The 57,671-nt window shown below is 45.5% G+C and carries 51 protein-coding genes and 1 tRNA gene (2 of these 52 only partly in view); 24 read left to right on the forward strand and 28 right to left on the reverse strand.

Annotated elements, in window-relative coordinates:
• Positions 1 to 926: the beginning of an ABC-F family ATP-binding cassette domain-containing protein gene (locus VC82_RS04695; RefSeq protein ID WP_045801338.1), read on the reverse strand. Its footprint begins 982 nt before the window's first position; 926 of the gene's 1,908 nt are visible here — the first part of the coding sequence; the start codon lies at positions 924 to 926; its stop codon lies beyond the left edge, outside the window.
• Positions 927 to 991: 65 nt separating this feature from the next.
• On the opposite strand from VC82_RS04695, the gene VC82_RS04700 reads away from it, so the two are divergent.
• Complete coding sequence (locus VC82_RS04700) at positions 992 to 1,384, forward strand: DUF983 domain-containing protein (protein ID WP_045801339.1); 393 nt, start codon at positions 992 to 994, stop codon at positions 1,382 to 1,384.
• On the opposite strand, the gene VC82_RS04705 is transcribed toward VC82_RS04700, so the two are convergent.
• From VC82_RS04705 to VC82_RS04740, 8 genes are all read right to left on the reverse strand, one after another.
• The gene (locus VC82_RS04705; RefSeq protein ID WP_045801340.1) at positions 1,372 to 2,427 is read right to left on the reverse strand and encodes an NAD(P)/FAD-dependent oxidoreductase; all 1,056 of its coding nucleotides are present in this window, start codon (positions 2,425 to 2,427) and stop codon (positions 1,372 to 1,374) included. The two genes, VC82_RS04700 and VC82_RS04705, sit on opposite strands and share 13 nt — an antisense overlap.
• A gap of 192 nt (positions 2,428 to 2,619) precedes the next feature.
• Positions 2,620 to 3,522, reverse strand: coding sequence for a type IX secretion system ring subunit PorN/GldN (gene porN, locus VC82_RS04710; protein WP_045803255.1), 903 nt, complete (start codon positions 3,520 to 3,522; stop codon positions 2,620 to 2,622).
• A gap of 20 nt (positions 3,523 to 3,542) precedes the next feature.
• The gene (gene porM, locus VC82_RS04715) at positions 3,543 to 5,114 is read right to left on the reverse strand and encodes a type IX secretion system motor protein PorM/GldM (protein WP_045801341.1); all 1,572 of its coding nucleotides are present in this window, start codon (positions 5,112 to 5,114) and stop codon (positions 3,543 to 3,545) included.
• Between the two features lie 61 nt (positions 5,115 to 5,175).
• Positions 5,176 to 5,826: a type IX secretion system motor protein PorL/GldL gene (gene porL / locus VC82_RS04720; RefSeq protein ID WP_045801342.1), complete on the reverse strand. Its 651-nt coding sequence runs from the start codon at positions 5,824 to 5,826 to the stop codon at positions 5,176 to 5,178.
• A gap of 73 nt (positions 5,827 to 5,899) precedes the next feature.
• Positions 5,900 to 7,273, reverse strand: coding sequence for a T9SS ring complex lipoprotein PorK/GldK (porK, locus tag VC82_RS04725; protein WP_045801343.1), 1,374 nt, complete (start codon positions 7,271 to 7,273; stop codon positions 5,900 to 5,902).
• Between the two features lie 121 nt (positions 7,274 to 7,394).
• Positions 7,395 to 8,552, reverse strand: a complete 1,158-nt coding sequence (locus VC82_RS04730; protein WP_045801344.1) for a formimidoylglutamase — start codon at positions 8,550 to 8,552, stop codon at positions 7,395 to 7,397.
• A 1-nt stretch (position 8,553) separates the two neighbouring features.
• Positions 8,554 to 11,040, reverse strand: coding sequence for a type I DNA topoisomerase (topA, locus tag VC82_RS04735; RefSeq protein ID WP_045801345.1), 2,487 nt, complete (start codon positions 11,038 to 11,040; stop codon positions 8,554 to 8,556).
• Between the two features lie 120 nt (positions 11,041 to 11,160).
• Positions 11,161 to 12,432 carry an LVIVD repeat-containing protein gene (locus VC82_RS04740; protein ID WP_045801346.1) on the reverse strand — a complete coding sequence of 424 codons (1,272 nt, stop codon included), beginning with the start codon at positions 12,430 to 12,432 and terminating at the stop codon, positions 11,161 to 11,163.
• Positions 12,433 to 12,658: 226 nt separating this feature from the next.
• On the opposite strand from VC82_RS04740, the gene miaB reads away from it, so the two are divergent.
• The 7 genes from miaB (at position 12,659) to groL (ending at position 19,513) form a co-directional block, all read left to right on the forward strand.
• The gene (gene miaB, locus VC82_RS04745) at positions 12,659 to 14,119 is read left to right on the forward strand and encodes a tRNA (N6-isopentenyl adenosine(37)-C2)-methylthiotransferase MiaB (protein ID WP_045801347.1); all 1,461 of its coding nucleotides are present in this window, start codon (positions 12,659 to 12,661) and stop codon (positions 14,117 to 14,119) included.
• Positions 14,120 to 14,251: 132 nt separating this feature from the next.
• Positions 14,252 to 15,535 (forward strand): sigma-54 interaction domain-containing protein, encoded by a 1,284-nt coding sequence (locus VC82_RS04750; protein ID WP_045801348.1) that lies wholly within the window; start codon positions 14,252 to 14,254, stop codon positions 15,533 to 15,535.
• Between the two features lie 45 nt (positions 15,536 to 15,580).
• Positions 15,581 to 16,096 (forward strand): LptE family protein, encoded by a 516-nt coding sequence (locus tag VC82_RS04755; protein ID WP_045803256.1) that lies wholly within the window; start codon positions 15,581 to 15,583, stop codon positions 16,094 to 16,096.
• Between the two features lie 4 nt (positions 16,097 to 16,100).
• Positions 16,101 to 16,979, forward strand: coding sequence for a hypothetical protein (locus VC82_RS04760; RefSeq protein ID WP_045801349.1), 879 nt, complete (start codon positions 16,101 to 16,103; stop codon positions 16,977 to 16,979).
• A gap of 4 nt (positions 16,980 to 16,983) precedes the next feature.
• The gene (secG, locus tag VC82_RS04765) at positions 16,984 to 17,355 is read left to right on the forward strand and encodes a preprotein translocase subunit SecG (RefSeq protein ID WP_045801350.1); all 372 of its coding nucleotides are present in this window, start codon (positions 16,984 to 16,986) and stop codon (positions 17,353 to 17,355) included.
• A 147-nt stretch (positions 17,356 to 17,502) separates the two neighbouring features.
• The gene (locus VC82_RS04770) at positions 17,503 to 17,781 is read left to right on the forward strand and encodes a co-chaperone GroES (RefSeq protein WP_045801351.1); all 279 of its coding nucleotides are present in this window, start codon (positions 17,503 to 17,505) and stop codon (positions 17,779 to 17,781) included.
• A 100-nt stretch (positions 17,782 to 17,881) separates the two neighbouring features.
• Positions 17,882 to 19,513 carry a chaperonin GroEL gene (groL, locus tag VC82_RS04775; protein ID WP_045801352.1) on the forward strand — a complete coding sequence of 544 codons (1,632 nt, stop codon included), beginning with the start codon at positions 17,882 to 17,884 and terminating at the stop codon, positions 19,511 to 19,513.
• A gap of 119 nt (positions 19,514 to 19,632) precedes the next feature.
• Here the strand turns inward: groL and VC82_RS04780 are convergent, their stop codons facing one another.
• From VC82_RS04780 to VC82_RS04795, 4 genes are all read right to left on the reverse strand, one after another.
• On the reverse strand, positions 19,633 to 20,349 hold the full coding sequence (locus tag VC82_RS04780) for a heavy-metal-associated domain-containing protein (RefSeq protein ID WP_045801353.1): 717 nt from the start codon (positions 20,347 to 20,349) through the stop codon (positions 19,633 to 19,635).
• On the reverse strand, positions 20,346 to 20,708 hold the full coding sequence (locus tag VC82_RS04785; protein WP_045803257.1) for a heavy-metal-associated domain-containing protein: 363 nt from the start codon (positions 20,706 to 20,708) through the stop codon (positions 20,346 to 20,348). Before VC82_RS04785 ends, VC82_RS04780 begins: the two co-directional genes overlap by 4 nt.
• 16 nt (positions 20,709 to 20,724) lie before the next feature.
• Entirely contained in the window at positions 20,725 to 22,968 is a 2,244-nt protein-coding gene (locus VC82_RS04790) for a TonB-dependent receptor (protein WP_045803258.1), read from the reverse strand.
• 112 nt (positions 22,969 to 23,080) lie between these two features.
• A complete protein-coding gene (locus VC82_RS04795; protein ID WP_417935063.1) occupies positions 23,081 to 23,485 on the reverse strand; it encodes an HYC_CC_PP family protein in 405 nt (134 codons plus the stop codon).
• 136 nt (positions 23,486 to 23,621) lie between these two features.
• Here VC82_RS04795 and VC82_RS04800 point away from each other — a divergent pair, with 136 nt between their 5' ends.
• The 7 genes from VC82_RS04800 (at position 23,622) to rodA (ending at position 31,345) form a co-directional block, all read left to right on the forward strand.
• A complete protein-coding gene (locus tag VC82_RS04800; RefSeq protein ID WP_045803259.1) occupies positions 23,622 to 24,074 on the forward strand; it encodes a GAF domain-containing protein in 453 nt (150 codons plus the stop codon).
• An 89-nt stretch (positions 24,075 to 24,163) separates the two neighbouring features.
• A complete protein-coding gene (gene purH / locus VC82_RS04805; RefSeq protein WP_045801355.1) occupies positions 24,164 to 25,696 on the forward strand; it encodes a bifunctional phosphoribosylaminoimidazolecarboxamide formyltransferase/IMP cyclohydrolase in 1,533 nt (510 codons plus the stop codon).
• 36 nt (positions 25,697 to 25,732) lie between these two features.
• Positions 25,733 to 26,761 (forward strand): rod shape-determining protein, encoded by a 1,029-nt coding sequence (locus tag VC82_RS04810; protein ID WP_045801356.1) that lies wholly within the window; start codon positions 25,733 to 25,735, stop codon positions 26,759 to 26,761.
• Positions 26,762 to 26,819: 58 nt separating this feature from the next.
• The gene (gene mreC, locus VC82_RS04815; RefSeq protein WP_045801357.1) at positions 26,820 to 27,638 is read left to right on the forward strand and encodes a rod shape-determining protein MreC; all 819 of its coding nucleotides are present in this window, start codon (positions 26,820 to 26,822) and stop codon (positions 27,636 to 27,638) included.
• Entirely contained in the window at positions 27,628 to 28,137 is a 510-nt protein-coding gene (locus VC82_RS04820; protein WP_045801358.1) for a hypothetical protein, read from the forward strand. The genes mreC and VC82_RS04820 overlap by 11 nt, the downstream gene beginning before the upstream one ends.
• 66 nt (positions 28,138 to 28,203) lie before the next feature.
• Entirely contained in the window at positions 28,204 to 30,072 is a 1,869-nt protein-coding gene (mrdA, locus tag VC82_RS04825; RefSeq protein WP_045801359.1) for a penicillin-binding protein 2, read from the forward strand.
• Entirely contained in the window at positions 30,062 to 31,345 is a 1,284-nt protein-coding gene (gene rodA / locus VC82_RS04830; protein ID WP_045801360.1) for a rod shape-determining protein RodA, read from the forward strand. Before mrdA ends, rodA begins: the two co-directional genes overlap by 11 nt.
• Here rodA and VC82_RS04835 read toward each other — a convergent pair.
• Together VC82_RS04835 and VC82_RS04840 are read right to left on the reverse strand one after the other, a co-directional pair.
• Positions 31,342 to 32,142, reverse strand: a complete 801-nt coding sequence (locus tag VC82_RS04835) for a DNA/RNA non-specific endonuclease (protein WP_045801361.1) — start codon at positions 32,140 to 32,142, stop codon at positions 31,342 to 31,344. The two genes, rodA and VC82_RS04835, sit on opposite strands and share 4 nt — an antisense overlap.
• Positions 32,143 to 32,262: 120 nt before the next feature.
• On the reverse strand, positions 32,263 to 34,464 hold the full coding sequence (locus VC82_RS04840; protein ID WP_045803260.1) for a carboxy terminal-processing peptidase: 2,202 nt from the start codon (positions 34,462 to 34,464) through the stop codon (positions 32,263 to 32,265).
• A gap of 188 nt (positions 34,465 to 34,652) precedes the next feature.
• On the opposite strand from VC82_RS04840, the gene surE reads away from it, so the two are divergent.
• The 5 genes from surE to VC82_RS04865 are packed head-to-tail and all read left to right on the forward strand — an operon-like array spanning position 34,653 to position 39,430.
• Positions 34,653 to 35,438 carry a 5'/3'-nucleotidase SurE gene (gene surE / locus VC82_RS04845; protein WP_045801362.1) on the forward strand — a complete coding sequence of 262 codons (786 nt, stop codon included), beginning with the start codon at positions 34,653 to 34,655 and terminating at the stop codon, positions 35,436 to 35,438.
• Complete coding sequence (locus tag VC82_RS04850; protein ID WP_045801363.1) at positions 35,425 to 35,709, forward strand: hypothetical protein; 285 nt, start codon at positions 35,425 to 35,427, stop codon at positions 35,707 to 35,709. Before surE ends, VC82_RS04850 begins: the two co-directional genes overlap by 14 nt.
• Positions 35,710 to 35,712: 3 nt before the next feature.
• A complete protein-coding gene (gene lpxB / locus VC82_RS04855) occupies positions 35,713 to 36,822 on the forward strand; it encodes a lipid-A-disaccharide synthase (protein ID WP_045801364.1) in 1,110 nt (369 codons plus the stop codon).
• 32 nt (positions 36,823 to 36,854) lie between these two features.
• Positions 36,855 to 37,406, forward strand: a complete 552-nt coding sequence (locus VC82_RS04860) for a C40 family peptidase (protein WP_045801365.1) — start codon at positions 36,855 to 36,857, stop codon at positions 37,404 to 37,406.
• Positions 37,406 to 39,430: a ComEC/Rec2 family competence protein gene (locus VC82_RS04865; RefSeq protein ID WP_045801366.1), complete on the forward strand. Its 2,025-nt coding sequence runs from the start codon at positions 37,406 to 37,408 to the stop codon at positions 39,428 to 39,430. Before VC82_RS04860 ends, VC82_RS04865 begins: the two co-directional genes overlap by 1 nt.
• Here VC82_RS04865 and VC82_RS04870 read toward each other — a convergent pair.
• Positions 39,427 to 40,965 (reverse strand): peptide MFS transporter, encoded by a 1,539-nt coding sequence (locus VC82_RS04870; RefSeq protein ID WP_045801367.1) that lies wholly within the window; start codon positions 40,963 to 40,965, stop codon positions 39,427 to 39,429. The two genes, VC82_RS04865 and VC82_RS04870, sit on opposite strands and share 4 nt — an antisense overlap.
• Positions 40,966 to 40,981: 16 nt before the next feature.
• On the reverse strand, positions 40,982 to 43,141 hold the full coding sequence (locus tag VC82_RS04875; RefSeq protein WP_045803261.1) for a S9 family peptidase: 2,160 nt from the start codon (positions 43,139 to 43,141) through the stop codon (positions 40,982 to 40,984).
• 163 nt (positions 43,142 to 43,304) lie between these two features.
• Here VC82_RS04875 and VC82_RS04880 point away from each other — a divergent pair, with 163 nt between their 5' ends.
• Complete coding sequence (locus VC82_RS04880; protein WP_045801368.1) at positions 43,305 to 44,630, forward strand: hydroxymethylglutaryl-CoA reductase, degradative; 1,326 nt, start codon at positions 43,305 to 43,307, stop codon at positions 44,628 to 44,630.
• Positions 44,599 to 45,525 (forward strand): GYDIA family GHMP kinase, encoded by a 927-nt coding sequence (locus tag VC82_RS04885; RefSeq protein ID WP_313777713.1) that lies wholly within the window; start codon positions 44,599 to 44,601, stop codon positions 45,523 to 45,525. The genes VC82_RS04880 and VC82_RS04885 overlap by 32 nt, the downstream gene beginning before the upstream one ends.
• Positions 45,526 to 45,528: 3 nt before the next feature.
• Here VC82_RS04885 and VC82_RS04890 read toward each other — a convergent pair whose 3' ends face one another.
• From VC82_RS04890 to VC82_RS04925, 8 genes are all read right to left on the reverse strand, one after another.
• Positions 45,529 to 47,649, reverse strand: coding sequence for a peptidylprolyl isomerase (locus tag VC82_RS04890; protein ID WP_045801370.1), 2,121 nt, complete (start codon positions 47,647 to 47,649; stop codon positions 45,529 to 45,531).
• Positions 47,650 to 47,733: 84 nt separating this feature from the next.
• A complete protein-coding gene (locus tag VC82_RS04895; protein ID WP_045801371.1) occupies positions 47,734 to 49,023 on the reverse strand; it encodes a hemolysin family protein in 1,290 nt (429 codons plus the stop codon).
• A 2-nt stretch (positions 49,024 to 49,025) separates the two neighbouring features.
• Entirely contained in the window at positions 49,026 to 49,229 is a 204-nt protein-coding gene (locus tag VC82_RS04900; protein ID WP_045801372.1) for a hypothetical protein, read from the reverse strand.
• A gap of 1 nt (position 49,230) precedes the next feature.
• The gene (lptC, locus tag VC82_RS04905; protein ID WP_045801373.1) at positions 49,231 to 49,830 is read right to left on the reverse strand and encodes an LPS export ABC transporter periplasmic protein LptC; all 600 of its coding nucleotides are present in this window, start codon (positions 49,828 to 49,830) and stop codon (positions 49,231 to 49,233) included.
• Between the two features lie 2 nt (positions 49,831 to 49,832).
• On the reverse strand, positions 49,833 to 51,203 hold the full coding sequence (locus VC82_RS04910; protein ID WP_045801374.1) for a tetratricopeptide repeat protein: 1,371 nt from the start codon (positions 51,201 to 51,203) through the stop codon (positions 49,833 to 49,835).
• A 39-nt stretch (positions 51,204 to 51,242) separates the two neighbouring features.
• Positions 51,243 to 52,520: a BamG family beta-barrel-assembly machinery protein gene (locus tag VC82_RS04915; protein WP_045801375.1), complete on the reverse strand. Its 1,278-nt coding sequence runs from the start codon at positions 52,518 to 52,520 to the stop codon at positions 51,243 to 51,245.
• Positions 52,521 to 53,249 carry a type III pantothenate kinase gene (locus VC82_RS04920; protein WP_045803262.1) on the reverse strand — a complete coding sequence of 243 codons (729 nt, stop codon included), beginning with the start codon at positions 53,247 to 53,249 and terminating at the stop codon, positions 52,521 to 52,523.
• 51 nt (positions 53,250 to 53,300) lie between these two features.
• A tRNA-Phe gene (locus tag VC82_RS04925) sits at positions 53,301 to 53,373 on the reverse strand.
• Positions 53,374 to 53,882: 509 nt separating this feature from the next.
• Between VC82_RS04925 and VC82_RS04930 the strand changes: the two genes are divergently transcribed.
• Entirely contained in the window at positions 53,883 to 54,110 is a 228-nt protein-coding gene (locus VC82_RS04930) for a hypothetical protein (RefSeq protein ID WP_045801376.1), read from the forward strand.
• On the opposite strand, the gene VC82_RS04935 is transcribed toward VC82_RS04930, so the two are convergent.
• Positions 54,103 to 55,677, reverse strand: a complete 1,575-nt coding sequence (locus VC82_RS04935; protein ID WP_045803263.1) for a glycoside hydrolase family 32 protein — start codon at positions 55,675 to 55,677, stop codon at positions 54,103 to 54,105. The genes VC82_RS04930 and VC82_RS04935 overlap by 8 nt on opposite strands.
• Positions 55,678 to 55,785: 108 nt before the next feature.
• Here VC82_RS04935 and VC82_RS04940 point away from each other — a divergent pair, with 108 nt between their 5' ends.
• A complete protein-coding gene (locus VC82_RS04940) occupies positions 55,786 to 56,244 on the forward strand; it encodes a rhodanese-like domain-containing protein (protein WP_245615981.1) in 459 nt (152 codons plus the stop codon).
• A 6-nt stretch (positions 56,245 to 56,250) separates the two neighbouring features.
• Here VC82_RS04940 and VC82_RS04945 read toward each other — a convergent pair whose 3' ends face one another.
• Complete coding sequence (locus VC82_RS04945; protein WP_045801378.1) at positions 56,251 to 57,216, reverse strand: ThuA domain-containing protein; 966 nt, start codon at positions 57,214 to 57,216, stop codon at positions 56,251 to 56,253.
• A gap of 2 nt (positions 57,217 to 57,218) precedes the next feature.
• Positions 57,219 to 57,671, reverse strand: partial view of a PVC-type heme-binding CxxCH protein gene (locus VC82_RS04950; protein WP_245615983.1) — the end only. 2,766 nt of this gene lie beyond the right edge of the window; 453 of the gene's 3,219 nt are visible here — the last part of the coding sequence; its start codon lies off the right edge, out of view; it ends in the stop codon at positions 57,219 to 57,221.

Here is a 57,671-nt window from a genome sequence, read left to right on the forward strand (position 1 = left end):
TCATCGGCATCGACTTCTATCCGCTCCATCTTATCAAGTTTTTTGATAAGCGACTGTGCCATTGAGGCCTTGGTCGATTTGGCTCTAAAACGTTCGATCAAACGCTCGGCCTGTTGGATCTCGCGTTCTTGGTTCTTTTGGGCATTCAATTGTTGCGCTATCATTTCGGCCCTAAGCTGAAGATACTTTGAATAGGGCTTGTTGTAGTCATAGATTTTGCCCAACGATATTTCGATGGTGCGATTGGTCACATTGTCAAGAAACATCTTATCGTGCGAAACAATGACAACTGCCCCCTGGTAGTTCTTCAAAAACTGCTCTAACCAAATGATCGATTCTATATCTAGGTGGTTGGTAGGTTCGTCCAACAGCAACACCTCGTTGTCTTGAAGCAGCAGTTTTGCAAGTTCAATGCGCATTCGCCAACCACCCGAAAAGGTAGTGGTCTGCCTTTCAAAATCTTCTTGTCGAAACCCAAGGCCCAACAGAATCTTCTCTGTCTGACCCTGGTAATTGTAACCGCCCAATATTTCGTACCGATGGGTCAATTCGTTCAAATCGACCATAAGCTGGTGGTAGGCCTCACTCTCGTAATCGGTTCTCTCCGCCAACTTTTGGTTGACCGCTTCCAATTGGGCCTCAAGGGCCTTGATTTCATGAAAAGCCTGGTATGCCTCCTCCATAACGGTACGCCCGTGCTCAAAGTCGATGTCCTGCCTCAGAAACCCAACTTTTACCTCTTTGTTGGCGGCAATGCCGCCCTCATCTGGTTCCATCTGACCCGCCAAAAGCTTCAAAAGTGTCGACTTGCCCGCACCATTCTTTCCGATCAACCCCACGGCATCACCAGGGTTTAGGCGAAAGCTGATTTCCTTAAAAAGATATTCGCCGCCAAAAGAGATGGAGAGATTGTGTACGTTCAACATTTCGGTAATCTTTGTTACAGATTGGGTGTGACCAAATTTGTAATTTTGCCCACAAAGCGCTGCAAATGTTAAAAAAAGGAAGCAAACTGTACAGTATTTTAACAGGAAGTTGCCCTCGCTGCCATCAAGAGAGCATGTACGTCAACCACAATCCATACAAGATTTCATCGCTATTTGAAATGCATGAAAAATGTGCGAATTGCGGACTCAAATATAAGATGGAACCCTCTTTTTTTTACGGGGCCATGTATGTAAGCTATGCCGTTGGGGTCGCTTTTGCCGTGGCCGTTTTTGTTATTTCTTTTTTGTTCATTGGCACCTCGCTCAAAAACACTTTTTTTGCCATTATTGGCACATTGGTGGTTTTCATGCCGGTAATTATCAGGTTGTCCAGAAATATTTGGATCAACTTTTTCGTCAAGTTCGACGCTACCAAGATCAGTAATCAATCTGCATAGTATTTTTGACCAAACCGAAGGATGTCCATTTCTGTATCGAGCGGTCTTTTGTGCTCGATGAAGTTGAACAACTGTTGGGAAGCATACGGGCCTATCAATACCCCCCGTGACCCAAACCCGTTAAGCACATACAGGTTTTTAAACTTTGGATGTTGACCGACCAAAGGCCGTCTATCTGCAACAGTGGGGCGAATGCCCGCCACATGGCCGGTTACCTCAAACTCAGCTTTCAAAAAGGTCTTCAGTTTTTGCTGCAGCTCTTTCTTGGCAGCCTCAGTTGGTGTATTGGTCCTGTCTTTCCATTTGTAGGTAGCACCTACACGATATTGGTCGTTGCCCAGGGGTATGATAAAGACCGAAGACTTTATCACATTTTTTTCTGCCAATTCAGGGCAATGTATGGTCAGCAACTCGCCTTTGGTACCGTTCAACGGCAAATAGTTGAAATAGGGATTATGCTTTAAACCAAAACCGGTTGCAAACACCACCTGTTTTGCCCTCAAGCCGCGATAGTCCACAAAATCTTCGGATATCCCAAGCTTTGAAAAATCAAAGCGCTCTTGGGTCAGAATCGCTTTGGAAGACAAATACCGAGCATGGGCGCTTATCAATTTTTCGGTATCTAACCGACCGGTTGCCAACACCTGTCCGTACCCAAAGGGGGCGTCGATGTGTGGGTTATTGTTTTCAAGGATTTTGGGAGAAAGAAATTGTCCAAGTCCGGGTTTGTCAATGGCCTCAAACCATAGGTTCTGCTCTTCAATTGAGGCAAACCGCCTTAAGACCGGAAGCTTGGTGTCCAATTCAACATTTAACTTTCGCTCCATTCGTTGGTAGAACGGAATGGAATTCTTCATCTGCTCTGCAGCCTTCCAGGCCATCGTGAACCGTTTTAATATGACGGGGTTGTACAACCCGCCCGCCACCGCAGAGGCCTTTTGCGAGTCATCGGTAAAAACATGAAAAGACTTGCCCTGTTCTTCAAGCTGCTCGCAGAAAGTGCTGCCTGCCAAGCCCAACCCTACGACCAAATAATCAAGCATAGGGCAAATGTATCGAAGATTTGCCAAAGGTTTTTACATATGGTCATCAATAAAGAACGCCGCACAAAATTGTGCGGCGCCTGTTTTATTGAATTGGAATGTATTTTGGATGGGATTCCGCCCTTTGGCGGAATTAATTCAGTCAATCTGTTTTGAATTCACACTCATCGTGCGCTTCAAAACAGGACTTCATTAATACGCCCACATATCCTGCTCCCTGTTACGGATGCCTTCTTTAATTCTATTGGCCTCCAACAACTGGAACAGTGCGTTGTCTGCAATGTAATCGGAAATCTCTCGATCGCCGTGAACATTCTCCTCTTTATAGATGACAGCATTGAACCTTCTGGCATTCAACAGCATATCGAACGATATGGGGCGTGCAGAATTCTGCTGGTTGTATACCTTGGCCTCATGCAATATCTGCCGGGCACTCGGGTACCAAACCCAGAACAATTCTACCTTGTTCTCCCCTGGATCCATCGATTCATCATCGATAAAGTTGACATCCGGTGCGACGGGAGCGATGCCCAGCAAGCGGTATTTCAGCTCGCCTTGTCGCTTGTCAAAGTACCAGATACCTTTGATACGGTATTCTTCAATATCGGCTGCGGTCAAGTCTCTTCTGTTAATGAACTCTTCAGAGATTTGCTCACCTGCGTTCAATTGCTCGTACCCGAGGTCAGTGGTATCGACTTTCTGCAACGTGGCCTTCAGATCATCAAAATTTCGCTTTTCAGTGAAATATGAGTCGGTGTAAACATCGGTCAGCTTGCCATTTTTGATGTTCTTCATCAATACATGATACAGCGACCTCCTGTCTTTTCCGATACCGATGGTATCGGTAGGATAATACAGCGGAAAGTTTACACGTTCGTCAAGATCAATGACTTCCCATACGGTCTTTGACCAGAGAATATCTCTGTCATCAACATAACCGTACTCTAATGGGGCATCATTGTCCATGGCCAATTGGGCCTCGGTCTTTTTACCGATATCTTCTGGCTTCTTGGCATTCAAGATGTTTGCCTGTGCCATCATCGAGGCCGGTAAAAGACTCAATGCTCCGACAATCAATACACTTTTCCAATTCATGATCATTCTTCTATAACTTATTAGTTTGTAAGCTCAACCACAACAGGCGAAACTTTCTTCAACTTGTAGCTTCGGTTGTTGGTGATATAGGCTTTGATATCAAATATCTGAACAGCATCACCTCTTCTGGCTCTTTTAAGGGCCGATTTGGCGCGGGCGTCCAATTTGTTGCCATTTACCTCAACAGTTGGCTGACCTGGCACTTTAAACTTGAAGCCACTTACGGCAAGGTTCAAGTCAAAATCAAAGTCTTCAAGCATAGCGCCAATGGTAGCGATCTCAAGGTTTCTTCTAGGCATTTTTATACTACCTGCCTCACCTCGTACGGTACCTCCGGGTCTTGGAATATCTTTAATCCGGAAAGTAGCAGGGGTGCTGATTCGAGTACCGTCAGGCAATACACCTGAAGCACTGATCGTAACCTCTCTACCCTTACCTGGGTTCATGATATACTTGCTGCCCTTAACCTGTCTTAGGCCTGGTGCACTGGCTTTCACTTTATTGTCAGGTATACCAGGAATTGAGATGGTCATGGGGTTGGCCACACCTCGGTAAACAACGTTCATTTTGTCGGCAGCGATTACCGCAGCATTAGGCTTGTTGATGGTCGAGAAGGTGTTGTTCACTTCAACTGGCACTTCGTTACCATCTTGCATATAGATCAACTGACCTTTCAACTCGTGGTCACCGGCTGCACCGGCACTAACCAATAGCTTTACACCTCCAGCTTCAAGCTCATAGTCTTTGCCTTCGGTCAATTTTCTTCCATCAAGGGTCAAATCGGCCTTGACCGGCTTGGAGGTCTTATCGGTCTTACCAAGAACCAAGCTTCCCTTAAATTTCTCACCGGCATAGAACACTGATTTCTCTTGATCTAACAAGGTTGAGAAATTCTTCAATGATACGGCACTGGTAAGGTTACCTTCCAACAAACCTTTTAAGATTTCTTGTTCAGTGGCCTTAACGTCGGCCTGCAACTGGGTGATCTTGGTCAATGAGGCAACCATTGGGTAGCCCTCAAAGTGGTAGTTCATCCAATCTACCTTGACACCGTCTCTAATGCGCTCCACTTTGCCGTCGGGGCCACCGGTTTCGAAACGTGTCTTTACAGATCCCTTGATATCGTCCATGTTTTCTGGAATTACCTTCAAGATCTGATCGCGGTAATTGGTCAAACTGGATAGAAACTTTTTACCTTCGGGTGAAAGCTTATCGCCCTGAAAGAACTTCTGATCCAGAAAATCAGACTTATCCATCACAACATAGTTGTTGGGGTCTTCTTGGTCTTTCAACATTTCCTTCTTAAGACCTTCCAAATATTGGTAATAGTCTTGGGAAAGTTGTTTTACTTCTCTTGCTTTTTCGAAAAGCGGACCGTACTTCAGTTTGTCTTCTGAAGCCTTTGTCTCCAATCCTGCGAAGAAATCGGAGTTGTTGGCCGTCATCTTTTCGTTGGAAGCCTCTAGCTTTTCGTTCATCAAACCGAACGCTGCCAGAACTTCTTTGCTCATATTTAGCGCCAACATCGCGATGAAGATCAAGTACATTAAGTTGATCATCTTCTGACGTGGTGACTGTTTTCCTGATGCCATGTTTTCTAATTAGAATTATTAATTAATCTGATTTGGGTCTGGTTTCAACTAGTGGTTCTAATTAGTTTTTGCTCATGGCAGAAAGCATACCCCCATATACACCGTTCAATGAAGACAGGTTAGAGGCCAAAGACTCCATTTGCTCTTTCAACGCACCTGCGTTCTGAACAACCTCTTCGTTGATCGATGCTTGTCGGCTTGCACTTTCAAGTTGTACTTTGTACAAGCTGTTCAAAGACTCCATCTGGGCCGCAGCGTGCGACAATTCTTCTGAATATTTCTTGGTATGCTGAATTGCATCGGTAGTAGGGGCAATGCTCTTGGCAGCGCCTTCAAAACTCTTGATGCTCTCGCCCAAGCTTTCGAACAGTTGCGAATCGATATTGGCCTGTTTCAGCATTTCATCCAACTTCTTGGAAAGAATGCCCTCAGCTTCCTTGGCTTGCTCAGCTTCGCTCTTGCCACCCTTTGATTTGCCTCCGGCCAATTCAGGGTAAACCAATGACCAATCGTACTCGTCGTCTACTGGTTCAAATGCGCTAATGGCAAAAATAAGTGCTTCGGTTATAAGTCCGACAGCAAGAAGCAGTCCTCCTGTAAGGGGGCCAAACTCCCAGTGCAGGATTTTGAACAGGGCCCCAATGATCACCACCGAGGCGCCAAGGCCATAGGCCATATTAAAAAGTTTCTTTGTTGATTTTGACTGTGCCATAATTCTAAATTTAAATTAAGTTTATATAAATAAGTATTTGGTTACAAGGTTTGATATAGTGTTCTCTCCTTTATTATAGACCGTTGCCTCTCGTTGAATCTTCTTCTCCCATATAATCTTGAACGGTTCTAAAACCAATATAGCTTCTCGCTGAATCTTGGTACTCATAGTCACGCGTGCTTACTTGCAAGAAGTAGGCAACATCTTTCCATGAGCCACCACGTATTACTTTTCTTTCGTTTTGACCCGACCCTGCATTGGGGTTCATGGTCGATACAAATTGATAGGCTCCTGGATCGTAGCTTGAGTTTGTCCACTCAGAAACGTTGCCCGCCATGTTGTACAGGTTATAATCATTAGGCTCGAACGACTTTGCCTCTACAGTGTACAGTGCCGCATCGGCCGCATAATCCCCTCTTTGGGGTTTGAAATTGGCCATAAAGCAACCTGTATCGCTGATCACATAGGGCCCGCCCCATGGGTACGTACCGCCTTCGATACCTCCCCTGGCAGCATATTCCCACTCAGCTTCGGTCGGCAGCCTGAACTGGTTCACAAATTGTTTGCCGCGACTTTTTTGATCATCGTTCTTGAACTTGGTTCTCCAATGGCAAAAAGCCTTGGCCTGTTTCCAGTTGACGCCCACTACAGGATAATCGCTATAGGCATCATGCCAAAAATAATCGTTGTGCATGGGTTCGTTGTACGAATATTCAAAGTCACGGATCCATACAGTGGTATCTGGATAGATCTCCAACTCTTCCTTCTTTATAAAATCGCTTCGCTTGCCCGATTTGGCGCGAGCGGCTGCCTCAATGTCCATCCAAGTATATTTGTACTTGAGCTTGGTGACGTCAAAGGTGCGTTGGCCGTTATACGATTCTTCTTCGGGCAGGTACAATGAATCCATTATCTCTGCATAGTACTCATCTGGGTAATCAGAAGTATCCCATACCAAATCGACATCTTTGTTCAATGCCCTACCCTCATAACCTGTCTCACCGAGACCAGCATAATTGTCGAGCATATATTTCTCATATACCGAAAGGTCGGTGGTATCGGTGTCTTTAAAAGCGTACTCACCAATACCTTCATCTTCTGGACCAAGACCCAACTCGTCGGCCAAAATGGCCAAACGGGTGCGGGCAACGGAATCTTTAACCCACTCGACAAACTGTCGGTATTCACTATTGGTTATCTCGGTATCGTCCATATAAAATGAACGTACCGTCACGGTACGTGTGGGGGCGTTCATGACCTTGGCCTGATCTTCATCGGCCTTACCCATAACGAATGCGCCCCTCGGAATCAATTCCATTCCGTAGGGTTTCTCAGGGTGCCATTTCTTACCCTTTACGCCGACTAGTTCACCCTTTGATCTTGATTTAGACCCGCAACTGGCAAGCAAAAAAACAAGGGCCAAAGACGGTAACAATAGCTTTCTCATACTCTAGGTTAAATTATTTCGATTTGAATCACAAACAGTGGAACACAATTTCACTATTCTCATAACTTTATTTTGAATAATTTATTGTGAACGCGCTATATACTTGTTAAAAACTTTTTTTTTAGCCAAGGCTCTTTTTATAGGCCTTCAGCCACCTTTCAGGAATCTGTTGGTTGCAAGCATCCAAATAATCCTGTTCGGTGCATGGTAATAACGCAATGGAATTTGTTTTAGTATGCTCGGGAAGTATAGATGGCACCTCGACCCACCATCTTTCGGTGATGTGACTTTTGAAAAAAATCAGCTCATCGGTGTCTGTGGGCACGGTAAACTTGGTGAAGTCCTCGCTTTTGGTGGTCGGTTTTTCTACGATCCTAAAGCTCAGCCCTTCGATGAAATACCAAATAATCTGGGCAACCAGTTGAAAAGAGAGTGAAGAATTTTCGATTTCATAGATGCCAAATACCGATACCTTATCGCTGATACCTGCATATCGGGCCAACGCGCAAATTTCTCTGCCGGTAAAACCGTTGGGCGAAAAGTTTGCGGTAAGGCCCATTTCGCTTGCCCGTATGGCCCTTACATCTAAACTCACCAGATGGGCATTTCTCAATACAGGCTCTGCCAAAGAAATGTCGGCCGCAATCTCTCCCAACCTATAGGCATCGAAGAAAAGCCGCTCCATCAGGTCAATCTCCTCTTGGGCATTGAAATAGCTCTGGTATCCAATATTCGAAAAATTGAAAAGGTTGTTGGGCTTGGCGGTTATGATATTGCTCATGTACGAATGTGACGAAATAAGTTCATCGTCCTCACCGAAATCGAAACGGCTGTCAATCGATACCATATTGATCATATCGACAATCTTGTCAAAGGCCCTGTAAGTGGCAAACGTAATGTCTTGGGTGGCCCCTATTATAATGGGTATAATGTTTTCTTCCAACAGCCCGGCCACCACCTCTTTAACCACAAAGTAGGTGTCTTCTACCGTTTCGCCCTCCTCGATATCGCCCAAATCGAGTATGGTAGAATTCCAATTGCCCATCATAAGACGGTACAATTGTATTCTGATGGAATCTACATCCATCTTTTCTGGCTTTTTCTCAAAGGCGTTTCGAGACTCGAGCACCCCGACAATGGCCACCGAGGCATTGGCAAAGACGGGAAGCCCATCTTGCTTGGTATGTTTGTGGATGTTTTTGCCCAATGCCTGGGCAGGTAAAAACTCGGAGAATGCCAAGACCTTATCCTTGACGGGGACCAAAAAATCGAATGCCATGTTATTTCTTAGCCTTAGTTCGTGTACTTGATTTTTTAGGTGCCTTTTTATCCAACAATGCCTTTGCCTCTTCCAACGATATTTTTGTGGCATCAACATCTTTTGACAGTTCTACCTTGGTACGGCCCTTTAAGATATTGTGCCGGCCCCAGCGGGCCTTTTCGATACGGATGCCCTCACTGGGCCATTCTTGCACCAGTTTTTCGGCTTCCTTTTTCTTCTTGGCCTCTATGAGTTCTGCAATATCCTCTTTAGAAAGGTTGTCGAAGTCGTATTTCTTGTTCACGTTGATGAACATACCATCCCATTTGATGTATGGGCCGAAACGACCCTTTCCTTTGGTAACTTCCTTGCCCTTATAGGTGGCGATCGGGGCATTGGCCTCTTCTTTGGCCTTGATCAATTCAATGGCCCTTTCCAAATCGACATCAAAAACACTTTCACCCTTGTCAAGCGAAATGAACTGCTTTCCAACCCGGATATACGGACCGTAGCGCCCAACATTGGCCTCTATGTCTTCACCTTTGTACTCGCCCAATTTTCTGGGAAGCTTGAAAAGGTCCATCGCCTCTTCAAAGGTGATGGTATTGATAGACTGCTCTGGCAACAAACTGGCGAACAGTGGCTTTTCTTCTTCTTCGGCGGTACCGATCTGTACCATGGGGCCAAAACGGCCCAAACGTGCGGCCACCTGTCGGCCTGTTTTGGGGTCAGTGCCCAACACACGCTCGCCACTGGCCCGCTCGGCATTCTCCTCAACTTCCTCAACGTTCGGGTGAAACTCTTTATAAAATTGCCCCAACATCTTTTTCCAATCTTCCTCACCAGCGGCGATTTCATCGAAGTCTTCCTCGACCTGGGCGGTAAAATTGTAATCAAGGATCTTTGAGAAATGGTTCACCAAAAAATCGTTGACGATGATGCCAATATCGGTGGGAACCAATTTGCCCTTATCTGACCCTATCATTTCCGACAATTGTTTTTCAGAGATAGTGCCTCCCTCCAAAACCAATTGCACATATGGTCTTTCTTTGCCCTCTACCGAACCCTTTTCAACGTAGCCCCTATTCTGTATGGTAGATATGGTAGGGGCATAGGTGGATGGCCTTCCGATGCCCAACTCTTCCAAACGTTTTACCAACGAAGCTTCCGTATATCGATAGGGCGGTCTTGTGAACCTCTCGGTAGCGGTTATATAATTAAGGTATAGCGAATCGTTCACCTTCATGGCCGGTAGCATGCCTTCCTGTTCTTCGGCAAGGTCTTCCTCGTCGGTACTCTCAAGGTACACTTTCAAAAAACCATCAAACTTGACCACCTCGCCATTGGCGGTAAATTCATCATTGTGTGCCTTGGTGGCGATTTTGACCGAGGTGCGTTCCAGTTCGGCATCGCTCATCTGTGAGGCAAGCGTACGTTTCCATATGAGCTCATAAAGCTTTGCTTGGTCACGCTCAAGTGAAGGATTCTGCAATTTCATGTCGGTAGGGCGAATGGCCTCGTGAGCTTCTTGTGCCCCTTTCGACTTACCGGTATACTTTCTAGTGTGGCTGTACTTTTCTCCGTAGTTTTCAACGATAGCTTCTTTGGCCGCCTGTAGGGCCTCGTTCGATAGGCTCACACTATCGGTACGCATATAGGTTATGAGCCCCGCCTCGTATAATCTCTGTGCCACTTGCATGGTGCGGGCCACTGAAAAATATAGCTTTCTAGATGCCTCTTGCTGCAAAGTTGATGTGGTAAAGGGTGGTGCAGGCGATTTTTTGGCCGGCTTTTTGTCAAGATTCGAAACAAAAAAATCAGCCCCTATATTTTGTTTTAAGAAAGTCTCTGCCTCTTCTTTGGTGGCAAAGGTCTTGCCCATTTTTGCTTGAAAGACACCGCCTTCTTCGGTTTTGAACTCTGCACGGATCCTAAAGGATGCCTCAGGGTTGAATTTTTCAATCTCACGTTCACGTTCGACGATCAGCCGAACTGCGACAGATTGTACCCGCCCCGCTGAAAGCCCGGGCTTTATCTTTTTCCAAAGAACGGGCGAAAGCTCATAGCCTACCAAACGATCCAAAACCCGTCTGGCCTGCTGGGCATTGACCAGGTCGTAGTTGATGTCCCTAGGGTTTTCTATGGCCCTTTGAATGGCAGACTTGGTGATGGAGTTAAAAACGATTCGCTTCGTCTTGTCTTTGTCCAATCCCAAGGTTTCAGACAAGTGCCATGATATGGCCTCTCCCTCGCGGTCTTCATCACTGGCCAACCAGATGGTATCGGCCTTCTTTGCCAATTCCTTTAGCTTTTTTACAATCGGCTTCTTTTCTTTGTCAACCACATATTTGGGCTCGAAGCCCTTTTCGACATCGACCCCCAATTCGTTCGAGGGCAGGTCGGCAATATGGCCAAAACTCGATTCGACCTGATAATCTTTCCCCAAAAAACGTTCAATGGTCTTCGCTTTCGCGGGGGACTCAACAATCACTAAATTCTTCGGCATGAAATAGGTTTTGCGTCAACAAAAGTATGTGAATTTTTTTATTCACTTTTTTTCATTTCCCAGATAGCACAAAAAATGCCCCATAAAAACGGGGCATTTGAACTACTTATTGCCATGATTTCAGTTTAGCTGAAATTGACTGATGAGCCGAATGTCATTGTCCAAGTATTCATATTGGTAAAGCATGCCATCGCCGACCATTAGCAGTTGCTCCTCGAGCGGGATCACGTCATATGTCACAATATTCTCAAAATGGTTCAAGGGCACAATGTTCGGGGCCTCTGATTTATCATAGACCCTGAGCCCCGATGAACCATCGCAGATAAAGAGCTTTTCACCTTTTATGCCAAGGCCATAGGGCTCATCCAAAGGGTAAATTACCTCAAGCTCTGGTTTCTCTATGGTTGAGATATCAACAATGTACAGACCGCTTTCGACCGCTCCGCAAAAGTTGCCCCCACGCAGGGTCACGTAGGCATAGTCGCCATCGACCACCACCGGATCACATGCTGTGCCATGTTGAAATTCTGAAACGAATTCAGGTTTGTCTGGTCTGGCGATATCATAAATATACATGCCACGCATGCTACCCAAGAACAAATGTTCGCCTTGGTTGAAGATGGTTTCAATGTCAAAGCCCACAAAAACATCATCAAGCTCTTTTGGGTCTTCAAGATTCGATATATCGAAAACATTCAGGTTTTGATTGTCGACCACATATAAGTAATCTTCTACGATTTTAAATCGTGCCAAAGAGCCTCCTTGACCAACATTGCCCCCCTCGGCACCGTTGGTATTGGCCAGGGCATCATCGAAAAATTCCGGTTGCCCCTGTTGAACGGGTCTCAGTTCAGTCTTGACCTCCCATCCTACGATTACATCATTATCAAAATCAACCCCTTCATAATCATAGATATCTGCTTGGGGCCATTGGATATCCTGTAATTGGGCGGCGAGCCAAAATCCGCCATTGCCCAAAACACCCTCAAGCCAATCTACAATTTTCACATTGTTCACATCAGAAATATCAAGCACGACCAGATCGGTTAGGCTATCAGCATAGAGGTAGTCATCTTTGATGGATATATCGACATTGCCCGCAATCTTGATAAAAGATACCTTTTGTGGGTTTTCAGGATTGCTGTTATCGATCACATGTACACCTTTATAGGTATCGTTCACAAAAATGTAGTCTTTGTAAGCATACATTTTACCCGATTCAGAAATAGGCAGGGGATCGACAACGGTTACGCTGTTCTCCCTAAACTCGGCTTTTGAGATGGTCAACGGTCTTGCCACCTGATACTCTTGAAAAGGCCCCTTGTCATCATCGTCGCAAGAGAACAACAATGACAATGAAACAAATAGGGTCAAAAACACATTTCTCTTCATAACAGTTTGTTTTCTTTGGATAGTATTCTACGCCTAAGATGAAAATGCCATTGTAGAGTTGCGTTGGGTTTGGGCAAAATCGTTCTTCGGCAAAGCCTCTTATTTCATCCCCTCGACCAACGGTCAAGGTATTGATCTTTAAAAATCATAGTGTGCATGCTATATTTAACTGCCAAATTGTCATATTTGGATTAGATAGCTTATCTTTGCGGGCTCATAATATTTGATGATGAAATCCCATTCAGGAAGCGAAAAAATAATTGATGAAAGCATTCAGGGCTCAACTTTGACGCTGGAGCAAAGTGAACAAAACACCAGAAAGCTTTATATCGAGAGCTATGGCTGCCAGATGAATTTCTCCGATAGTGAAATCGTGGCCTCCATACTTGCCAAAGAGGGTTTCAACACCACCCAAGAACTGAGCGAGGCAGACTTGGTCTTGGTCAACACCTGTTCTATACGTGAAAAAGCAGAGCAGACCGTTCGCAAGAGACTTGAGAAGTTCAACGCGGTCAAAAAAATAAACCCGGGCATGAAGGTCGGGGTACTCGGTTGCATGGCCGAACGTTTAAAGAGCAAGTTCTTGGAAGAGGAAAAAATAGTTGACATGGTCGTGGGGCCCGATGCCTACAAAGACCTTCCGAATTTGGTGAAAGAGGTCGATGAAGGTCGAAATGCGGTAAATGTCATTCTCTCAAAAGAAGAGACCTATGGCGATGTGGCCCCGGTTCGCCTGAACTCAAACGGGGTTACGGCCTTTGTGTCCATTACCCGTGGCTGCGACAACATGTGCACGTTCTGTGTGGTACCCTTTACCCGTGGCAGGGAACGCAGCCGCGACCCCCAATCGATCATTGAAGAGGTAAACGACCTGTGGGACAAAGGGTTCAAAGAAATAACCCTCTTGGGCCAAAACGTCGACAGTTACCTGTGGTATGGCGGTGGGCTCAAAAAAGATTTCGACAAAGCCACCGAGATACAAAAGGCCACTTCTGTCAACTTCGCAAAATTGCTTGAAATGGTGGCCTTGGCCCAGCCCAAGATGCGCATTCGGTTTTCGACCTCAAACCCACAAGACATGACCTTGGATGTCATCGAGACCATGGCCAAATATGACAATATCTGCAAGTACATTCACTTGCCCGTTCAAAGTGGTAGCAACCGCATCTTAAAAGCGATGAACCGCCTGCATACACGCGAGGAATATTTTGAGTTAATCGATAACATTCGCAAGATCATTCCCGATTGTGCCATCAGCCAAGACATGATTGCGGGTTTCCCAACAGAGACCGAAGAAGACCACCAAGACACCCTTTCGTTGATGGAATACGTGAAGTATGACTTCGGATTCATGTTTGCCTATTCAGAACGCCCGGGAACTCTGGCGGCCAGAAAGATGGAAGATGACATTCCCGAAGAGACCAAAAAAAGACGGCTCAGAGAGATCATCGACCTGCAGCAACAACACAGCCTATATCGTACCAAGCAACATCTGGGCAAAGTTGAAGAGGTGCTCATCGAGGGGCCATCAAAAAAATCGGATGCACACTGGATGGGGCGCAATTCCCAAAATACCGTGGTGGTCTTCCCAAAAGAAAACTATAAGGTGGGTGACTTTGTGAACGTAAAAATCAACGATTGTACCTCGGCCACCCTTATCGGTGAGGCGGTGGGGTTAGCCCCCTAGCCCCCAAAGGGGGAACTTTGTGGCTGAATCGAGGATAGACGCTAACCAAAATTTAAAATAATGAACAATTGAGATGATGCACAACACTTTATATAAAATAAACTTTAATCCCCCATCGGGGGCTAGGGAGCCATGGAAAACGTACAAGCAATAAAACAGCGGTTTGAACTCATCGGCAACGATGTGAAGCTGAACCGTGCAATTGAAAAGGCCATTCAAGTGGCCCCTACGGACATCTCGGTCTTGGTGACCGGTGAAAGCGGTGTTGGCAAAGAGGCCATCCCAAAAATAATCCATTCGCTTTCGCACCGAAAGCACAGCAAATATATTGCGGTAAACTGCGGGGCCATCCCCGAGGGCACCATAGACAGTGAACTGTTTGGCCATGAGAAAGGGGCATTTACCGGGGCCACCCAGACCCGTAGCGGTTATTTTGAGGTAGCCGACGGGGGCACCATTTTTTTGGATGAGGTCGGTGAGCTTCCCCTGACCACCCAGGTGCGTTTGCTACGTGTACTTGAAAACGGTGAGTTCTTGAAAGTGGGTTCATCAAACGTTCAAAAAACGAACGTACGTATAGTGGCGGCCACCAACATTAATATGTTCGAGGCCATTAAAAAGGGAAAGTTTAGGGAAGACCTGTATTACCGATTGAGCACGGTTGAGATCAACATTCCGCCATTGCGCGAACGCCAAGGCGACATCCACCTGTTGTTCAGAAAATTTGCCTCCGATTTTGGCCAAAAATATAAGATGCCCACCATTCGCTTAGAGGATGATGCCGTGCAGCTCTTGCTCAATTACCGATGGCCGGGCAACATACGCCAATTGCGCAACATTGCCGAACAGATTTCCGTGTTGGAAGAAAAGCGCATCGTTTCAGCGGCCACCCTGAGCTCTTACCTACCAAACTACAATGCCTCAACCCTTCCTGCAGTCGTCGGACCAGAAAAAAAAGAAGGAGATTTTAGCAACGAGCGTGAAATTCTGTACAAGGTGCTCTTTGACATGAAAAGCGACCTGAACGATCTCAAAAAACTGACCTTAGAGCTACTCAAGAACAACGACAGCCAAAAAGTCCAGGAAGAAAACGAAGGGCTGATCCGTAAAATTTACGGTGGCGAACAGTCAGACCTCTCTGAAGAAAGCCATGCGGCAGAGGTGTTGCACCTACCTCAGCCGGTGGCCCAAAACGGTAATTCAGTAACACCACGGCCGGCACCAGCGCAACAAGAAGACCGGTATTCTTTTGCCGAGGAAATTGAAGAAGAGGAAACCCTATCTTTACAGGAGAAGGAAATCGAGCTCATCAAAAAATCGCTCGAACGCAATAACGGCAAACGAAAGGCAGCAGCTGCAGAGCTTGGCATTTCAGAACGCACGTTGTACAGAAAAATAAAACAGTACGATCTTTAAATCTATAGAAATTTGGAATTTGGAATTTGGAACTTTAAACAGGTCATAGTAAATGTTTTAGTAGCTTTTTTATGTGGATGGGCTTTTCTTTTAAATGGTTGCGGGGCCTATAATTTTTCAGGTGCCAGTACCGGTACCGCTGAGAGTTTTCAGGTAAATTTCTTTCAGAACATGGCCGACCAAAGCCCTGGCTCTACCTTTGAGCCCGGCCTAGACCGTGATTTTACTTTGGCACTTCAAGACCTGATTGCCAATTTGACCAGCCTAAACCTTACCAATTCGAACGCTGATTTGGTATTTGAAGGCGAAATCGTTGAATACAGGGTGGCCCCGATGACTGCAACAGCCAACCAAACCGCCGCACAGAACCGGCTGACCATGAGCGTGAACGTTCGCTTTTATAACAAGACAAAAGAAGAGGCCGATTTTGAAAGACGCTTCTCGTTTTTCTACGATTTTCCGGGCAACCAATTGTTAGAGTCGGTAAAGAGCGAAGCGCACCAAGTGCTGTTCGAACGTATTACACAAGATATTTTTAACGCCTCGTTGGCCGATTGGTAAGCCCATGAACGTTCAAGATTTCATAGCATTGCTGCAAAAACCGGCAACGATACTTTCTCCGAAGCAAACCCGCGAGTTGGAGGAAATCTTGGATGAATATCCCTATTTTCAAGCGGCGAGGGCACTTCACCTTAAAGGGTTGCACCAGTTAAAGAGCTACAAGTACAACAATGCCTTGAAGCTCACCGCAGCCCATACGGCAGACCGAGAGGTGCTGTTCGATTTTATTACTAGCAAAGAGTTTCTGCAGAACCAGATTGCAGATACCCTTGTCGGTAGAACCGCCAATATCTCAGACAGTGAGGTAGTGGCAGAAGAAGTCGAGCCGAGTGAAGAAATAGAAACATTGCTGCCAGAATCTGAAGAAGCGCCCTTGCCACAGAGCGCCAAGGATGCCGAACAGATTTTGAGCCCGCGCTTGTTTAAGACATCTGAAAAAGACACCCTCACCACATCTGAGGAAGAGTCGGGCCAAGAGCTCGAATTGGGCCAGCCGTTGCCCTTCACCAAAGATGAGCGGCATTCGTTCGCCGAATGGCTACAGCTTACCTCAAAGAGGCCGATCAAAAGGGAAAAAGGCAAAAAGATTGAAGATGATGAGCGCAAGAAAAAATTCGAATTGTTGGACAGGTTCATCGAGTCAAGCCCCAAAATTGTCCCAAAAGAAACAGAAGTCGTAAAGGTTAACATAAAAGAGTCGGTCACCATAGACCAAAACGAGTTGATGACCGAGACATTGGCCAAGGTCTATTTGGAACAAAAAAAGTTCAAAAAGGCCATTCAGGCGTATAAGATTTTGAGTTTGAAATATCCGGAAAAAAGTGGTTTCTTTGCAGACCGAATTCAAGCCGTTAAACGCTTGCAGAACGAAAACAAAGACTAGTGTTATGAGCACATTTACAATATTTTTGGTGTTGATCATTTTGGTCTGCCTATTGCTTGTTTTGGTCATTATGGTGCAAAACCCGAAAGGTGGCGGACTTTCATCTTCCTTCGGCGGAGGGGGCAGTCAAGTGGTCGGAGGTGTTAAAAAGACCGGCGATTTTCTCGACAAGAGTACTTGGACCCTGGCCACCCTGTTGATCGTTTTGATCTTGCTTTCAAACGTAAGCCTAAAGAGCAATTTCGGACAAGCCGATTCTAAGTTGTTGGATGGTGACGACATAGAGAACACCGTACCCGAAACAGTTCCTGAAGAGGTTCCAGAAGAGACCCCCTCAACGGATACAGGGGCAAATCCTTTGGATACCATCCAGTAAATAAATATGACAAAAAAGAATAAAATGCCAGCTTGAATGACAAGCTGGCATTTTTGTTTTAACAGAATGTCAGTTTTGGTGCCATGGCACAATTTCTGCCACCCTGTTTGAGGATTTTTAAAAAACTAATACCTAAAAATTAGAAATATGGCTAAAGTGAACATCAAACCATTGGCGGACAGGGTACTTGTCGAGCCCGTCGCTGCCGAGACCAAGACCGCATCAGGAATCATCATTCCTGACACTGCAAAAGAAAAGCCCCAAAAAGGCAAGATTGTGGCGGTAGGCCCGGGCACCAAAGACGAAAAAATGACCGTAAAGGTGGGCGACACCGTTCTCTACGGAAAGTACGCTGGCACAGAGTTGAAACTTGACGGCGTCGATTATTTGATGATGCGCGAAAGTGACATTCTAGCAATCGTATAGATTTTTCATAAGTAGCACCGCCAACAGCGGTATTAATAAAGCATAACCAAAAGTATAATTACATATTTCCCTTTTAAAAAGGACACAAAAACTAAATATTATGGCAAAAGACATTACGTTTGATATAGATGCCCGCGACGGCCTTAGAAAAGGTGTTGACGCCTTGGCCAATGCGGTAAAGGTAACGTTGGGGCCCAAAGGGCGAAACGTTATCATCACAAAATCATTCGGGGCTCCACAGGTAACCAAAGACGGTGTGACAGTGGCCAAAGAGATCGAGTTGGCCGATGCCCTTGAAAACATGGGTGCTCAAATGGTCAAAGAAGTGGCCTCAAAGACCAACGACCTGGCAGGTGACGGTACCACCACAGCTACTGTTCTTGCACAGGCAATCGTTAAAGAAGGCTTGAAAAACGTGGCAGCTGGCGCCAACCCTATGGACCTTAAAAGAGGTATCGATAAGGCAGTGGATGCCATTGTTGAAAATTTGGCCAAGCAATCTAAAAAAGTGGGTGACTCAACCGAGAAAATCAAGCAAGTTGCCGCTATTTCGGCAAACAACGACGAAGCCATCGGAGACTTGATTGCCCAAGCATTCGAAAAAGTGGGCAAAGAAGGTGTTATCACTGTTGAAGAGGCCAAAGGTACCGACACTTACGTCGATGTTGTAGAAGGTATGCAGTTTGACCGCGGTTACCTTTCTCCATACTTTGTTACCGATTCAGAAAAAATGGTGGCCGAGCTCGACAACCCTTACATCTTGCTTTTTGATAAGAAGATCTCTGCAATGAAAGACCTGCTTCCTGTATTGGAGCCTGTAGCACAATCTGGAAAGCCCCTATTGATCATTGCCGAAGATGTTGATGGTGAGGCATTGGCAACTTTGGTCGTCAACAAATTGCGCGGTTCACTGAAAATCGCTGCTGTAAAAGCTCCTGGTTTTGGTGACCGCAGAAAGGCAATGCTTGAAGATATTGCCATCTTGACCAATGGTACCGTAATTTCAGAAGAAAGAGGTTTCTCTCTTGAGAATGCCACCATCGATATGTTGGGTTCATGCGAGAAGGTAACTATCGACAAAGACAACACTACCATTGTAAATGGTTCAGGTTCTGCCGATAACATCAAGACCCGAGTTAACCAAATCAAGTCGCAGATCGAGACCACTACCTCTGATTACGACAAAGAAAAACTACAAGAGCGCTTGGCCAAATTGGCAGGCGGTGTGGCCGTACTTTACGTAGGTGCCGCTTCTGAAGTTGAGATGAAAGAGAAGAAAGACCGTGTTGACGATGCCCTGCATGCCACTAGGGCTGCCGTTGAAGAAGGTATCGTGGCCGGGGGTGGCGTTGCCCTGGTACGTGCCAAGTCGGTTCTTTCAAAAGTGGAAACCGAGAACGACGATGAGGCTACAGGTCTACAAATCGTGGCACGCGCCATCGAATCACCACTTAGAACCATTGTAGAAAACGCCGGCGGCGAAGGTTCTGTGGTTGTTGCCAAAGTTATGGATGGCAAAGGTGACTTCGGATATGATGCCAAAGCCGACAAATATGTTGAAATGATGAAAGCAGGTATCATCGACCCAACCAAGGTAACACGGGTTGCGTTGGAAAACGCCGCATCAGTGGCCGGAATGATTCTGACCACCGAGTGCGCCTTGACCGACATCAAAGAAGAAAACCCCGCACCTGCTATGCCAGGAGGCGGTGGAATGCCTGGCATGATGTAAAAGCCCCTAAATCCCCAAAGAGGATTTAAAAATCAAAACGCCCTGAATTTCAGGGCGTTTTTTTATTTACGGTCACATTAAAGTGTAAGCCACATACTGGAAGGCCATCCCGTTTGGTGCTAAAAATATTGCACAAGCATTGTGACCGCCATCACCAACATGATGGTATTTTCAATAAAGGTAGCCTCGGTCATGGGCAAATTAAGGGCAGTACCAAGACACGCACAGCGGATGCTTTTTTTATCCAGTAAGGTTTTGGTCACTCCAAAAGTGGTAATGCCCAAAATAACGACGGTCGCAATAAGTGCGGTTTGAATCTGAAATCGCATCAAGAACATGAGTCCGAGTGCAAGTTCCAAAAAAGGATAGACCCAACCATAGGCGGGCAACGCTTTTGCAAGCGGGTCGTACATACGAAAGCTATCAGGGAATCCTTTCAAATCCAGAAATTTGAAGAAACTGAACACGATATAGAACAGCCCCATAAAATCGAGCATGGCCTCGCCCATATCCCAATCCTTGTAGTTCAAAAAAAATGCTGCCGCAAAAAGGTACCCAAAAATCAAGAACAGCGGTCGAAGTTGATTCAGTTTTGAAGTCTCTTTGGGCACGGCCATTTCCATGGCATGATGCCCTTTTTCTTCAATTGAATATGTATCGGGTAAAGCTTTCTTTAGTTTTTGAATGGGCACATGACCGTTCATGGATATTTCTGCTTCCCCTTTCTTCAAATCAACCTCTACATGTCGAACCCCTTCGACCTGTGAGAGCTTTTCGGTTACCGAGGCAACACAACCCTCACAGGTCATTCCCGTGACCGAATAGGTATGCCTCATCGGTGATGTTTCTTACTATCATCGGAATCGTCTTCACGATACTTGCAACAGGGGTGAATGTTATCGTATGCCTCCTGTGTGGCCTTTAATTCTTTAGTGTCGTGCCCGACTTTTGCCAGAGCAGATTTTATCTCCATGGCGTTGGTCTTTCGCTCATCGACCACCAATGATAACTGGTGGGTGGGAATATCCCACTGGGCATACTTGACCCCTTTGACCCCCAAAGCGGCCTTTTCGATGCGCATCTTGCACATCTCACACTTACCATCGACCTCAAAGGTCATTTTCTTGTTTTTTTCCTGTGCATATCCCACCAAGGAAACAAACAAAAAAGCTAAAATCAATGTTACATTTCTCATATCAATAATTTGCATTTTATGATTTAAATCGAAATCCTGCGTACACCATACGCCCTAAAATCGGGGCGAACACAATAGTGGTATCAAAATTGGGGCCAAATGGATCATCTGCACCCAGCACAGGGTTGTCTTGCTTAAAGTTAGTCAAATTCTCACCGCCAAGATATACTTCGAATTTTTTTGAAAATACCTTGGTGATCTGGGCATTCATCAGGCTATAGCTCTCAGCAAAATCACCAAATTGAAAGTTTTCTATATTCGCGTTGCTACTTGGCAAACGCTGTTTGCCCAAGGTATGCAAGGTATAGTCGAACCGCCATTGGGCTCCGTTTTCCTTCTCAGGGGTATTGTAACCCAAATTGGCAAAGTACCGGTGTCGGGCCTGTAGCGGTTTTTGCAAGAATCCGGTTTGGTAATCGGTCTTTACATCGTAAAATTTATAAGCGGTGCGCAGCTCGAGCCGCGGCAGCACCTCGTGGTTGAGTTCTACCTGAAGGCTGTTGGCGTAGCTCTTGCCTTCTAAATTGGTAAAGACCACTTCACTCGGATTTTCCCAATCGACCACCACTTGGTTCTCAAAGTCGGTACGGTAAAAATCGATGGAAAAATCGCCCGGTCTTTCGAAAAGGGTGAAACCCTGTAAAAAACTGACGCCAAAGTTTACGGCCTTTTCAGGGTCAAAGCCGTACACTTCGCCTCCGTTACCTTGCAATTGTATTGTTCTGGACGAAGCGAACAATCGTTGGTTCTCGGCAAAGATGTTGGCAGCCCGGCGACCTATGCCGAAAGAACCCCTAAGACTCCCCTTTTCCCAAGGGGTGTAGCGAATATGGAACCTGGGCGTCACAAAATTGCCCAATCTATTGTGTGTATCAAACCTAAGGCCCGCTGTTAGGCTCACCTTTTCAAGGTCGTCGTAGCTATACTCAAAAAAGGCTCCGACCGAACGGTCTACCCGCTCAAAATCTTGGTTGTTCACCAACTCTTCATAACCATCGTAAGCAAAGGTCAGCCCTGTTTTGAACTTATGCTGGGTGTTGCTGATGATCGAGTTGAAAATGAGGTTCGAATAAATGCTCTCATGGTCAATATCATAGATGTTGAAGCCATAGTAAGAATCTTGTCGGTGCTTGCTGTACGAGGCCTGAAAACCAAAGCTCTGGTAGGGCAGCTCAGGAAATACATAACCCAACTTTACCGATGAGTCAAAGCGTTTGGTGTTGATTTCACTTCCCCAGGCATTGGTGGTGAACTTATCGGTATCGGGGTTGAACTGTTCTTGCCCAATTTGCTTTTCATCATTGAGAAACCGCACGTTCAAAAAACTCACCCACCCTTTTTCGGGGTCTTGGTATTGCCAGCGATTCTGTATATTGATCTGGTCTGACAACGGTGCATCCAAAAACCCATCTTCATTGTTATCAACCTCGACTGTTCGCTGGTTTCCGTGAAGGTAAATGCCTGTGCTCCATTTATCCGATAGTTTATGGTTTAAATGGGTGTTCAGTTCCAATCTACCGTTCAAGTTGGCGTAACCGTTCACGAAAATGGGTATATCGGTGAAGGGTTTGACCAGTTCGGTGTTTATCTGGCCCGAGATACTCTCATAACCGTTCACCACGCTGCCGGCGCCCTTGGTAATCTGGATGCTCTCTACCCATGTGCCTGGTGTAAAGGTAAGCCCATAGGTCTGCGAAGCGCCACGCACCATAGGAATGTTCTCTTGTGTGATCAACAGGTACGGACTCGTAAGGCCCAGCATCTGAATCTGTTTGGTGCCCGTCAGTGCATCGTTGAAATTGACATCGATGGCCGGGTTGGTCTCAAAACTTTCAGATAGGTTACAACAGGCTGCTTTCAGCAGTTCTGCGCTGTTGACGGTTACGATGTTTTGGGTAGAGAAATAGGCCTTTTGCACGGCATCCCTTTCTTTTTCAACAACCACCTCATCCAATTGGTTGGATGGCTCTAACCAGTGGTGTACCATTTTGGGTTCATCAATGGTCAAGGTATCTGTCTTAAAACCTATGTAACTGATGACCAGTTTGTTGTATTCCTTACTATAGGGAATGGAAAAAAGCCCCTCTTCGTTGGTAATGGTGCCTATCGGTGAGTCTAACCAATAGACATTGGCACCGGCAAGACCGATGTGTTTTTTTTCATCATTGGCCTCCATGACCATGCCCTCAACTTTTTCTTGGGCAGCCAATTGAACGCTGTTCAATAAGATTATGGCGAAAAACCATGTATATAATTTCATTTTGAATTTGATTTGATTTATGAATCGTGCTCTAATGCCAGATTTGAATATGGCAATAATTTCAAGAGATTCGCGCATTTGCTGAATCAAGTTCAGACCTGGCGAAAACAAATCAAATCAGGAAGACCTCGTGCAAAATGTTCAAATCTTGCACCAGAAATGGAGGAGGATATGTATGTAATGGTATGGGAAGTTGGTCTATATCGAGAAGCGTTCCCAAATAAGATTGGGCAAAGGTTGCCAAAACGACCTGATGCCCCAATTGAATGTCGTTCCAAGTCAATTTCAGGTCATCTTGCCCCTCAATTGTAAAGCTTTCATCGTCACAACAATGGTTGTCAATAGTTTCTAGCAATGTGGCGGCCACATCCATACCGCAATCCTCAGCTTGGGCAAAAAAGGAAATATCCATCACGCGGCCCATGCACAGGTGTTTATCGACCGTCCATGAAACGGTTGACAACAATAGTAACAAGGCCATTGCAGACGATACTGTTTTATGTACGAACGCTTTCACGCCGCAAAGTTAAAAAATATCAGTTTTTACCCCTGAAAAACCCTGTTTCTTAACAAATTTTGGCAGTTTCAAAGTTGTGAGTTTTACCGATTTGCCCCACTTTTACATCTTGTATAATTCATTTCTCATGCATACCATGTTCGAAACGCTGCGCCAGTCAGTCATAGAGATCCTCGAAAAAAAAGATGGTGATTCCACTGAAAAAATGCAGCAGATTTGTGATTTGCTTCGCAATACTGCTGATTATTATGACTGGGTAGGCTTCTATTTCAAAAACGGCGACAAACGCGAATTGAAACTGGGGCCCTATGCTGGCGAGCCTACCGATCACACCATCATTCCCTTTGGCAAGGGCATCTGCGGCCAAGTGGCCGAAAGCAACCAAAATTTTGTGGTGCCCGATGTTTCGGCCCAAGACAACTACATTGCCTGCAGCCTGACCGTCAAGTCTGAAATAGTGGTGCCCTTGTTCAAAAACGGCGAGAACATTGGCCAAATCGACATTGACTCGAACACGCCCGACCCCTTTACAGAGGCAGATGAGCGTTTTTTGGAATTTGTGAACCAAAAAGTGGCCGAGATCCTTTAAAACTTCGTTGTTTTTGTTGATAAACTACTCTGTTTCATCACCCCAAAAAAAGTAAATTTGGTGCTTTATTTTTCACTAGCACCTTTTTCATGAGCACTACCAAAAAAGCCACCTCGGCACTTATCTCCGTATTTCATAAAGACGGCCTGGAGCCGATTGTCAAAAAACTCGACGAACTTGGCGTAACCCTTTATTCTACGGGTGGCACCGAGAAATTCATCAAAGACCTCGGCATCGAGGTGATCGCCGTGGAAGATGTCACTAGCTACCCTTCGATTTTGGGCGGGCGTGTCAAGACCCTGCACCCAAAAGTATTCGGGGGTATATTGAACCGCCAAGACCATGAGGGCGATGTGGCCCAGATGGAAGAATTTGACATCCCACAACTTGACATTGTCATCGTGGACCTCTATCCCTTCGAAAAAACCGTGGCAAGCGGGGCCTCTGAGCAAGAGATTATTGAAAAAATCGACATTGGCGGCATCTCGCTTATACGTGCCGCTGCAAAAAATTACAAGGATGTTCTCTGCGTTTCCTCTATGGAGGATTATGCGGAGTTTCTTCACATTATTTCCGAAGGAAACGGCAGCACCACCCTTGAACAGCGCAAACGTTTTGCCACCAAGGCCTTTAACATCTCTTCGCACTACGACTCGGCCATCTTCAACCACTTCAACAAAGACCACGAAATGGCCGTATTGAAAATTAGTGAAACGAAGGGGAAAGTGCTCAGGTACGGCGAAAATCCGCACCAAAAAGGTTTTTTCTTCGGGGATTTCGATGCCATGTTCGACAAACTTCATGGCAAAGAGCTGTCGTACAACAATCTCTTGGATGTTGATGCCGCCATTAATTTGATGGAAGAATTCAAGAACGACGACCCCACTTTTGCCATTCTAAAGCACAACAATGCCTGTGGCCTCGCCACAAGGCCAACCATAAAACAAGCATATGTGGATGCCCTGGCGGGCGACCCCGTTTCTGCTTTTGGGGGCATTTTGATCAGCAACACGAAAATTGATTCGGCCACCGCAGAAGAAATACACAAACTGTTCTGTGAAGTGGTCATCGCGCCAAGCTATAGCGAGGAGGCATTGGGCATATTGAAAGGAAAAAAGAACCGTATCATTTTGGTGCAGAAAGAGGTTTCACTGCCCCCGACATTGGTCAGGACCTGCCTAAACGGGGTTTTGGCACAAGACAAGGACCACAAGACCGATTCGCTCAACGATTTGCAAAATGTGACCGGCAAAACCCCGAGTGCCCAAGAGTTGGACGACCTCATATTTGCCTCTAAATTGTGCAAACACACCAAGAGCAACACCATTGTCTTGGCCAAGAACAAACAATTGTGCGCCAGCGGCACGGGCCAGACCTCAAGGGTCGATGCCCTCAACCAAGCCATCCACAAGGCGAGATCCTTTGATTTTGACCTGGAAGGTGCAGTGATGGCGAGCGATGCATTTTTTCCGTTTCCCGACTGTGTCGAGATAGCCCATAAGGCTGGCATTACAGCGGTAATACAGCCCGGAGGCTCCATCAAAGACCAGTTGAGCATCGATTATTGCAACGAAAACGGCATGGCCATGGTGATGACGGGAATACGTCATTTTAAGCATTAATTTTGCTACATTTGCCGATAAACCTGATTAACGCTTATGGGATTCTTTGATTTTATGACCGAGGAAATTGCCATCGACCTCGGTACCGCCAATACCCTCATCATCCATATGGACAAAGTGGTGGTAGACAGCCCTTCGATAGTGGCACGTGACCGCATATCGGGCAAAATCATCGCTGTTGGCCGAGAAGCGAGCATGATGCAGGGCAAGACCCATGAGAACATCAAGACCATACGCCCATTGAAAGACGGTGTGATTGCCGACTTTGATGCTTCGGAAAAGATGATCAACATGTTCATCAAAAACATTCCGGCATTGAAGAAAAAATGGTTTCCACCGGCCTTGCGCATGGTCATCTGTATTCCTTCGGGCATTACCGAGGTAGAAATGCGGGCCGTTCGCGAATCGGCAGAGCGGGTAAACGGAAAAGAGGTCTATTTGATCCATGAGCCCATGGCGGCCGCCATCGGTATTGGCCTGGACATTATGCAGCCCAAAGGCAACATGATCGTCGATATCGGAGGGGGCACCACAGAAATCGCTGTAATTGCCCTGGGTGGAATCGTCTGTGACAAGTCGGTGAAAATCGCGGGTGATGTTTTTACCAACGACATCATTTATTACATGCGCACCCAACACAACCTCTACGTGGGTGAGAGCACTGCCGAGGCCATCAAAATAGAAATCGGTTCGGCCATCGAAGATCTAAAATCGCCCCCCGAAGACAAACAGATCCAAGGTCGCGACCTTCTGACGGGCAAACCAAAACAAGTCTCCATATCATACCGAGAAATAGCCAAGGCATTGGACAAGAGCATCCTTCGGGTTGAAGATGCGGTGATGGAAACATTATCACAAACACCACCGGAACTGGCAGCAGACATTTATAATACGGGCATCTATCTTGCCGGGGGTGGATCCATGTTACGTGGATTGGACCGTAGGCTTTCGCAAAAAACCGACCTACCGGTGTATATTGCCGAAGATCCGCTGCGTGCTGTGGTCAGGGGCACCGGCATTGCCCTGAAGAACCTAGAGCGCTACAAGAGTATTTTGATCAAATAGCATACCTGTGCCTAATCAGGCATTCAGTTCTGAACTTGGGGCGATAAAACAGTATTGAATGCAGCAGATAATCAATTTTATACTTCGGTACAAAAATTCATTTTTATATGTCTTTTTGGGATTGATAGCCATGGTGCTTACCATACGGTCGCATTCATACCACCAGTCAAAATTTTTTAACTCCTCAAAATGGCTGACCGCCAACATCTATGAAATCTCGAGCAATATTTCGGCATATTTCGATTTAAAGGAGGAAAACGAAAAACTATCCAAAGAAAACCAAGAACTCAGAATACTCTTGTTCAACCGCGACAGCCAATTGGTGAAACCCCTAGATACCGCTAGAGCAAAGTTCAATGTTATACCGGGTAAAGTGGTCAAGAACAGCTATGCCAACCTGCGAAACTACATTACCATCAATGTGGGCCGCAAACAAGGCGTTCGACAGGATATGGGGGTCATCACCCCGCAGGGAATTCTTGGTATCGTCGAGAACACTTCGAACAATTATTCGACGGTGCAGAGCATTCTCAACACCAAATCGAACATCAATGCCAAGGTGAAGAACACCAATTATTTTGGTTCACTTGTATGGAATGGGGAACGGTACGATGAGGTACAATTGGTGGACATTCCAAGGTTGGTGCCCTTGGTAGTGGGCGATACGATCGTAACCGGTGGCATGTCGAGTATTTTTCCTGAGGGAATACCCATCGGCACCATTAAAAAATATGAGTTGAACACCGCGCAGAGCTTTTATGACATTGAGGTGTCACTGTTCAACGACATGACCAATATCGGCCATATATATGTGATTGAAAGCTTTGACCGACCAGAGATTCTAGAACTTCAAGCAGAGACCGGCGATGAGCAATAATGTCATATTTACAAATATCGTTCGGTTTTTACTCTTGGTACTTTCACAAGTGCTCATTTTCAACCATTTGAACTTTTTTGGTTCGATCAACCCAATGGTCTACATCATTTTTCTGTACTGGTACCCCATTCGAGAGAACAGGGCCCTATTTTTATTGGTCTGTTTTTTATTAGGGCTTACCATTGATATTTTTTCAGACACCTTGGCCCTTCATACGTTTGCCTCTTTGACCATTGCCTACGCCCGCCCTGTGATCATGCGTTTCTGCTTTGGGGTAAACTACGAATTTCAGACATTCACTTTTAAAAACACCACCCGCATACAACGAATAACGTTTTTGGCCCTTTTGGTGTTGACGCATCATTTGATATTCTTTACGTTCGAAATTTTAAGTTTTTCACATATCCTATTACTTTTGAAAAAAGTTTTGCTCACCAGCATCTTGACCATTTTTATTTGTGTGATGCTCAGTTCGCTTTTTACAGTTCAGACTGAATAAAATGCTTATTTGAACGTTCTTTAAAGAAATAAAGGCCACAAAAATCTTTTCCCTAAAGGAATAACAATGAAGAAGTTACTGCTCTCATCCATTATTGTGATCATAGGCATTACCTATTTGGGCAGGCTTTCTTATCTGCAATTGTTCAGGTTTTCACCCAACCAAATTTTGGAAGATCCAGCGATAAAGGCCGTGTACGACTATCCTGAAAGAGGTTATATCTACGATAGAAACGGTAAGCTTCTTGTCGGCAACCAGCCAGCCTATGACGTTATGGTGATACCGAGGGAGGTTAAACCACTCGACACCCTTGAATTCTGCGGGCTATTGGGTATTGACAAACAGAAATTTATCGAGAGAATGAACAAGGCCCGGCATTATTCTCCAAGGCTTCCTTCTGTTTTGGTGCCCCAATTATCAAAAGAAGACTATGCCAAGCTTCAAGAAAAAATGAGGCGTTTTACGGGCTTTTATATCCAGAAACGCTCGTTGCGCTATTACGCCACCAATAGTGCGGCCAACGTGCTGGGCTATATCAGCGAGGTAAACGAGAACGATCTAAGGAGAAACCCATACTATGAAGCAGGCGAACTGATGGGCCGAACCGGTGTCGAAAAACAATACGAAAACATTCTCAGGGGGCGCAAAGGGGTAAAGTATATTCAAAAAGACCGGTTTAACCGCGATATTGGCCCTTATAAAGATGGTAAACTTGACACCCTGCCCGAACTGGGCAAAGAAATACACATTACCATTGATAAGACCCTACAGGAATATGGTGAACGTTTGATGAACGGCAAACGGGGTGGTATTGTAGCCATAGAGCCAAGCACGGGTGAAATACTGAGTCTGATATCGGGGCCCACTTATGATCCGGCCCTATTGGTGGGGCGTGAAAGATCGGCCAACTATACCAAACTGCATTACGATACCATAGCAAAGCCCACATGGGACCGCTCCATATTGGCAGAACCTTCGCCAGGATCGCCCTTTAAGGCACTAAATGCCCTGGTCGGACTTCAAGAAGGGGTCATCACCCCTGATACAAAGTTTACATGTTACAACGGTTTCTACGTTGGAAACAATAAACGGGGTTGCCATTGCGGCGGCGGTGTACGAAACCTGAACTCTGGCATATACCGCTCTTGCAATGCTTACTTTGCGGGCACCTTCAGAAAAATTTTCGGCAAGTTTGAAACCACCGATGAGGGTATGGATGTTTGGGAAAAGCATATGAAAAGCTTTGGCTTGGGCAACTATCTGGGCACTGACCTGCCCACCGGCCGGCCAGGTAGAATTCCCAGTAAGGAATATTACGATAAATGGTACGGAGACAACCGATGGGCCTCGTCTACCATTATATCAAATGCCATTGGCCAAGGCGAAGTGGCCGCCACCCCATTGCAGTTGGCCAATATGACGGCAGCCATTGCAAACCGCGGCTATTACTATACTCCCCATGTCATCAAAAAAATTGGCAGCTCTGAAAATATTGACCCTAAATTCAAAGAAAAACGCTACACCTCAATCGACCGAGAGCATTTTGAACCCATTATTGAGGGCATGACCAATGTTTATGAATATGGGACGGCCAAGTGGATTCAAATACCCGATATCACCATTGCTGGTAAAACGGGTACGGTAGAGAACTTTACACGAATCGATGGTGAAAGGGTGCAGCTTACCGACCATTCGGTTTTTGTTGCCTTTGCTCCGGTTGAAAACCCCAAGATTGCCATTGCTGTCTATATCGAAAACGGATACTACGGTGCCCGATACGCTGGGCACATAGCCTCTTTGATGATCGAAAAGTATATCAAGGGCAAAATCACAAGAAAGGATCTAGAGAAAAAAATGTTGGAAAAAACACTCGAACATGAATACGCCAAGCCCTATAGTGGTGAACCTTTCAAGATAAATGAGTATGTCTGGTAAGAGTGTACTACGAAGATTGGATTGGCTTACCGTTTTTTTTTATGTCTTGCTGGTCTTTATTGGTTGGATCAACATCTATTCTACCACCTTGGGTGAGGGCCACACATCGATCTTCGACTTCTCGACCCTGTATGGCAAACAATTGTTCTTTATTCTCTTCAGTGTTACCGCAGCCTTTTTTGTATTCTTTATTGAGAGTGGCTTTTTTGAGCGCTTTGCCAGTATTTTCTATCTCATCTCATTGGTATTGCTAATCGGACTCTTTCTCTTTGGAAAGACCATTGCAGGCGCCACCTCATGGTACGACCTGGGCTTTTTCAACCTACAGCCCTCAGAGCTGGCAAAAGTTACCACTGCACTTGCCTTGGCCAAATACCTGAGCGATATTCAGACCGACATAAGAAATAGACGGCACCAATTGTATGCCTCGCTCATTATTTTGGTGCCGGCCTTGTTGATTTTGCCCCAACCCGACCCGGGAAGTTCACTGATTTTCTTTTCGTTGTTCTTTGTGCTGTTCAGAGAGGGGCTGCCACTCTATTACTTTTTGGTGCCCATAATATTGGTGGTCTTGTTCGCCACCACCTTGATGTTCGGCACTGTTTGGGTGGCCATAGCCTTGGTATTGTTGTTTGTACTCTTTTTTCTGTTTAAGAAACCTACTGTCAAAGTTCGTGTGCTGCCTCTGGTGCTGGTATTCGTGACATCGGTTCTCTTTTCACTATCGGTCAATTTTGTCTTTGAAAACGTATTTGAACAACGCCACAGGGATAGGTTTGCTCTTTGGCTCGGACTTGAAAAAGACGAGGCCAAACTTGACCAAATAAGAAAAACCATAGGCTATAATACCTACCAATCGGAGAAAGCCATTGAATCGGGCGGGTTTTTTGGCAAAGGCTTTCTAGAAGGTACGCGAACCAAGGGCGATTTCGTGCCCGAACAACATACCGACTATATATTCAGCTCTGTGGGCGAAGAATGGGGCTTTCTCGGTACCGCAGCCGTAATCCTTATTTTTTCGTTCTTTTTCTTGCGCCTCATCCATTTGGCAGAACGGCAGAAGAACGCATTTGTTCGCATGTACGGCTATGGGGTCATCTCAATATTGTTCATTCACTACCTCATCAATATTGGCATGGTGATTGGTCTGTTGCCCACTATTGGCATTCCCCTGCCCTTTTTTAGTTATGGGGGATCGGGCATGGTGTTTTTTACCCTCTTGCTGTTCATCTTTTTAAAGCTTGACTCAAACCGATTGAGGGAAGGTATCTAGAATTTCCAAAGGGAGGTATCGATGCGGCTTTCTATTGCTGCTTCACGTTCTTCATCCATTTTTTCAAAGAAATCGATTCCAGTGATATTCTCAAGACTATCCAATGTGACGACAAAGTTTTTTAAGGGTACCGTGGTTTCCTCATGGGGCAGCAAAAAGGCCAGTGCATAAACTTTATTTTCCTCCTCCCTGAAAACTACCTTGTAAAATTGGTTTGGCACATCGACGCCCTCTTCCCCTATTTCTTTTAATCCTGGCTGCAGCACTCCCCCCGCAATCACATACAGTTTGCCATATCTTTTGCACCACTGCCTGATTTGCTGCTCTAACCGGTTCCACACCCCTGCGTTGAAGTCTTTTTTTTGCGGACTGATATTGCTTGTATAAAAAGTTTCGTTATAGGCCTGCTCAGAAAAACGGCGGTCCCCTGCCGGGCATAAGTGCCCTCTGTCAAATCCCGAACCCTTGTAGTTGCGCCAGTCGGCAGATTTGGTTTTTACTTTTGGGTCTTCTATAAAATAGGGCCGTTCCCTATCATCGTATGTCAGGTGTTTTCTTGACAGTTCGTATGCCACCCATTCGGCCTGCTCATGTGGCTCACTATATGACAACATGTAGTGGTCATGGATGACCATTTGGCCAAAAGTGCTACTTGGCAAAAATAATCTTTCGAACGGCAGGGCACTCACCTCATCTTTGTCTGATGAGTAGTGGGCAGGGGTATAGAAATTATCAAACAACCAAAATCCTACGACACAAACTATCAGTAAAAGTGTATAGACCGTTTTTCTGTTCATAAAAAAAGTTTGGCCAAAGATAGGGCCGCATTTGATTAATGGAAAACCATACAACAGGCCCCAAACAAAAAAGCCCTGGCCGCATACGGCCAGGGCTTTCGATATGCCTTGAAATATTTCTTACCCTTTTACACTAGCCAATTTTGTGTTGCTACCTCTAAAATTGTTCATTTTCAAGTCCTTCAACACATTGATGGCTTCTTCAACGTAAACGTCTTTGGCCAGTTCTTGATGCCATCGGTTTCTTTTTTCCCTCAACACTGAATCTTTGGTAAAGAGCTCTGTCTCGTACTTCAACGAATTAAAAGTCAGTTTTGAATCGTAATTTCTCAAGCTCTTGAAATACTTTGAACGCTCTTTGGCCCTCTGTTCCCTTATCTTATAGGCATCATAGTTCAAAGATATTACCGTCTCATCTTGCTGCTCTTTGAGCCACTTGGCATTTTCTTCGATCAGTTTTACCTGTGGATTGTTTGCCAGACGTTTTTTGCTGTTGGCCACTGCAGTTTCAAAATCAATGTATCCGTCCCAAATTTCATAATCGGCAGGGGTAATCTTGTCCCATCCCAAAGGATTTTCCTGGTCTTTCTCACCAAGGTCGATGTAACTGTACTTATCGGGAACAACAATGTCGCTTTTTACACCTTCCAATTGGGTCGAACCACCATTGATGCGGTAAAACTTTTGGGTAGTCAATTTAATGGCCCCCAAATCGCCATGTTCGTTGCTTCGAACGATGTTGTCCAGCGGAATTACATTTTGTACCGTACCTTTTCCGAAGGTTTGTTTGCTACCGATGACAATGGCCCTTTTATAGTCTTGCATGGCGGCGGCCAAAATTTCAGAGGCTGAAGCGGACAATTCGTTCACCAAAATCACCAATGGCCCATCCCATTGAATGCGCTCATCTTTGTCTTCGTGGACCTCTTTGCGCTGCCCCGACGATTTCACCTGTACAATTGGCCCCTGCTTGATGAACAGTCCGGCCATTTCCACTACGGTCTTCAAAGAACCTCCACCGTTATCGCGCAAATCCAGAACAAGTCCTTCGATTCCCTCTTCTTTCAGGCGCTCGACCTCTTTCGCCACATCTGTTGCTGCATTTCGCTCAGAGTAATCTTCAAAGTCAACATAGAATTTCGGCAGATGGATGATACCATATTTCATATCATCTTTGGTGACCGTGGCAGACTTTGCGAACGATTCTTCCAAAACCACCACATCCCGGGTCACCGAAACGGTTTCAATGGTTCCATCGACCCGCCTCACGGTCAAGTTCACCACCGTGCCTTTTGGGCCCTTGATCAATTTTATGGCATCATCAAGTCGCATGCCCACAATATCTATGGGCTCTTCACCTTCTTGGCCCACTTTCAGAATTTCATCACCGACCTCAAGGCTTTGGGCCCTCCAAACAGGACCACCTGATATAATTTCAACAATACGGGCACCTTCAGGCTTCTTCTGCAAACGGGCCCCAATACCCTCAAACTTGCCTGACATGCTTATGTCAAATTTGTCTTTGTCATCGGGGGCGAAGTAAAAAGTGTGCGGATCAAATTCCTCAACGATCGTGTTCACATATTGCACGAACCAATCTTTGCGTTCGAGGTCATCGACAAAGTCAAAGAATTCATCAAGTGTATTGCGCGTGGTCTCACGGGCAGCTGTTTCAATCTCAGCGACGGTCATGTCTCCAACATTCTCTTTGGCCATCTTTATACTCTTTGCCTGGCCCGAAACACCTGCGATATCTGCAGCGGAACCATCTTTGGTATAGCCGGCCCCCTGGCCCAAATCGGCGATCTTGTTGTCATAGATGCCAAGGGTGTTGTATTTTAGTTGTTTTCTCCAACGTTCTTTCAGCTCTTTCTTGTTTTTGGCAAAGGGCTCTTTGCTGTAATCGATATTGATCTGTTCTTCGATCGTGTAGTCAAAAGGCTCATCCAATATCTCTTTGTAGAGTTCTTTGGCCTCATCCATACGCTTCATCAAGCGTTGGTACACCAAATTGAAGAAGGTGATGTCGGTGTTCTTTATCTGGTCGTCAATCTGATATCTGTATTGCTCAAATTCGTCGATATCGCTCTGCAAAAAGTATCGCTTGGTAGGATCAATGACATCTATAAAATCGTCAAAGACATTTGACGAAAAATTGTCGTTGATCTCTTTGGGCTCATAGTGCCCCTTTTCAAGCACATAGGTAATCAAATCGAGTAGAAGCTTGTCTTTATCATTGGTATCAAACGATTTATTGGTAAAACTGCAAGAAGCTATGGCTACCAAAATCACTAAAAAAGCCAACGTGAAGTTCTTTTTCATAAACATATTTTTAATTTGGGGGACATTTAGCCTTAATGCCTTGTTCACTCTTCATTTGTTTTTCTTCCAATTCCCTAAGATACAGAAAAAACCATGCCAGTATCTGATACGGCATTTAATTTTTTGTTAAACGGGGCATATACCATATCCTTATGAAAAACGTATTTTTGCCGCATTAAGTATGCCCGATGAAAAAACCCTTGATTCTTGTCACAAATGACGACGGTATAACAGCCCCTGGGTTGCGCGCCTTGATCTCGGTGATGAAAGAAATCGGCGAGGTGGTCGTAGTGGCCCCCGACAGTCCGCAATCGGGCATGGGCCATGCCATTACCCTAGACAACACCCTCTATTCGAAAAAAGTGGTCATCGACAAAGAGAAGGGAGCCCCGCTTGAGTACAGTTGCAGTGGCACCCCGGCTGATTGTGTAAAACTGGCTCTGCAAGAACTATTGGACCGTAGGCCCGACATTTGTGTGAGTGGCATCAACCATGGCTCCAATTCATCGATCAATGTCATTTATTCAGGTACCATGAGCGCTGCCATAGAGGCCGGTATCGAAGGGGTGCCCGCCATTGGTTTTTCGCTCTGTGATTACGGTTGGGACGCTGATTTTCAACCTTCACTTAAATTTGTAAAGAAAATTGTTGTAGAGACCTTAAAAAATGGCATCCCGAAAGGAACCGTGCTCAATGTAAACATTCCCAAAACGGATGGAACACCTCCAAAGGGTATCAAAATATGCCGTCAGGCAAGGGCCAATTGGAAGGAAAAATTCGACAAACGCACGAGTCCAACCGGAAAAGAATATTATTGGCTGACGGGCGAGTTCGAATTATTGGACAAAGGCGAGGATACCGACGAATGGGCACTTGCCCATGGTTATGTCTCTGTGGTGCCCACACAGTTCGACCTCACCGCCCACCACACTATACCACAATTGAACAACTGGACATTGAATGAACAAGAATAAAGAAGTTATCATCGGTTTTTTGGTCGGCATCATTGCCAACACATTCGGTACATTGTTGTATATACTGCTCTTTTCAGACATGGGCATAGCGGACACCTTAAAGACGGCAACTGCACAAGACCATTTGGGCAGCCTCTTGGCATTGGGTGCCATTTTGAACTTGGTGGCCTTCTTTGGTTTTCTTAGGATAAAAAGAGATTTAAGGGCACGCGGTGTAATGATTGCAACCCTTTTGACTGCCTTGATTATTCTGTTCTACAAAATTTTCTAGTGCATGAAGTATTACATCATAGCTGGGGAAGCTTCGGGTGATCTTCATGGATCCAACCTTATCAAGGCGCTTAAAAAGAAGGACGCCCAGGCCCAAATTCGATGTTGGGGCGGTGACCTTATGCAAGCTGCCGGTGGTGAGTTGACCAAGCATTACAAAGAAATGGCCTTTATGGGATTTTTTGAGGTCATTGCCAACATTCCAGCTATTCTGGGCAATATCAAATACTGCAAAAAAGATATTGAGGCCTTTGGCCCCAACGTCATCATTTTCATAGATTTTTCAGGCTTTAACCTTCGCATTGCCAAATGGGCCAAGAAAAAGGGCTACAAAACAAATTACTACATATCTCCACAGATCTGGGCATCGCGTGAGGGGCGTATCAAGACCATCAAAAAGACCATCGACAAGATGTACGTCATACTTCCTTTTGAAAAGGGTTTCTATGAAAAAAAACATGGGTATCCGGTAGCGTTTGTTGGTCACCCGTTGATCGATGCCATTGAAAATTCCGACGTATTGGATGAAAGGACTTTTCGTTCCAAAAACAACCTTTCTCAGCAAAAGCCCATTATCGCGCTCTTGCCCGGAAGCCGAAGGCAAGAGGTGCAAAAAATGCTTCGGGTCATGCTGGCAGTGGTGCCCGATTTTCCGGAATATCAATTTGTAATTGCGGGGGCACCGAGTCTTGATGAAGGGTTTTACAACGATTTTATGACCGACTCAGTAACCTTTGTTTCTGGCCAGACCTATTCGCTCTTGGCGAATTCACATGCCGCCCTGGTGACCAGTGGAACCGCCACTTTAGAAACGGCTCTCTTTCAGGTGCCCCAAGTGGTCTGTTATAAAGGCAATTGGATCTCGTACCAAATCGCTAAACGCATCATCACCCTCGACTATATTTCGCTGGTAAACCTGATTATGGACAAAGAAGTGGTAAAAGAGCTCATACAGGGGCAACTTACGCCCCAAAACCTGAAAAGTGAACTTACAAAAATACTCGACGGGCCCGCACGAAACCAGATGCTTTCAGATTATGAGGCGTTGAGAAAAAAATTGGGGGGCAGGGGTGCCAGCGACAAGGCTGCCGCGTTAATTGTCGAAAATATGTAATTTTATTCACCAAGAGACCGTTATTTTCTTGGATGGCAAAAAAAATCTTCATTATTTCTTCGTTGGTACTGTTGCTCGTTGGCTGCGGGGTTGTCAAGAAAAAAACGACCTATGGCAAAAACCGAACGGTCTCCGTCGAAGCTACTGAAACCGACAGCTTGGTGTCGAACAAAACGAGCCTGCCAGAAGTGGTAGAAGATGAAAAGGCCGAACAGATCATCTCCACGGCCATGACCTTCTCAGGGGTACGCTACAAATTTGGGGGCACGTCACGCAGGGGAATGGACTGCTCTGGGCTGTTGTATGTTTCTTTTAAGGAACATGGCATCGAGTTTCCCCGCATATCGTACGAAATGGCCAACCAAGGCCGCAAAATAGGTGTCAAAAAAGTCCGAAAGGGTGATCTGCTGTTCTTTAAGACCCGAAAACGTGGCAAGCGCATCAACCATGTGGGGCTGGTGGTCGATGTCGATGGGGATGACATCAAGTTCATACACTCAACCACTTCAAGGGGTGTCATCGTATCATCCCTTCGCGAAGGCTATTGGAACCATGCCTTTGTCAAAGCTACCCGTGTATTGTAATGGGGTTGGGGCGATTGGTTTCCATTAAACTGACCCTTTGCCTCATTGTAGGTATTATTGTCGGTTTTTATCTCGAGATACCCATAAGCCTTCCCTTTTTGGCTTTATTGTTTTTGCTTGTGTGGATGGCTTTTGTTTTTCGAAAAAAGTCTCGAGTAAGCATTTATATCTTCATGGCTCTGGTCGCCGCTGCATTCGTATGCTTGGGAATTCTTACCATTCGAATGGCCCATCCAGGCAGCCAACCACAAACGTACCTGAAACATCACTTGGCATCATCGCATGCCTTTGGGGTAAAAATTACCGATGTCTTAAAGCCTACCGACTTTTCACATCGCTATTTTGTCGAGATAGCAACCGTTGACGAACAAGCTGCAAATGGCAAAATTCTGCTCAATATTAGCCGCAACCCCTCACAGAAACAATTTGGTGTAGACGACGAACTGGTAGTGTATGGAAAATTGGATTCTGTGAATCCGCCGTTGAATCCCTACCAGTTCGATTATCGCGATTACCTGAAGAAACAGGGCATACACCATCAAATTCGCGCCGATTCAGCCCAAGTTCTACCGCTCAACCATAAGAAAACAACACTTTTCGGTCATGCCCAAGACTTACGCAAACACATCATCACCAAACTTGAACAGCACACCTTTGGAACCGAAGAACTATCGGTAATACAAGCCCTGCTGTTGGGTGAGCGAAGTGCTGTGTCACAAGAAACCTATGATGATTACAAGAACGCCGGTGCCGTTCACATTTTGGCCATTTCGGGGCTGCATGTGGGCATATTGCTATTGTTGCTACAGTTTTTGCTCAAGCCTATGGAGAGACTTCCCAAGGGCAGGACCCTAAAATTGGTCACCATCGTTTTGCTTCTGTGGTCGTTCGCTTTTATCGCAGGGCTCTCACCATCTATCGTAAGGGCCGTTACCATGTTTTCGTTCGTGGCCTACGCACTGCACTTGAACCGCCCCACCAACACATTCAATACCTTGGTGTGGTCAATGTTCTTCATTTTGTTGTTTGAGCCGTTGTTTTTGTTTCAGGTAGGATTTCAGATGAGCTATGCCGCTGTTTTTGCCATTGTGTGGCTCTACCCCAAACTTCAAGACTTTTGGAGGCCAAAAAACGTTCTTTTAAGAAAAACATGGCAACTATTCTCTGTAGGAGTGGCCGCACAGCTGGGTGTATTGCCCTTAAGCCTATTTTACTTTCACCAATTTCCGGCCTTGTTCTTTGTATCGAACTTGGCGGTGGTTCCGTTTTTAGGCTTCACCTTGGGGTGGGGCATCTTGGTGATTGTACTTGCACTACTCGATATGCTGCCCGCTTTCTTGGTTTCGGCCTACAATGGCATCATTCACATGATGAATGCGGTCATCGGCTTTGTGGCCGAGCAAGAAGCCTTTGTATTTAAGCAAATACCCTTCGATTCCGTGCAAATGGTTACTGCTTATCTTATTATCATTTTCTTGGTGCTTGTCTTATCAAAACCCCGGTTTAGGCATATCGCCTTTTTGGGCATTTCAATATTACTGTTTCAGGGTTGGGTTTTATATGACTCCGTTCAAGCAAAGAGCAAACAAGCGCTAGTTGTTGCCCACCAGACCAAGAACACCATTTTATTGAACCGCTCAGGTGATGCGGTGCAAGTACATCCCCACGCTGTGGAGGCGGCCAAAAGAACAGTTTCAGATTATGTGGTTGGCGAGAAAATAGATTCTGTTGCCTACTTTCCTCTTCGAAACATGTACAAGATTGGCCACAGAACGTTTTATGTGATGGACAGTCTTGGACTGAAACCACCCATACAACCAGACTATCTGCTTATTACACATTCACCAAGAATGAATTTTGAACGTTTTCTTGATGGTATGGAACCCAAAAAAATCATCGCCGACGGTAGTAACTACAAAAGTTATGTTTCGCGGTGGAAGAAAACCTGTCAAAAAAGAAAAATCCCCTTTCACTACACGGGTGAAAGGGGCGCTTTTATCATTGATTTGAATGCTTTGGACTAGTGGACATTGCCCATCAATCGTTTGATCAACGGAGATGCCAACAAGACTATAATGCCCGCACCCAACGAGTATTTTGCAATCAGCATGAAGCCATCGGTATAGACACTCAGCGTGTCAAAGCCTCCCACATTGGCATCGGTGCTTTCAATGGCCAACTGTTTGCCGATAAAGCCTACCACTTGAAAGGCAAAGGCCGATGACAAGAACCAAACACCCATCATAAAAGCGACTATTCGCTTGGGCGACAGATCGGTAATCTTAGATAGCCCCACCGGCGACATGAACAATTCCCCTATCGACAACAAGAAATACATCAAGAGCAGGTATGCAAAAGGCACCATGCCATTTTCATTGGCGCTGTTACCGCTGATGGCCAGCACATAAAAACTGACGCCGGCGAACACCAAGCCCAGCCCGAACTTAAATGGCGTTCTCGGATTGAGGTTTCGCTTCGAGAGCCACGTCCAGAGCAATGAAATGGGTATAGCCAACAGAATTATGAACATGGGGTTCAGCGAGTTGGTCTGGGAAGCCGACATGATACCAGCCAAATCGACATTACGGGCAGAAAAGAGGGTAATCACGCTGCCCGACAGTTCATGGAAGCCCCAAAAGATGGTCATGAAAAAGGTAATGAGGACTGCCACAAAAAGTTTTTTGCGTTCTTCCAAGGTCGCCTTGAACATGATATAGGCAAGGTAGAGCAAGATGGTGACCGCAATTCCCTTAAAAATGACATTGACAATATTTTGGTCTTCAAAAAAGCTTCCCTCAGACCCTAGCGGTTTGTATGCGGAAAGAAGAAATGCGATAACCGGCACAGACAAAACCGATATAATGGGCACCATGGTTCGATTGGGCACACCCAAAAACTTTTTTTCATCCGCTTTTTCAACCGGTGGCATTCCCTTATCGCCAAAAACCCCTTTTCTGATACCGCTCCAGAAGAACAACAGTCCGGTCAACATCCCGATTCCGGCCAGTCCAAAACCGTAATGCCAACCATAGCTTGCGGCCAACCAACCACAGAGCAGCGGTGATATCCACGCCCCAATATTGATGCCCATATAAAAGATGGTAAAGCCCGAATCTTTTTTGGGATCGCCATCTTTATATAAGGTTCCCACGAATGTGGAAATGTTCGGTTTGAAGAAACCATTACCGACAATAATAAAAGACAGTGCCAAAAAGAACGCGATGTTGTGTTCGATGGCCAGCACAAAATGGCCGATGGCCATTAAGATGCCACCCAAAAAAATGGAATTTCGCATGCCCAGGATACTATCTGAAATACGCCCACCTATAACGGTCGAGGCATACACCAACGATCCGTAGGAAGCGTAAACCGCTGCGGTTGCATAATCACGCTCGGCCAAAGCCTCGAAAATCACGTTGACCATGTATAGGGTCAACAGGGCGCGCATGCCATAGAAGCTAAAGCGCTCCCAGAGTTCTGCAAAGAATAGGTAAAACAATCCTTGGGGGTGGCCGAACAATCTCTTTTCAGCTGCTGGATTCTCGTTTATCTGTGCCATTGGTCAATTGGTTTGGTTAAAGGTTTTCTTTTACAAAATTTGTCATCATGGTATACAGGTGCAATCGGGTATTGCCCCCATAGATGCCGTGGTTACGGTCTGGGTAAATGGCCCAATCGAATTGCTTGTTGGCCTGCACCAGGGCATCGATCATTCGCATGGTGTTCTGCACATGCACGTTGTCATCGCCCGAACCATGCACCAATAGGTACTTGCCCTTCAACAACTCAGGATAGTTGAACGGCGATTCATTGTCATACCCTTCAGGATTTTCTTGCGGGGTGCGCATAAAACGCTCGGTGTAGATCGTATCGTAGAAACGCCAGCTGGTGACCGGTGCCACGGCTATGGCCATTTCAAAGGTGTCGTTGCCTTTGAGCAAACAGTTGGTGCTCATATGCCCCCCGAAACTCCACCCCCAAATACCGGTACGTTCTTCATCGATATAGGGGAGTTCGCTCAATTTCTTCGCCGCGGCAATCTGGTCTTCTGTCTCGTATTTCACCAAGTTGAGATAGGTGACTTTCTTAAAGTCGCGGCCCTTGAATCCGGTGCCCCGGCCATCGACACAAGCGATGATGTACCCTTCTGAGGCCAACATTTGGTGCCAGTAATCATTGGAGCCCATCCAACGGTTGGCCACTTGTTGTGATCCCGGTCCGCTATATTGGAACATGAACAGCGGATACTTTTTATTGGGATCAAAATCAACCGGCTTGATCATGTACATATTCAGGTCGTTGCCGTTTATGGAAATCGTCGAAAACTCTTTGGGAGCCACTTCATAGCCATCGAGTTTTTCTTTCAATTGTTGGTTGTCGATGATCTCTTTTAGCAGTTTGCCGTCCGATGCCCTGTGCAGTGTGTACTGCCAAGGGGTGTTGGCACTGGAGTAGGTGTTGATGAAGTAGGTATAATCGGCACTGAAGTCGGCCATATTGGTGCCTTCGCGCTCGGTCAGCCGCTTTTTCTTTTTACCGGAACTACTGATGCTGTAGACATCTCGATTTATGGAACCATTTTCTACAGATTGATAGTAAATACGGTCTTTTTTCTCATCAAAGCCATAGTACGCGGTTACCTCCCATGGGCCTTTGGTTATCTGGTTCTTCAGGTTTCCTTTCTGGTCGTAGAGGTACAAATGGTTAAAGCCATCGCGTTCACTCGTCCAAATAAAGCTATCATTTTTTAAAAAGGTAAGATTGTCATGAATATCGACATAGGCCTTGTCTTTTTCCTCCAGCAACAAAGAAACCGAACCATCGTTTGCGTTTACCCGTTGCAGTTTCAAATGGTTTTGGTGGCGGTTGATGGTCTGAACGCTCAATTGGTCAGGGTGGTTCATCCATTTTATTCTAGGAATATAATAGGGGTCGCCCAAATCAATATCTGAAATAGATCCGGCAGCCACATCGTACATATGCAACGAAACAATGGCGTTTTCTTCACCTGCCTTGGGGTATTTGAACTCATATTGAAAGGGGTATAGGTCTTGTCCATAGATGTCCATTGAGAAATGTGGCACATTCGTCTCATCAAATTTCAAGAAGGCGATCTTGCTTCCATCGGCATTCCATTCAAAGGCCTGCACGAACGAAAACTCCTCTTCGTACACCCAATCGGTAATACCATTGATGATACTGCCCTTTTTACCATCTATGGTAACTTGCACGGTCTCGCCACCTTCAACATCGAACAAATAGAGGTTGTTGTCATAGGCGTAGGCCACTTTAGAGCCATCTGGCGACAATTCAGGTTCTTGTATCAAATTGTCTGAAATCTTGGTCAAGGTCTTATCGGCAAGGTCGTACACATAATAGATGCCACGTCTAGATCGCCTGAAGATAGGTTCGATCTCTGTGGCCAAAATCAATTTCGATTCATCAGCACTGAACTCATAGGAAGTAAAATAGGGCACCTCATCTGAAGAGGCAACCAAGGTCTCGACCTTTTCAAGCGTTTGGTAATCATACTTATCAAGCGAACTGCCCCTTGGGTTTCTGTTGAAGCTCAACACGGTGTAGTGGTCTCCATCCTTCATTGAACGCAGCGCATCCATTCGCTCGGTACGGAAGGCACCGCCCCAGATTTCCTCCAAGGTTATCTGTTTCTTTTGTGCCGTTAAAACTGTGGTTGAAATAAAGAGTAAAACTAGCGGAAAGAAGTGTTTTCGCATAGGTACGTTATATTGGTTAAAAACCATCAAGTTTACTAATAATTTACCTAAAAATTAAATTTTTCACCCCATAAACCTTTATTGGCAACCGGGCTACACCGAGCGCCACTGCAGTGCGCCATATATGGGGTAATGATTATCTTTGAACCCTTAACCGAACACCATGCAAAAACCGGTAGAAGGGTTCTCAAAATTCACCAAGGAAGAAAAAATAAAATGGTTGGTAGACCAGTATTGTGACAACCCCAAAGAAGCCGGGGAAACCCTCAGGCGATATTGGCACCAAGACCCACACGTTCAAAAGCGGCATGACGAGTTTATCGAAAACACCCTTTCGAACTATTACCTGCCCTTCGCCATAGCCCCAAATTTTCTGATCAACGAACGGTTGTATGCCATACCCATGGCCATAGAAGAAAGTTCAGTGGTTGCCGCTGCAAGCAAGGCCGCCAAATTTTGGCTTTCAAGGGGAGGGTTCAAGGCTACGGTTATCGGCACTGAAAAAGTGGGGCAGGTACATTTTCTGTATCATGGCGACAAGAATAAACTGCATGCCTTTTTTGCGACCGTCAAGGAATCACTTATCGCAAGTGCAAAGCCCATTACAAAGAACATGGAAAAAAGGGGTGGTGGCATTAAAGAAATCGAACTTCGCGACAAAACCCACACCACTGAAGGCTACTACCAGTTGCACTGTACCTTTGAAACGCTTGATGCCATGGGGGCCAACTTTATCAATTCTTGTTTAGAGCAATTCGCGGACACCCTAAAGGATGAGGCAAAAGAACACAAACCGTTTACCGACCGAGAGAAAAACATCGAGGTCATCATGTCGATTCTGAGCAACTATGTGCCGAACTGCTTGGTGCGGGCAGAAGTGTCCTGCCCCGTGTCGGCTTTGGGCGAAGATGACATAGACCCAGAAACCTTCGCCAAAAAAATGGTACAGGCCGTTGCCATTGCAAAAAATGACCCCCATCGGGCAGTAACGCACAACAAGGGCATTATGAACGGTATCGACGCGGTTGTGGTGGCCACAGGAAACGATTTTCGGGCCATTGAAGCAGGCGTTCATGCCTATGCCTCAAAAGATGGCCACTATTCAAGTCTTACCCATGCTGAGATCGACGACGGAATTTTTAAGTTTTGGATGGAAGTACCATTGGCACTGGGCACTGTCGGCGGACTTACATCATTGCACCCATTGGTAAAACTGGCATTGGAAATTTTGCAGAAACCTACTGCCAAAGAGCTGATGCAGATTGTGGCCGTTGCCGGTCTGGCCCAAAATTTCGCCGCCCTCAGGTCACTTGTTACCACAGGTATTCAAAAGGGGCATATGAAAATGCACCTGTTGAACTTGCTCAACCAATTGGGCGCCACCGAAAAGGAAAAAGAAACACTCGTCGCCCACTTCAAGACCGCAACAGTCAGCAATGCCTCTGTAAAAGAAGCCCTTGAAAACGTTAGAAACGGGCACCATGATTGAGCTGTACAGCCATGGAAAACTACTTTTAACGGGGGAATACGCCGTGTTGGATGGGGCAAAGGCTTTGGCCGCACCCACAAAATTTGGGCAATATCTTCGCTACAAAAGAGCATCGGGGCCAAAGGTGGAATGGAAAAGTCTTGACCACCGGGGCCATGTTTGGTTCGAGGCAATTTTCGATCTGGGCAATTTTAAAATCGTTTCAAGCTCGAAAGCCGATATGGCCAAGGTCTTGCAAACCATTTTGATTGAGGCCAAAAAATTGAATATGGATTTTTTGGTGGATGGAGGATTTGAGGTTGAGACGGAACTCACCTTTCCGAACGATTGGGGGCTGGGCTCTTCTTCGACCTTGATCAACAATATTGCCACATGGGCCAAGGTTGATGCCCATCAATTGCTACAGAACACCTTTGGTGGCAGTGGGTACGATATTGCCTGCGCCAAAGCGGAAAGTGCCATTGTCTATCAATTGGTCGAGGGAAATCCCACAACCAAAGAAGTGGGGCTTGATTTTCCCTTCTCCGATATGCTGTTCTTTGTTCATCTCAACCAAAAACAGAACAGCAGGGAGGCAATCGCGAGTTATAGAACACAAAAGATTGACAAGCATACTTTGTGCAAAGAGGTTTCCCGTATTACGGAAGCTATTTTGGGCGTAGACTCCCTTCAAGATTTTGAAGGCCTTTTGGCCGAGCATGAAGCGTTGCTGTCAAAAGTATTGAAAATGCCCCCTGTCAAAACAAGACTGTTCCCCGATTATTTTGGTGAAATCAAGAGCTTGGGCGCCTGGGGCGGAGACTTTGTCTTGGCCACCGGAAATGAAAAAACCCCTGAATACTTTGTATCCAAGGGTTTTGAGACAGTTATTACCTATAAAGGGATGGTACGTTGACCATTAATAAAAAATGGCCCTTCTATCCTCTATTTCAGCCTTCTCTTTTAAGGCCCTATAGACATCACCGTTTACCCTGTTAACCCTAGTGGTTCTAACTGAGTTGGCGTAGGTGGTAAAGTTATCGATGTCCGGCGCTTCTTCCCTCTTGGTGACCTTGACCATAAAAACACCGGTTTCGCCTTCCAATAAATCAGAAGTTTCGCCCTCGGCAAGGCCAAAAGCACGCCCCACAACATAAGGCTCTCTGCCGGCCCCCGGTATGGTGGGCGACTTCAACGTCAACGCAGAAGCGGTAGATAGGCTGACATTATTGTCTTGGGCCAATGCCTCCATAGACTTACCTTGGTTTTCACTGATGATTTTCGCGGCTTTTTTCTTTTTTCTGATTTTGGGCAGCACCGTGGCAGAGGCATCCTCAGGCGCCATTACCCCTTCTTTGTATTTTTTGGTCAACTGAACCACGGCATAACCCTCGGCAAGGTCGAATCTTCTGATGTCGCCCACTTCGGTATCGTCATTAAAGGTCCACTGTACAATAGCCCGTTGCGAACCGAGACCGGGCAGGTTCTCATCCATTTCCTTTATTTTGTTCACGGGCCTTACGGTCAGCTCGCTTTCTTTGGCAATTTCTGAAAACTGCTCTGGTTCTGCCTCGGTGGCGGCCATTTCAAATTTGGTGGCCTCGGTGAACAAGGTGTTTATGGTTTCTTCAGATGGTGCAATTTCACGGGCAAGCGTGGCCACTTTTACCACATCTTGTTTGTCATCAATCTTGATGATGTGGAAACCGAACTCGGTCTCGACCAATCCGATTTCCCCCACAGGATTTCCAAAACAGAAATCGTTGAACTCATCGGCCATGATGCCTTCTTGGAAATACCCTAGGTCTCCCCCTCTTTGGGCCGATGGACCATCGGAGTTTTCTCGGGCCAATGTTGTGAACACGGTTCCTTCTTTTTTGGCTTCTTCCAGCAATTCCTTGGCCCTCGCCTCGGCTTCTTCTTTTGTTCGGGTCACATTAGGGTTGGCCCTAGTAGCCCCTTCGTAAGAGATCAATATGTGGCTGGCCTTCACCGTACCGTTTGGCTTTCTGTCCATTACCTTTGAAAGCTTGAAATAATCGCCATCTCGGTAGGGCCCGTAAATCTCTCCTACTGAAAGCGCCATGATACTATCGGCGGCTACGGCGGGCAAATCTTTTTTGGCCTTATAAATGGTATCATACTTCAGGTCTGAATTCCTATCCAGAAAAGCTTCCATATCCCTAGTGTCCCTAAAACCGGGAATCGTATCGGTTGTATCGGCAGCCTCGTTGTACTCAACCCTGTTTCCTAAAAGTTCTATCAAGGCATCTTTAACGGCCTTTTCATCTTCTGCAGAGGGCTTTTCCTCAAAAAATACAAATCGGATATCTCGTGCCTTTTCTTGCTTGTAATCTTCTTTGTGCTCTTTCACATAGGCGGCAATCTCTTCTTTGGAAACTTGAATCGTGCTGTCTGGAATTGAAGAATAGGGCACCCTGACATACTGTATATCGATTTTATCGTTCGACATCTTATAGTCTAGCTTGCCCTCGATCAAGGTGGCCGTGACCCCTGCCTTGATCAAATTGAAGTACAATTGCTCTTTGGCAGATTGCATAATGGCCTTTTCATCTTCAAGCCATGCCTCGTAACGCAATGGATCGTTTCTACGCCAGTCGGCAACGGTTGCCTTAAAAATCTCTGGATTGAAGATACCGTTCTCATCTTGAAAATCAGGAATCTGCGCATAACCGGAATTTCTGACGAATTCGACGATTTGATCGCTCTCCACAGAAATACCCAAATCTTCGAACTGCTGGCCCAACAATTTTTCGCGAATCTGTTGCTCGTAAACAGTGCTCACCAGTTGGGTAGATGATAAATTGGGCCCATATCTTCGTGAAGCCTGCTCTACCTCTTGTCTGAACTCATCAATTGAAATACTTTCACCGTTTACCTCGGCGACTGCCGAACCCACTTTGCCACCTGTGAAATCGCTACCGGTAAACACCCCTGAGATAACAAATGCAAAAAGGGCCATACCAATGATCAAGATAAGTACGGTGGTTCGCTTTCTAATATTTTCTAAAACTGCCATCTGCGTTCTTTTTCCTTAAAATTAAGAGCGCGAAAATAGTGTTTTCTTTCCAAAAAAGAAAGAATACCAAGCTGTCGAAACCTGTTAATTATCTGGTATGGCGTGTACGGTCACCAAATCGATTTTTGTGTTCGAGACTTCCAAAATCTTAAAACGGAACCCTTCGATGACAATCTCAGAATCTTTTTCCGGTATTTCACCCATTTGGTTCATGATCAACCCTCCCAGCGTTTCGTACTCATCGCCTTTCGGAAGATCCAGTTTGTAATGCTCGTTCACGTAATCTACCTCTAACCTGGCCGAGAATTTATAGGTGTGCTCATCTATCTGCTCTTCATGCAGATCGGTGGTATCGTGCTCATCTTCTATTTCACCAAAAAGTTCTTCAACGATATCCTCAATGGTCAAAATGCCCGATGTGCCGCCATATTCATCTAAAACGACCGCCATGCTCTTACGTTTTTTGGTCAGTACATTGAGTATGTCGTGAATAATCATGGTCTCTGGCACAAACTCGACCGGCAACAGCACGCTTTTGATGGTCTTTGGTTTTTTGAAGAGTTCAAACGAGTGCACATAGCCAATGATCTCATCGATGTTTTCTTTGTAAACCAAAATTTTTGAATAGCCTGTTTCAATAAAGAGCTTGGCCAGATTCTTGGGGGTTTCGTGCAGTTCTACCGCCGTAATTTCAGTACGCGGCACCATGACCTCACGGGCCTTTACCTCTGAAAACTGGAGGGCATTTTGAAATATCTGTATCTCAGAATCGATCTCGTCGCGCCCCTCCACCGATTCCATTTGCTCGGTAATGTAATCGCCCAGCTCTATTTTGGTAAAGGCAAGCTGCACCTCGTCGCCATCAGTGTTGAAAAAATTCTTGAGAATGAAGTCAGACACCTTGATTACAAACCACGATATAAACGAAAAGAGCAAATAAAAGAAATATGCAGGAAGAGCCAATATCTTTAACAGGGTGTTGGCGTAAATCTGGAACAACACCTTAGGCAAGAACTCTGCCGTAAGCAATATGATAAGGGTAGAGAGCAAGGTCTGGGTCAGAAGGCTAAAATCGGTCAACATAACATCGACGAAGCCATAGCCCGAAGGCACCAAGGTGGCAAACCAACCCATCAAAAGGTCACCCATAAAGAACCCGTAGACCACAAGGGCTATATTGTTGCCGATCAGCATGGTGGCGATAAACTTTGAAGGTTTCTCGGTCAGCCAGGTCAGCACTTTTGCCAAAAAACCCTCTTGCTTTTTTTCGATTTCGATATGGATTTTATTGGCCGACACAAAGGCGATTTCCATACCTGAAAAAAATGCGGAAAACAATAAGGAAACAATGATTATGAGCAGAGAGGTGTCCAAGGCTATTCTTTATTTTCCCTTTTTCTTTTCTCAAACCGCTTTCGATAGTTTCGCCTGAAAAGGAACATCGCGATCGAGACTACCGCAAAAAAGATGAAGATATACGTGTCTTTGGGGTTTATCGACCAAAGGGTCACTATTTTATAGATAGATATGATGGCAACTGCCAGATAAAGGTATTCGGTGTAGCGCAAGATTTTTATCATGTCATTCGTCTTTTATGGTCATCAATCCAAATGTTCTATGGGCATTGAAAAAAGTAAAGTCACGGTTGAAATCCATGCCCTCTCCTTCCATTATGGTTCTATCCTCAGGATTGGTATAGGTGAACCCGTGTTCGGTGAAAATCCAGTTTTGGCTGCGATCCCAATACAACTGCGAAGTCTCCAATTTTTTGCCGTCATGGCTTTCAATAACCACATTGCCCTGTAAATCTATCAAATTTGTGGCCGAGTACACGATACCATAATCAGCCTTAATGATACTCTTTCTATTTTGTTCATCATAAAAATCAACTTGGAGCCCCTCAGGAAAAATTTGGTGACGAAACTTTAGGTTGTCATAATTCTCGTTCAACGGACTGGTCAGTACCACCACCACCCTTGACTCTGTGGAATCTTGGGTGCCGAGTTCTTTTTTTGCCTCGGTGTAGGTCAATGTGAAATTTTTGGCCACCCCTTGCGGCACCAAGTTGGTCATGGCCTCTTCGCCCACTCTTTTATAGTTGTCTTTGCAAGACATAAAAAGTAATGCCACGGTAAAGACCGTGGCAAAACGTACTGCACAATATTTTATGGATTGTTTCAACCTTATAGGTTTGGCACTTTAACGCTACCGCCGACCCAACAGTTGAAACTGATAGTCTTACCTGCCATACCAGAGTTGAAAATCATCTCTTTGGTGGGTGCCTTGGCCGCATAACTTGCAGCGGCTTGGCTGGCCCGTGAGCTCAAAGAAGGGTCTACCCGGGCGGCTTTTCTAGCCATATCTTCAGCTTTCCAGTAAATGGCCCGCTTTTCGAACGGTGTGCTACCACAATCGTTTGCACTGGTGGCATACAAGTTAGCAATCAACAGATAGGCCTTACCATTGGCCGGGTTGGCGTCTATGGCCTTCATGGCATAGTTTCTTGCCTGCGATTTACTGCCCCTACGAACCGTGGTGGCTATCTTATACAGAATGTCTGATTTTTTTCTTGCATCGGTTTCCAATTCAACGGCCTTGTTAAAATCAGCAATGGCACCTTTGCTGTCGCCTGCCTTTTGTTTTAGGGTACCACCATATAGGTATGCGCTGGCTGAAGGTTCTAGTGCCAATTGGGCCTCAAACAACTTTCTGAAAAGTGGATCATCGGTACATTCTTTACTGAACATTCTACCAACGGCCCGCTTTACCCAATTAATATCGCCTTTTTTAGCTTCAAAGCTTTTTTGGTACAAGGGTATCAGGTTGTCGCAATCGGCCAAAGCACCCAATTTTGAGTCGATACTACCGGCAATTTTACCGTACGATTCTGAATTGGTATTGGCTGCCTTAAGTTGTTTTTTCTCCTTTGAAGTCAAGGTGCCAGCATCTTCTTTTGGCAATAACCTGTTGATGGTGTCGGTCAACTTTTGGTTTTCCTCCTCAATTTTTTCGGTTACATCATCGTATACGTCGAAAACCTCTTGCAGGTCTTTTTTACCGGCATTGTGAAGATCGACCAAGGTCGAAAAGTAAAGATACAGTGCCTTTGGGTTCTTGAAATTGGCCTTGTCTTCTTTAAAAGCCTTATCGAGCATATTGTATAGCTCTTCATCTGAGGCCATCTTATTGTCATACATCAATAGGGCCTTGTCAATTTGGACCTCTGCCGTCGTATACTTGGCGGGAAAATATTTTCTGCTATTGTCATAAAGGTTCAACAATTCTTGGATATACCCATCTTTATCGGCCCCTGAAGAGTTTTTGATCTTGTGCTTCAAGATGCGCTCTCCATATGTGAAATTTGCCTTGTTGATCGCAGGGCAGTTTTCGTATACCATTTTCCAAGGCTCGTAGGCAGAATCGTAGTTCTTTACCTTGGCGTGTTCTGCGTAGATGGAAAGATTGGTCATACACTCAGGATTTTGCGCCTGAGCACTACTTATACCCACCATCATCACGACACCTATCATCGTTAAGTAAAATTTCTTTTTCATCTTACTGGTTTTTAAGCGGTTCAATGTACTAATTTTTTATCAATTTATTTTTCTTTTTTGGAACCAGAGGGCATTCAACGAGAGGCCGATATTGACTTTAAAGTAACTTTCTTCAATCAAATTTGCATCGGTGGTCCCCCTTCTTCCGAGTTCAAATCCTATGTTGATATTTGAGAATCGGTCGGTAATGGTTCCGCTCAACGGCAATCCAAGCCCAAAAGTTATGCCAAAATTGTTTATCTCCTTGTCATTTACCACCAAACCTGTTACATCGTAACGCAGGCCCGCACGGTAGGTCACCCTTTTAAAATATCCTGATAAAGCAGTGTAATCAGGTATAAAATGCCCGCCCAGGGCATAGCTCTTCGCATCTTGATAAGTGACATTGTCTTGACCAAGAAACCGGTTCTCAAAAGAACTGAACTGCTGAAAACTGTACTCTGCCCCCATGAACCACTTTTTTTCTTCCCCAAAGCCAAGCCCCAAGGTCGTGGTGGTAGGAATCTTCAATTCTGTATTACGAAGATTTTGGGCATCAAGATCAACGTCGATCACCTCAATTTCTTGACCGGTCTCTTGCGAAAAGGATCCTATGCGCTCTGAATTTTTTGAGACAAGGTTAATCTGGGTGTTGACCGCCACCGATGAGTACAGGGTATACTTATCTTTGATTTTTGGTGTGTAGATCGCCGAATAGTTGAAATCAAAACCATTGATTCGTGACTCGCGGTTATCAATGGTGCCAAACTGCACCCCTTCAACCTGTTGTAGGCGTTGGTACTCCAATGTTCCAAAATTATAATTGGCAGTGGCACCCAGCGCTAAGTTCTTGACCGGCCTGAACCCTAGTGATATGTAGGCGCGGTTTAGCCCGCCTTCGCCAGTGAAAACGTTGGTGACGTTTTGTTGGTCACCATTGGTGCTTTGTGAGATCAAATTGTACCCGACCGATGAGAATGGCATGAGCCCAAACCCAAGGCCAACCCCCTTGCCCAACGGCAGGCCCACAGACAAATAGTCAAGATTGGTAACTGAGGTGTTCTGTTGCTCGTTGAAATCCTTTAATCGATATTCCCTATGCGAGACCCCCAAGGTATACGTAGTGAGTGCCAACTTTGAGTAGGCCGCAGGATTTCTAAGGTTTACGTGAATGCTGTCGACGTACATACTGATACCCCCCATCATTTGGTTTTCTACCGTACCATTCTCTCTAAAATCACCAACTCCAAAGAATGAATAGGGGGAAATGGTTCCGTTTTGCGATTGGACAAAAGTGGAGGCCATGCAAAACAACGCAATCAGAGTTTTCTTTACCATCTAACGTTTATTGTACTCAAGCAAGTGATTAAGCCCCACTAAGAGAAATTTGGGGTTCGCAAATATGGTATTTTTTAGGCTTTTGGCAAAAAAATGGGCGTCACCGCCTGTTAAAATAACTGTTAAATGTTTGAAGCGCTTTCGATATTGGTCGATTACCCCATCGATTTCCTGTACCATGCCGTTGACCACCCCACTATGTATGCTCGATTCAGTGGTGTTCCCAATAAAATCCAATATTTCTTTGGGAGACAACAATGGTAGGCCTGCTGTATGTTCATGCAAGGCACGGTACCGCATTTCAAGACCCGGCGAAATAGCCCCTCCCAAATACTCAGCATAATCGTTGACCATATCATACGTAACGCAGGTACCGGCATCTACGACCAAGGTATTGCCGTTCGGGTTATGGTAAAAGGCCGCCGTGGCCAGCGCAATTCTATCAACCCCCAAAGTCTGCGGGGTGGCGTAACTGTTTTTGAAAGGTGTTTTTGTCTGGTGAGACAACTGGTGTACCTGACAGAAAAGCGACAACACCTCAAAGGCCTTATGCTCATCGCCCCCTACCGAAGAAACGATCGCATGGTTTATTTTTTGATGGTTTTTAAAAAGGGCCTTTACCGTTTTAAGAAAATCATCGGGTTCTGAGGTTTCTAAGAGCATCATTTCGCTTCTATCAAAGACCGCATATTTGATAAGGGTATTACCGATGTCAACAACGAGGTTCATATAGGCCAAAGTTACAAAACAAAAAAACCCCAACAAGATTGTCGGGGCTTGTGGTGCCTCCAGGAATCGAACCAGGGACACACGGATTTTCAGTCCGTTGCTCTACCAACTGAGCTAAGGCACCAAGCTTGAATAAGCGGGTGCAAATATACTTTCAAATTTAGGATTTACAAACAAAAAAGAAAAAAAGCGGCCTGCCCATTTCACTTATGGCCCCTCTTGATCTCGAACAGCCAATTAGGCACAACAGGTTAAGACCATTTATATAAAAAAATCGACCATTCATAAATATTCGGGCCCAGCGAACAACCTAATACGTAATTTCATTTCAAATTATCACCAAGTAGAGACACATGAACACTATTGAACGAAAAATCGGCTACATCTTTTGGTATATGGTCTTATTGTTCTCAATTGCAATGTTTGCCCAAAGCCTATACCACTACTTTCAGTAAATCGAAGTGCCCCCCCTGACATCCCTATTTTTATGTTAGAATCGAGCCTATGCATTGATTTTCACCTTCTCGCATTTTCTTAAATATTTCATAAATATCAAAATTCGATGGCCATATAAAAACAAAATATGGTTATTTGAAAAGGAATTTAGAGTGGCACCTTAATTTTAAAACAAAAATGACCAAAGAGTTAATGCAATCTGCTTTAGAGTTTGAAAACAGAACTCTAAGTCACATGTCAACAAGCGACCGCGTAGCGGCTTCAAGGGAGGCAAAGAGACTGATCCTTGCCATCAATGAAATCTACAAAAAAACCAAAGATTCAAGTTTGATGGACCTTATGAAACGTTTGACGGTCAAAAAACAAAAAATTGAAAAACGTTTGAAGGGCAGGCCGCTTATTTAAGCACCCCTTTAGAAACGTCCCAGATAGAGGCAACATTGCTTATTGAGAATCCTTTTAATTCCATTTGTGAGTTAGAGGTATTCCCGATAAGCAATTTTGTATATGGCCTTGTCGGGAATATCTGCTGTGTCATTACAAACTGCCCCCTGTTTACAAACAGTTCAACCGAACCGGCATCGACCAATAGTGTTACCTCATACAGCCCTTTAGGAAGCTGTTTTACATCCATGTAATGCAATTTATTGCCAAACTCTTGTTGAAACCCGGTGAGGCCCGATCGGGTTCTATCAACAATGACCAAATCAGAGGCTGCATCAAAAATAACGTTAAGGTGCTCGCCTTTATCATTCGTCAGGGCCAACGAAAAATCACGGGTTTCCGTAGTGAACGATATCTCTGACCTATTTAGGCCATCATGCATAAATTCTTTGGTTTCCGCTGCCTTTAGCACCATGTCTTGGGTTTGCCCTTTGGCCAACAATTCAAATACCGCCTCAACGGGGTAGTTCACTACCATATGGTCATCACCAAATTTTTTCAACGATAATTTCCTTGGCAGGGTCATTGCGCTCCGCCATGTAGAAGTGGGTGTCAACACGGCATACTGCCAGTTGCTCATCCATCCTATAAAAATTCTGTCATTGTTGGGCACATTGTTGTAGGTGACCCCTGCATAGTTATCGGTGCCCCAGTCGAGCCACTTGTACTCTTCATGGTTTGGTGTAAAGGTGGTGCCATCAAAGTCGCCCACAAAATACTGGGTGCCACTGCCGCCGTTGGGGCCACCACTTCCAATACTGATGATCAGTACCCACTTTGTTTCGTCGGTTCCCTCAACTTGCAACGGAAACAGGTCGGGGCATTCCCAAACTCCGCCTTGGGCTCCTTGCCCTTTGCCAAAATCGCTGAGATGCTGCCACTCTTTTAGGTTTATAGACCGATAGAACCTTACATGATCGCCCACCACCAAGGCCATGATCCAGCTCTGTGTGTCTTCGTGCCAAAATACCTTGGGATCCCGAAAATCCCTTACACCGGGGTTGCCGATGACAGGGTTGCCTTCATATTTCGTCCAAGTCTCTCCATTGTCAAGGCTAAAGGCAATACCCTGGGTCTGAAAATCGTTGCGCCCGGTCTTTTCCCCCTGTATCGAATGGTAGGTGTAGATGGCCACCAGTGGTATTTTTCCTTCCTTTCCAAAACCTGAGGTGTTGTTCTTATCGACCACGGCGCTTCCCGAGAAAATAAGTCCATTTTCATCAGGAAACAGTGCAATCGGCCGGTGTTGCCAATGCACCAAATCTTCGCTAACGGCATGCCCCCAGTGCATGGGCCCCCATACAGTGGCATCGGGATAATATTGGTAAAACAGGTGATAGACCCCATCTTGATAGACCAAACCATTTGGGTCGTTCATCCAACCCCTAGTAGGTGAAAAGTGAAATTGTGGACGGAAGGGCTCTTGATAGGCCCCGCTCGCAGCGGTTTTTTCCATATTTGGCACTGTCTTCTCCCAACAACTGGCCATTATCAAAGGTAGCAATACAATCAGGATCGTTCTAAGCATTGGTTTTTCGTTTGATTTCTCAAGATAATAAAAACCTTTCCCCGATTCCAGTATCTTTGGTTTCACATGAACAATTTACGGCCATTACTTTTATTATATATTTTACTCTTGGCAATTACAAATGTATTCTCACAGAAAAACCTTGACAAAACGTTAAAACTGTTCAATAAAGAGACAGTGCCCTATATTACTGTGCAAGAGCTTAAGGTGAGTGACTCAATAGTGTTGCTAGACACCCGCAAATGGGAAGAATTTGCCGTCAGCCATTTGAAAAATGCGAAATGGGTGGGCCATAAAGAATTTGACATCGATTCGATTATCGCCCAAATACCTGACCGGCAAACACCCATTGTGGTCTATTGCTCCATTGGTGTGCGTTCTGAAGATATTGGAGAAAAGCTGCAAAAGGCGGGCTATGCCCATGTGAGGAATTTGTATGGCGGAATTTTTGAGTGGAAAAACCAAGGCAATCCTGTTTTTGATTTGGAGGGAAGAAAAACCGAAAAAGTACATGCCTTCAGCAAATACTGGGGCAAATTGCTGAAAAAAGGCAAAAAGGTCTATTGAAGACCTTTAATCGACAACCTCAGGCCGGAGGTTTTTTTTGAATTTCTCTCCAAAACCGGAATTATTGGGATGGTAGCTGCCTTCAATGGTGACGTTCACCCCTTCGGGGGGGATTTCGTCTTCCCTGCCCAATGCCCAGTACATGCCATTGATGGCCAATTTGCGCATCGGTACCTCCTTGAAATCATACGGATGGCCCAAGGTGGTAAAGAAGATGCGTGCCGTTTTTCCCTTGCTACCAGTGTATGTCTTTGTCCAAGCCACCGGGTTTTCCAATGGAAACTTATCCAATCGGCCTTCCATTTCATGTTTTGACCTGAGTGAACGCCCCATAAGTATCGGCTCACTGTCACCGGCCAACTCATGGTCTCCGCCATCTACATGGTACAGCCATGAAAAGGCTTTGAAGTCTGATACCCCGTTCAATATGGGGTTATCCTTGCCCACCAAAAAGACTTGGGTCAAGGGGTCATGGCCATCTGAAAAATGCCCGTGATGGGTAATCCATTTTTGTCCGAATACCTTTATTGGCCATTCATCGTTATAAATTTCCATGGAATGCCCTTCGTCGTACCTAAAGGCATGTGTTGTGGTTCTAAAACCCACAACGGGCCTGCCGGTCTCAACATATTCCAAAATCATATGAAGTTCTTCCTCGGGCAAGGCCCTGAAGCGTGTGAACAATACCATCAGGTCAGCCGTTTTTAAGGCCTTCAACCCAGCAATATGGTCTTTGACATTTGGGTTTACAAAGCCCAGTGAATCCAAGGGATAACAAAGACTTACCTTCGCGCCCAGCTCCCGTTTGAGAATTTTTGCCAACATGGGCATCGATTCTTCAGACCGATACTCCTCGTCCCCCATCACAAAAACCACGTGTGGGGCCCTTTCTGGATACCTATCGGCCTGACCCAAAACGGCAGCACCTAGAAACAAGAAGACGACTATACAGATTGATCTAGCTCTTTTCATTTTTATTTTTCTAAAGGATGTGTCTCCAATAATTCTTCAGGGGTGTAAAACCCTTTCTTTTCCTTTGTCATTTCCCGAACCTTCTTCACTTTGTCAGCAGTTATCACAGAAGCCTCGTTACCAAACGAATTGCGCACATAGGTCAACACGGCGGCAATCTCCTCGTCGTTCAGCATATTGCCATACGCCGTCATGGGCACTTGGCCGGGGTATTGCCCACCTTTCACCTCAATCGGACCATACAGACCGTTCAGAGCAATTTTTATCAACCGATCTTCATTGCCCGTGACCCATTGGGTCTGCGACAGGGGTGGGAAACCTGATTGCTTCAATCCTTCCCCATCCGCTTGGTGGCAGGTGATACAGAAACCGTCCCTACCGTAAATCTCTTTGCCTTTTTGAAATAGTACCAGGTCATCACCGGTCAAACCAACCGTTTCGGTCTCAATTTTTTC

The sequence above is a fragment of the Flagellimonas lutaonensis genome (genome assembly GCF_000963865.1).
In the GTDB taxonomy this organism is placed as follows: domain Bacteria; phylum Bacteroidota; class Bacteroidia; order Flavobacteriales; family Flavobacteriaceae; genus Flagellimonas_A; species Flagellimonas_A lutaonensis.

What these genes read in the sequence shown, in the direction of transcription:
- VC82_RS04700 (WP_045801339.1), top strand. Translation starts at nt 992, where the DNA reads ATGTTAAAAAAAGGAAGCAAACTGTACAGTATTTTAACAGGAAGTTGC.
- VC82_RS04705 (WP_045801340.1), bottom strand. Translation starts at nt 2,427, where the DNA reads ATGCTTGATTATTTGGTCGTAGGGTTGGGCTTGGCAGGCAGCACTTTC.
- porN (WP_045803255.1), bottom strand. Translation starts at nt 3,522, where the DNA reads ATGAATTGGAAAAGTGTATTGATTGTCGGAGCATTGAGTCTTTTACCG.
- porM (WP_045801341.1), bottom strand. Translation starts at nt 5,114, where the DNA reads ATGGCATCAGGAAAACAGTCACCACGTCAGAAGATGATCAACTTAATG.
- porL (WP_045801342.1), bottom strand. Translation starts at nt 5,826, where the DNA reads ATGGCACAGTCAAAATCAACAAAGAAACTTTTTAATATGGCCTATGGC.
- porK (WP_045801343.1), bottom strand. Translation starts at nt 7,273, where the DNA reads ATGAGAAAGCTATTGTTACCGTCTTTGGCCCTTGTTTTTTTGCTTGCC.
- VC82_RS04730 (WP_045801344.1), bottom strand. Translation starts at nt 8,552, where the DNA reads ATGGCATTCGATTTTTTGGTCCCCGTCAAGGATAAGGTCTTGGCATTC.
- topA (WP_045801345.1), bottom strand. Translation starts at nt 11,040, where the DNA reads ATGCCGAAGAATTTAGTGATTGTTGAGTCCCCCGCGAAAGCGAAGACC.
- VC82_RS04740 (WP_045801346.1), bottom strand. Translation starts at nt 12,432, where the DNA reads ATGAAGAGAAATGTGTTTTTGACCCTATTTGTTTCATTGTCATTGTTG.
- miaB (WP_045801347.1), top strand. Translation starts at nt 12,659, where the DNA reads ATGATGAAATCCCATTCAGGAAGCGAAAAAATAATTGATGAAAGCATT.
- VC82_RS04750 (WP_045801348.1), top strand. Translation starts at nt 14,252, where the DNA reads ATGGAAAACGTACAAGCAATAAAACAGCGGTTTGAACTCATCGGCAAC.
- VC82_RS04760 (WP_045801349.1), top strand. Translation starts at nt 16,101, where the DNA reads ATGAACGTTCAAGATTTCATAGCATTGCTGCAAAAACCGGCAACGATA.
- secG (WP_045801350.1), top strand. Translation starts at nt 16,984, where the DNA reads ATGAGCACATTTACAATATTTTTGGTGTTGATCATTTTGGTCTGCCTA.
- VC82_RS04770 (WP_045801351.1), top strand. Translation starts at nt 17,503, where the DNA reads ATGGCTAAAGTGAACATCAAACCATTGGCGGACAGGGTACTTGTCGAG.
- groL (WP_045801352.1), top strand. Translation starts at nt 17,882, where the DNA reads ATGGCAAAAGACATTACGTTTGATATAGATGCCCGCGACGGCCTTAGA.
- VC82_RS04780 (WP_045801353.1), bottom strand. Translation starts at nt 20,349, where the DNA reads ATGAGGCATACCTATTCGGTCACGGGAATGACCTGTGAGGGTTGTGTT.
- VC82_RS04785 (WP_045803257.1), bottom strand. Translation starts at nt 20,708, where the DNA reads ATGAGAAATGTAACATTGATTTTAGCTTTTTTGTTTGTTTCCTTGGTG.
- VC82_RS04790 (WP_045803258.1), bottom strand. Translation starts at nt 22,968, where the DNA reads ATGAAATTATATACATGGTTTTTCGCCATAATCTTATTGAACAGCGTT.
- VC82_RS04800 (WP_045803259.1), top strand. Translation starts at nt 23,622, where the DNA reads ATGTTCGAAACGCTGCGCCAGTCAGTCATAGAGATCCTCGAAAAAAAA.
- purH (WP_045801355.1), top strand. Translation starts at nt 24,164, where the DNA reads ATGAGCACTACCAAAAAAGCCACCTCGGCACTTATCTCCGTATTTCAT.
- VC82_RS04810 (WP_045801356.1), top strand. Translation starts at nt 25,733, where the DNA reads ATGGGATTCTTTGATTTTATGACCGAGGAAATTGCCATCGACCTCGGT.
- mreC (WP_045801357.1), top strand. Translation starts at nt 26,820, where the DNA reads ATGCAGCAGATAATCAATTTTATACTTCGGTACAAAAATTCATTTTTA.
- VC82_RS04820 (WP_045801358.1), top strand. Translation starts at nt 27,628, where the DNA reads ATGAGCAATAATGTCATATTTACAAATATCGTTCGGTTTTTACTCTTG.
- mrdA (WP_045801359.1), top strand. Translation starts at nt 28,204, where the DNA reads ATGAAGAAGTTACTGCTCTCATCCATTATTGTGATCATAGGCATTACC.
- rodA (WP_045801360.1), top strand. Translation starts at nt 30,062, where the DNA reads ATGTCTGGTAAGAGTGTACTACGAAGATTGGATTGGCTTACCGTTTTT.
- VC82_RS04835 (WP_045801361.1), bottom strand. Translation starts at nt 32,142, where the DNA reads ATGAACAGAAAAACGGTCTATACACTTTTACTGATAGTTTGTGTCGTA.
- VC82_RS04840 (WP_045803260.1), bottom strand. Translation starts at nt 34,464, where the DNA reads ATGAAAAAGAACTTCACGTTGGCTTTTTTAGTGATTTTGGTAGCCATA.
- surE (WP_045801362.1), top strand. Translation starts at nt 34,653, where the DNA reads ATGAAAAAACCCTTGATTCTTGTCACAAATGACGACGGTATAACAGCC.
- VC82_RS04850 (WP_045801363.1), top strand. Translation starts at nt 35,425, where the DNA reads ATGAACAAGAATAAAGAAGTTATCATCGGTTTTTTGGTCGGCATCATT.
- lpxB (WP_045801364.1), top strand. Translation starts at nt 35,713, where the DNA reads ATGAAGTATTACATCATAGCTGGGGAAGCTTCGGGTGATCTTCATGGA.
- VC82_RS04860 (WP_045801365.1), top strand. Translation starts at nt 36,855, where the DNA reads ATGGCAAAAAAAATCTTCATTATTTCTTCGTTGGTACTGTTGCTCGTT.
- VC82_RS04865 (WP_045801366.1), top strand. Translation starts at nt 37,406, where the DNA reads ATGGGGTTGGGGCGATTGGTTTCCATTAAACTGACCCTTTGCCTCATT.
- VC82_RS04870 (WP_045801367.1), bottom strand. Translation starts at nt 40,965, where the DNA reads ATGGCACAGATAAACGAGAATCCAGCAGCTGAAAAGAGATTGTTCGGC.
- VC82_RS04875 (WP_045803261.1), bottom strand. Translation starts at nt 43,141, where the DNA reads ATGCGAAAACACTTCTTTCCGCTAGTTTTACTCTTTATTTCAACCACA.
- VC82_RS04880 (WP_045801368.1), top strand. Translation starts at nt 43,305, where the DNA reads ATGCAAAAACCGGTAGAAGGGTTCTCAAAATTCACCAAGGAAGAAAAA.
- VC82_RS04890 (WP_045801370.1), bottom strand. Translation starts at nt 47,649, where the DNA reads ATGGCAGTTTTAGAAAATATTAGAAAGCGAACCACCGTACTTATCTTG.
- VC82_RS04900 (WP_045801372.1), bottom strand. Translation starts at nt 49,229, where the DNA reads ATGATAAAAATCTTGCGCTACACCGAATACCTTTATCTGGCAGTTGCC.
- VC82_RS04910 (WP_045801374.1), bottom strand. Translation starts at nt 51,203, where the DNA reads ATGAAAAAGAAATTTTACTTAACGATGATAGGTGTCGTGATGATGGTG.
- VC82_RS04915 (WP_045801375.1), bottom strand. Translation starts at nt 52,520, where the DNA reads ATGGTAAAGAAAACTCTGATTGCGTTGTTTTGCATGGCCTCCACTTTT.
- VC82_RS04920 (WP_045803262.1), bottom strand. Translation starts at nt 53,249, where the DNA reads ATGAACCTCGTTGTTGACATCGGTAATACCCTTATCAAATATGCGGTC.
- VC82_RS04930 (WP_045801376.1), top strand. Translation starts at nt 53,883, where the DNA reads ATGACCAAAGAGTTAATGCAATCTGCTTTAGAGTTTGAAAACAGAACT.
- VC82_RS04935 (WP_045803263.1), bottom strand. Translation starts at nt 55,677, where the DNA reads ATGCTTAGAACGATCCTGATTGTATTGCTACCTTTGATAATGGCCAGT.
- VC82_RS04945 (WP_045801378.1), bottom strand. Translation starts at nt 57,216, where the DNA reads ATGAAAAGAGCTAGATCAATCTGTATAGTCGTCTTCTTGTTTCTAGGT.